The 51674-nt window shown below is 53.6% G+C and carries 46 protein-coding genes, 1 tRNA gene and 1 pseudogene; 25 read left to right on the top strand and 23 right to left on the bottom strand.

The window, feature by feature from the left end; translation table 11 throughout:
- Window positions 1-86: 86 nt before the first annotated feature.
- Together EHN07_RS15760 and iutA are read right to left on the bottom strand one after the other, a co-directional pair.
- Entirely contained in the window at window positions 87-1115 is a 1029-nt protein-coding gene (locus tag EHN07_RS15760; RefSeq protein WP_124025004.1) for a Gfo/Idh/MocA family oxidoreductase, read from the bottom strand.
- A gap of 137 nt (window positions 1116-1252) precedes the next feature.
- Window positions 1253-3442 carry a ferric aerobactin receptor IutA gene (iutA, locus tag EHN07_RS15755; RefSeq protein WP_124025009.1) on the bottom strand — a complete coding sequence of 730 codons (2190 nt, stop codon included), beginning with the start codon at window positions 3440-3442 and terminating at the stop codon, window positions 1253-1255.
- Window positions 3443-3634: 192 nt separating this feature from the next.
- Here iutA and EHN07_RS15750 point away from each other — a divergent pair, with 192 nt between their 5' ends.
- Complete coding sequence (locus EHN07_RS15750; protein WP_124025003.1) at window positions 3635-4528, top strand: siderophore-interacting protein; 894 nt, start codon at window positions 3635-3637, stop codon at window positions 4526-4528.
- A gap of 127 nt (window positions 4529-4655) precedes the next feature.
- Here the strand turns inward: EHN07_RS15750 and EHN07_RS15745 are convergent, their stop codons facing one another.
- On the bottom strand, window positions 4656-5288 hold the full coding sequence (locus tag EHN07_RS15745) for a TetR/AcrR family transcriptional regulator (protein ID WP_124025002.1): 633 nt from the start codon (window positions 5286-5288) through the stop codon (window positions 4656-4658).
- A 249-nt stretch (window positions 5289-5537) separates the two neighbouring features.
- Between EHN07_RS15745 and bhsA the strand changes: the two genes are divergently transcribed.
- Complete coding sequence (bhsA, locus tag EHN07_RS15740) at window positions 5538-5795, top strand: multiple stress resistance protein BhsA (protein WP_124025001.1); 258 nt, start codon at window positions 5538-5540, stop codon at window positions 5793-5795.
- 96 nt (window positions 5796-5891) lie between these two features.
- On the opposite strand, the gene ldtC is transcribed toward bhsA, so the two are convergent.
- The 3 genes from ldtC to EHN07_RS15725 form a co-directional block, all read right to left on the bottom strand.
- Window positions 5892-6812 (bottom strand): L,D-transpeptidase LdtC, encoded by a 921-nt coding sequence (ldtC, locus tag EHN07_RS15735; RefSeq protein ID WP_124025008.1) that lies wholly within the window; start codon window positions 6810-6812, stop codon window positions 5892-5894.
- Window positions 6813-7042: 230 nt separating this feature from the next.
- Complete coding sequence (gene mfd / locus EHN07_RS15730; RefSeq protein WP_124025000.1) at window positions 7043-10489, bottom strand: transcription-repair coupling factor; 3447 nt, start codon at window positions 10487-10489, stop codon at window positions 7043-7045.
- Window positions 10490-10629: 140 nt separating this feature from the next.
- Window positions 10630-11703 (bottom strand): acyltransferase family protein, encoded by a 1074-nt coding sequence (locus EHN07_RS15725; RefSeq protein WP_124024999.1) that lies wholly within the window; start codon window positions 11701-11703, stop codon window positions 10630-10632.
- 301 nt (window positions 11704-12004) lie between these two features.
- Here EHN07_RS15725 and lolC point away from each other — a divergent pair, with 301 nt between their 5' ends.
- The 6 genes from lolC to EHN07_RS15695 all read left to right on the top strand — a co-directional run bounded on the left by lolC (window position 12005) and on the right by EHN07_RS15695 (window position 18574).
- Window positions 12005-13204: a lipoprotein-releasing ABC transporter permease subunit LolC gene (gene lolC / locus EHN07_RS15720; protein ID WP_124024998.1), complete on the top strand. Its 1200-nt coding sequence runs from the start codon at window positions 12005-12007 to the stop codon at window positions 13202-13204.
- Window positions 13197-13901 (top strand): lipoprotein-releasing ABC transporter ATP-binding protein LolD, encoded by a 705-nt coding sequence (gene lolD, locus EHN07_RS15715; RefSeq protein WP_124024997.1) that lies wholly within the window; start codon window positions 13197-13199, stop codon window positions 13899-13901. The genes lolC and lolD overlap by 8 nt, the downstream gene beginning before the upstream one ends.
- The gene (lolE, locus tag EHN07_RS15710) at window positions 13901-15145 is read left to right on the top strand and encodes a lipoprotein-releasing ABC transporter permease subunit LolE (protein ID WP_124024996.1); all 1245 of its coding nucleotides are present in this window, start codon (window positions 13901-13903) and stop codon (window positions 15143-15145) included. Before lolD ends, lolE begins: the two co-directional genes overlap by 1 nt.
- 72 nt (window positions 15146-15217) lie before the next feature.
- The gene (gene nagK, locus EHN07_RS15705; protein ID WP_124024995.1) at window positions 15218-16129 is read left to right on the top strand and encodes an N-acetylglucosamine kinase; all 912 of its coding nucleotides are present in this window, start codon (window positions 15218-15220) and stop codon (window positions 16127-16129) included.
- Window positions 16130-16132: 3 nt separating this feature from the next.
- Entirely contained in the window at window positions 16133-16954 is an 822-nt protein-coding gene (cobB, locus tag EHN07_RS15700) for a Sir2 family NAD+-dependent deacetylase (protein ID WP_124024994.1), read from the top strand.
- Between the two features lie 303 nt (window positions 16955-17257).
- Entirely contained in the window at window positions 17258-18574 is a 1317-nt protein-coding gene (locus EHN07_RS15695; protein ID WP_124024993.1) for an amidase, read from the top strand.
- 61 nt (window positions 18575-18635) lie between these two features.
- Here the strand turns inward: EHN07_RS15695 and potD are convergent, their stop codons facing one another.
- Genes potD through potA form a run of 4 tightly spaced genes read right to left on the bottom strand, consistent with a single transcriptional unit; the run spans window position 18636 to window position 22444 of the window.
- Window positions 18636-19682, bottom strand: coding sequence for a spermidine/putrescine ABC transporter substrate-binding protein PotD (potD, locus tag EHN07_RS15690; RefSeq protein ID WP_124024992.1), 1047 nt, complete (start codon window positions 19680-19682; stop codon window positions 18636-18638).
- Window positions 19679-20470, bottom strand: coding sequence for a spermidine/putrescine ABC transporter permease PotC (potC, locus tag EHN07_RS15685; RefSeq protein ID WP_124024991.1), 792 nt, complete (start codon window positions 20468-20470; stop codon window positions 19679-19681). Before potC ends, potD begins: the two co-directional genes overlap by 4 nt.
- Window positions 20467-21324 (bottom strand): spermidine/putrescine ABC transporter permease PotB, encoded by an 858-nt coding sequence (potB, locus tag EHN07_RS15680; protein ID WP_124024990.1) that lies wholly within the window; start codon window positions 21322-21324, stop codon window positions 20467-20469. Before potB ends, potC begins: the two co-directional genes overlap by 4 nt.
- Window positions 21308-22444 carry a spermidine/putrescine ABC transporter ATP-binding protein PotA gene (gene potA, locus EHN07_RS15675; RefSeq protein WP_124024989.1) on the bottom strand — a complete coding sequence of 379 codons (1137 nt, stop codon included), beginning with the start codon at window positions 22442-22444 and terminating at the stop codon, window positions 21308-21310. Before potA ends, potB begins: the two co-directional genes overlap by 17 nt.
- Window positions 22445-22731: 287 nt before the next feature.
- Here potA and pepT point away from each other — a divergent pair, with 287 nt between their 5' ends.
- The 11 genes from pepT to EHN07_RS15620 all read left to right on the top strand — a co-directional run bounded on the left by pepT (window position 22732) and on the right by EHN07_RS15620 (window position 35475).
- Complete coding sequence (gene pepT / locus EHN07_RS15670; RefSeq protein WP_124024988.1) at window positions 22732-23958, top strand: peptidase T; 1227 nt, start codon at window positions 22732-22734, stop codon at window positions 23956-23958.
- 345 nt (window positions 23959-24303) lie between these two features.
- Window positions 24304-26313, top strand: coding sequence for a TonB-dependent receptor (locus EHN07_RS15665; RefSeq protein WP_244202419.1), 2010 nt, complete (start codon window positions 24304-24306; stop codon window positions 26311-26313).
- Entirely contained in the window at window positions 26313-27284 is a 972-nt protein-coding gene (locus EHN07_RS15660; RefSeq protein ID WP_124024986.1) for an ABC transporter substrate-binding protein, read from the top strand. The genes EHN07_RS15665 and EHN07_RS15660 overlap by 1 nt, the downstream gene beginning before the upstream one ends.
- On the top strand, window positions 27257-28006 hold the full coding sequence (locus EHN07_RS15655; RefSeq protein WP_124024985.1) for a class I SAM-dependent methyltransferase: 750 nt from the start codon (window positions 27257-27259) through the stop codon (window positions 28004-28006). The genes EHN07_RS15660 and EHN07_RS15655 overlap by 28 nt, the downstream gene beginning before the upstream one ends.
- Window positions 28007-28008: 2 nt before the next feature.
- Window positions 28009-29016, top strand: a complete 1008-nt coding sequence (locus EHN07_RS15650; RefSeq protein WP_124025007.1) for a FecCD family ABC transporter permease — start codon at window positions 28009-28011, stop codon at window positions 29014-29016.
- Between the two features lie 140 nt (window positions 29017-29156).
- On the top strand, window positions 29157-29885 hold the full coding sequence (locus EHN07_RS15645) for a MerR family transcriptional regulator (RefSeq protein WP_124024984.1): 729 nt from the start codon (window positions 29157-29159) through the stop codon (window positions 29883-29885).
- A 260-nt stretch (window positions 29886-30145) separates the two neighbouring features.
- Window positions 30146-31105, top strand: a complete 960-nt coding sequence (locus EHN07_RS15640; RefSeq protein WP_124024983.1) for a YbgA family protein — start codon at window positions 30146-30148, stop codon at window positions 31103-31105.
- Between the two features lie 314 nt (window positions 31106-31419).
- On the top strand, window positions 31420-32421 hold the full coding sequence (gene eitA / locus EHN07_RS15635; protein ID WP_124024982.1) for a siderophore ABC transporter substrate-binding protein EitA: 1002 nt from the start codon (window positions 31420-31422) through the stop codon (window positions 32419-32421).
- Window positions 32418-33455, top strand: a complete 1038-nt coding sequence (locus tag EHN07_RS15630; protein ID WP_124024981.1) for a FecCD family ABC transporter permease — start codon at window positions 32418-32420, stop codon at window positions 33453-33455. The genes eitA and EHN07_RS15630 overlap by 4 nt, the downstream gene beginning before the upstream one ends.
- A complete protein-coding gene (eitC, locus tag EHN07_RS15625; RefSeq protein WP_124024980.1) occupies window positions 33455-34216 on the top strand; it encodes a siderophore ABC transporter ATP-binding protein EitC in 762 nt (253 codons plus the stop codon). The genes EHN07_RS15630 and eitC overlap by 1 nt, the downstream gene beginning before the upstream one ends.
- 11 nt (window positions 34217-34227) lie before the next feature.
- Window positions 34228-35475: an MDR family MFS transporter gene (locus tag EHN07_RS15620; RefSeq protein ID WP_124024979.1), complete on the top strand. Its 1248-nt coding sequence runs from the start codon at window positions 34228-34230 to the stop codon at window positions 35473-35475.
- Window positions 35476-35587: 112 nt separating this feature from the next.
- Here EHN07_RS15620 and EHN07_RS15615 read toward each other — a convergent pair whose 3' ends face one another.
- The 8 genes and pseudogenes from EHN07_RS15615 to rluE all read right to left on the bottom strand — a co-directional run bounded on the left by EHN07_RS15615 (window position 35588) and on the right by rluE (window position 43399).
- Entirely contained in the window at window positions 35588-36709 is a 1122-nt protein-coding gene (locus tag EHN07_RS15615) for a ribosomal protein uL16 3-hydroxylase (RefSeq protein ID WP_124024978.1), read from the bottom strand.
- 73 nt (window positions 36710-36782) lie between these two features.
- Window positions 36783-38251: pseudogene (phoQ, locus tag EHN07_RS15610) on the bottom strand (two-component system sensor histidine kinase PhoQ).
- Window positions 38251-38922: a two-component system response regulator PhoP gene (gene phoP, locus EHN07_RS15605; protein ID WP_124024977.1), complete on the bottom strand. Its 672-nt coding sequence runs from the start codon at window positions 38920-38922 to the stop codon at window positions 38251-38253. Before phoP ends, phoQ begins: the two are co-directional and overlap by 1 nt.
- 121 nt (window positions 38923-39043) lie before the next feature.
- A complete protein-coding gene (gene purB, locus EHN07_RS15600) occupies window positions 39044-40414 on the bottom strand; it encodes an adenylosuccinate lyase (RefSeq protein WP_124024976.1) in 1371 nt (456 codons plus the stop codon).
- Between the two features lie 21 nt (window positions 40415-40435).
- Window positions 40436-41065, bottom strand: a complete 630-nt coding sequence (gene hflD / locus EHN07_RS15595) for a high frequency lysogenization protein HflD (RefSeq protein ID WP_124024975.1) — start codon at window positions 41063-41065, stop codon at window positions 40436-40438.
- A gap of 35 nt (window positions 41066-41100) precedes the next feature.
- Entirely contained in the window at window positions 41101-42207 is a 1107-nt protein-coding gene (mnmA, locus tag EHN07_RS15590; RefSeq protein ID WP_124024974.1) for a tRNA 2-thiouridine(34) synthase MnmA, read from the bottom strand.
- A gap of 67 nt (window positions 42208-42274) precedes the next feature.
- Window positions 42275-42724 carry an NUDIX hydrolase gene (locus tag EHN07_RS15585; RefSeq protein ID WP_124024973.1) on the bottom strand — a complete coding sequence of 150 codons (450 nt, stop codon included), beginning with the start codon at window positions 42722-42724 and terminating at the stop codon, window positions 42275-42277.
- A 42-nt stretch (window positions 42725-42766) separates the two neighbouring features.
- Window positions 42767-43399 (bottom strand): 23S rRNA pseudouridine(2457) synthase RluE, encoded by a 633-nt coding sequence (gene rluE / locus EHN07_RS15580; protein ID WP_124024972.1) that lies wholly within the window; start codon window positions 43397-43399, stop codon window positions 42767-42769.
- Window positions 43400-43532: 133 nt separating this feature from the next.
- Here rluE and icd point away from each other — a divergent pair, with 133 nt between their 5' ends.
- Complete coding sequence (icd, locus tag EHN07_RS15575) at window positions 43533-44783, top strand: NADP-dependent isocitrate dehydrogenase (RefSeq protein ID WP_124024971.1); 1251 nt, start codon at window positions 43533-43535, stop codon at window positions 44781-44783.
- Between the two features lie 656 nt (window positions 44784-45439).
- Here icd and EHN07_RS20540 read toward each other — a convergent pair.
- On the bottom strand, window positions 45440-45808 hold the full coding sequence (locus EHN07_RS20540; protein WP_208647001.1) for a hypothetical protein: 369 nt from the start codon (window positions 45806-45808) through the stop codon (window positions 45440-45442).
- A gap of 465 nt (window positions 45809-46273) precedes the next feature.
- On the opposite strand from EHN07_RS20540, the gene EHN07_RS15565 reads away from it, so the two are divergent.
- Window positions 46274-46349, top strand: a tRNA-Thr gene (locus tag EHN07_RS15565).
- Between the two features lie 275 nt (window positions 46350-46624).
- Here EHN07_RS15565 and EHN07_RS15560 read toward each other — a convergent pair.
- Window positions 46625-46867, bottom strand: a complete 243-nt coding sequence (locus EHN07_RS15560; protein ID WP_124024970.1) for a DinI-like family protein — start codon at window positions 46865-46867, stop codon at window positions 46625-46627.
- Between the two features lie 419 nt (window positions 46868-47286).
- Between EHN07_RS15560 and cspE the strand changes: the two genes are divergently transcribed.
- The 3 genes from cspE to EHN07_RS15540 all read left to right on the top strand — a co-directional run bounded on the left by cspE (window position 47287) and on the right by EHN07_RS15540 (window position 48418).
- On the top strand, window positions 47287-47496 hold the full coding sequence (gene cspE / locus EHN07_RS15550; protein ID WP_034456078.1) for a transcription antiterminator/RNA stability regulator CspE: 210 nt from the start codon (window positions 47287-47289) through the stop codon (window positions 47494-47496).
- Between the two features lie 283 nt (window positions 47497-47779).
- Window positions 47780-47938 (top strand): YqaE/Pmp3 family membrane protein, encoded by a 159-nt coding sequence (locus tag EHN07_RS15545; protein WP_124024968.1) that lies wholly within the window; start codon window positions 47780-47782, stop codon window positions 47936-47938.
- Window positions 47939-48112: 174 nt separating this feature from the next.
- Entirely contained in the window at window positions 48113-48418 is a 306-nt protein-coding gene (locus EHN07_RS15540; protein ID WP_124024967.1) for a hypothetical protein, read from the top strand.
- Window positions 48419-48475: 57 nt separating this feature from the next.
- Here EHN07_RS15540 and EHN07_RS15535 read toward each other — a convergent pair whose 3' ends face one another.
- Both EHN07_RS15535 and EHN07_RS15530 read right to left on the bottom strand, forming a co-directional pair.
- Entirely contained in the window at window positions 48476-48979 is a 504-nt protein-coding gene (locus EHN07_RS15535) for a 2-thiouracil desulfurase family protein (protein ID WP_124024966.1), read from the bottom strand.
- Between the two features lie 100 nt (window positions 48980-49079).
- Window positions 49080-50285 carry a CynX/NimT family MFS transporter gene (locus EHN07_RS15530; protein ID WP_124024965.1) on the bottom strand — a complete coding sequence of 402 codons (1206 nt, stop codon included), beginning with the start codon at window positions 50283-50285 and terminating at the stop codon, window positions 49080-49082.
- A 97-nt stretch (window positions 50286-50382) separates the two neighbouring features.
- Between EHN07_RS15530 and EHN07_RS15525 the strand changes: the two genes are divergently transcribed.
- Window positions 50383-51171 carry an AraC family transcriptional regulator gene (locus EHN07_RS15525; protein WP_124024964.1) on the top strand — a complete coding sequence of 263 codons (789 nt, stop codon included), beginning with the start codon at window positions 50383-50385 and terminating at the stop codon, window positions 51169-51171.
- Window positions 51172-51174: 3 nt separating this feature from the next.
- On the opposite strand, the gene EHN07_RS15520 is transcribed toward EHN07_RS15525, so the two are convergent.
- Window positions 51175-51621 (bottom strand): DUF441 domain-containing protein, encoded by a 447-nt coding sequence (locus EHN07_RS15520; protein ID WP_124025005.1) that lies wholly within the window; start codon window positions 51619-51621, stop codon window positions 51175-51177.
- Window positions 51622-51674 lie beyond the last annotated feature (53 nt).

Here is a 51674-nt window from a genome sequence, read left to right as displayed (position 1 = left end):
AATTGATTTTCCTTGTTTTTTTAGTGATGGTCCATGTTCGTTTTGCGAAAGTCATGGGGTTTGCCATCAGTCTGGGCTGGTTATTATTAATGATTGCCGCGTAACTGTTGCTGCAAGGATAACAATGCCGTCACCTCTGCTATTCGGCGCTGTGTGTAAGCCGGGATCTCTTCAGGAGCTTGCGCAAACAGGCTGTTCTCGCCAAACACCACATCCAGCAAGCAGCGGTCGTACAGTGGCCCCGCAATGAGGCCGCGTTCGGTGCCTTGCGCTGAAATCCGCTCCACCACTTCATTTGTGCCTTCACGGTCAATATTAATCACTTGCCCATCGTGAAGATGGATCCGCATCCCTTTTTGCCCACCGGCAGGGCCAGCATACTTATTAAGATGGACTGTAAAGGGAATATCGCTCAGGGTGCCAGTGAGCAGGGCTTCACCTTCCGCGGTAGTAAAATCTCCGGCAGAAATCGCCTTTCCCAGCCGGTCCCGTGCGTAATCAAGCTCGACGGTTAATTTATCGTGCCCGCCCAGCTGATGAATGGTTTCGCGCATCATAGCGAGGACGTGGGTGCCGATATCGGCAATCACACCGTCAGGATGGCGTAGCTGGCGGGTGTCTGCGTCACCGGTGACGAAGTTCAGGGCAATGGGTTCCCCGGCGGCATTAAAGCCGCTTGGCTCAAGCAAAAATGCTTCGATATGGCTTATTTGGTTGACGTTGCGAATATACCTGCACGCCTGAGTACGCACCATCCAGTGATCCAGCGCCAGCACACGAGCGGCTTTCTGGGGATCGCCGAGCAGCATTTGCAGTTTCTCAAGCTGTGGCAGCGTGGCGGCAACCGGTTTTTCCACCACAATGGCGGGCACCTTGCTTTGCAATACGGTTTCAAGCACCGGCAAGTGATGCAACGATGAAGTCGTTATCAGCACCATGTCGAGCGGCAATGCCAGCAGCACATTCAGAGAGTCGCAACGCGTAATCCCTTCTATATTCCGCAGGGGATCGCTGTCATAACCGTATAATTCGCCAGAGGAAAGAGAAAGGCGGCGCAGCGCCGGGAGATAAGCTGTTTCGATGACTGAACCTAAACCAATAATACCTGCCAACATATTTTGACCTTACTAACTATAAGCCGTACCTGCCATGAGAATCCCTATGTTTTAAATGACTACCGGGCTTTGGTCGAGCGGGTTTTTGTGCGCGGGCGTAAAAAGCTGGCTGGTTGTTAGCCAGCCAGCGGTGACGCTTAGAATAAGAACGAGTAGTTCACGCCGTAAGTGCGCCCACGGCCCTTGTATTCATACAGCGATGGGCTGCCGTAAGTTGGGCTATACAGGAGCGGTGCGCGCTGGCCCCAGACGGTGGTGTAGTCTTTATCCAGCAGGTTTTCGATGCTGAAGCTGAGCTTGCCCAGCGGCAGCGCGTAGCTTCCGATAAAGTCGAGGGTATTGTAGCCGTTGATCTTATTGTCGTGGGCGTCGGTCAAATCAAAAGTCTGCTGGCTTTGCACGCGCAGGCTCCACGGTTCTGGCGCCCAGCCCACATAAGCAGTGGCTTTCGATGGGCTGGCGTAAATTACGTCCCATTTCTGCCATTTGCCATCCACTTTGGTTTCGGATTTCAGCACGTTGAAGTTTACGCCGGTGCTCCAGTTTGAATCCGGAATAAAGTAATCCACCGCACCTTCAACGCCATAAATGCGGCGCTTGTCATCCTCAACATTAATCGTCATATCGGCGCGGTTAATCGAAATGGACTTGTCAGAAAGCGAGTAATAGGCCGCAATCTGGCTACGCAGATTATCGCCGGTGTAACGCCAGCCCAGCTCATAGGAGTCGACTTTGATTCCCTGAAGTTTTGACTGCCCGACGTTAACGCTGTTCAGCAGTTGGTAGTGCCCGTTCACCAGGCGGTAAGAGCCGTTACCGTAGTATTTACCCGGGTCCGGAAGCTCCACCCCCTGCGAGAAGTTAAACCATGCCTGTTGCCTCTCGGTGATGTGCATTAACAGGCCGGCGTTGAATAACGCATTATCGTAATCGGTGCTGCCGCCAGGAATCGCATCCGCAGACTGTGCGATACCGTTTGCGATACCCTGCTGTTGGCTAAAGCCAATAAAGTCATCAACTTTATTCTCGGTCCACTGGTAGCGCACGCCGCCGCTGACGGTAAACAGTTCGTTGATGTCATAGCTGCTTTGCAGGAACGGCGCGAGGTTAGTGATGGTGTAACCCGGATAACGGCCGGTGGTGTAAATGCTTTGGTTATTCAGGCCGCCGGAAGCATTGGCTTTTGCCAGATCAAAGAATTTCTGATTAGAGGTAAAGCTCTCGTGGTCCGCATCGACCCCGTAGGTGAGCTGCCAGCCATCAAGTGGCTGGCTGGTCAACGCCAGTTTGGCACCGTACTGATCGGTATCCTGCTGTGAGGCAGAGAAACTGGTTACCGCGCCGCGCGTCAGCGTCGGGAACGGATAGAAGGTCAGCGATTCATCGCGATAGTAAACTTGCCCAACCAGCTCCTGGCCGAGGAAATCGCTGTTGGAATATTGCAGGCTAATCAGATGGCGTTCGGTGCCGGGAATGCGATCTGAATTGAGCTGGTTGCTGACCGAAGCATTACCGTTACCGGTTACCGCCGAGAAGTTTTCTCCCAGATTCAGCCCGTAATCGTCATCGCCCTGGCTTTTATAATATTGTGTCACCAGCTGCAATTGCTGGGTTTCATCGATATTGAGCGTGCCGGTGCCCATCACATCTAAACGGTCAGAGTATTGCAGGCCGGTTTGCGTGTTATCGAGCAGCGTCTGGTCGCCATTGCCATCGAACCAGCCACCAAATTTCTGATAGGCCACGGACATGCGCCCGGAGGCATGTTCGTTACCGCCGGAAACGGCAGCGGCCACGCGTCCATCGCGATCTTTACTGCTGTTAAAGCCTGATTTGATACCGGTTTCGAATTCGACCTGCGTTTCAGGCTGGCCTTTTTTAGTGACGATGTTAATCAGGCCGCCGGTACTGCCGCCGCCGTACAGCGAAGTGGCGCCGGAGATCACTTCAATGTGTTCAATGTTAAACGGGTCGATAGAATCGAGCTGGCGGCTATCGGTACGGGATGAGTTCAGTCGAACCCCGTCCACCAGCACCACAATCGAGCGGCCACGCATGTTCATACCGTAGTTGGTACGGCTTTGGCTGCTGACATCCAGCCCCGGAATTAACTGTGCAAGCGCATCTTTGAGCTCCTTGCCGCCCTGGATCTGCTGTTCGAGTTCGCGACCTTCAATAACCCAGCTGGTCTGCGCCATATCGGCCACGGTACGGTGCATGCGGTTCGCAGAAACCAGAATATTTTCTTCTGAGGTTGGCTGAGCGAAAGCCGGAGCCATCATCGCCAGCAGCAGCGGGTTAAGCGCCCAGCGTGCGTTTTTATGCATCATCATCACTCCTTAGAGAGGAAAAATTAACATTTATGAACGTTTTGAAATAAGAATCGACAGGATTTTGCCGATAACGGTTCTCATTATCAATCTCAATTGCTAGTATCCCTTAAATTAATCTTATGAATAATCACAAGGTTTCTGTGGTTTTCTGTAGAAATATGGGCCTGATGCGGCAAAGGAGCTGAAATGGCTGGGGTGCAAGGCTATCGGTTGTTTAATGTAAAGCTGGTGAATAAATCACCGGTCTCACCTTCACTATTAAGACTGGTATTCGGTGGCCCGGATGTGGCAAAGATGAAGTGTGACTCGCCCGATCAGCGCATCAAAATGTTATTTCCCTCGGCCGATGGCTCCATTCCGGCCCTGGCGGAGCAAGGGGAGTGGTATCAACTGCTGCAAGCGCTCCCGCAGGAAAAACGGCCCGTGGTGCGTACTTATACCTTGCGCCATGTCGATCGTGAGCGTCAGCAAGTGACGGTTGAATTTGTCAGCCACGGTACGGAAGGCCCGGCCTCAGCATGGGCGCTTCACTCGCAGCCGGGCAACAAAATTCAGATTGTTGCGCCGAATGCTGACTACCCACACGATAGCGGTGGTTATGAATGGACGCCCCCTGCGGGATTGCGTCAGGGATTAATTATTGCCGATGAAACCGCGCTGCCTGCCGCGCGCGGCATCCTTGAACGACTGGCGCTGCAGCCAAAACCACCGAAAATTCAGGCCTTTTTTGAAGTGCCGGAGCAGGGCGACTGCGTGGATTTAAGCGCATTTAGCTTTGCAGAAATTCACTGGCTGGCGCGAAAAACGCTGAATGCCACGCATGGTGGATGCTTGTTGAGAGCCGTTCGGGAGAGCGTGCGGCTCCCTGAAACAGCGGGTGTGGCAGAAGCGGTGAATGAAGAGGCAGAAGGCGAGCTGCTGTGGGACAAAGCCACCACCGCCAGCAATCATTTTTACGGCTGGGTTGCGGCGGAATCCACGGTAGTGAAGCTGCTACGTCGCTATTTGATTGGTGAATGTGGCGTGAGCCATGACGCCATCAATTTTATGGCGTACTGGAGCAAGGGACGAGCGCGTTAAAAAATCAGGCTATTGATAAACCGCATGTTTTTTTCAAAACCAACAGAGAGCATCAATAAAAGAAGGGAAAACCATGCTTTTTGCTTCTTTGCCAGCAATATCAGGGCGGCAAGCGCGCCGCCCGGTATTAGATTTTCTTGAGTTCTGGCATCAACCGCATCGTGGTATTGACGATTTGCATCAGCTCTTCGTAGCTGGCATTTTCACGCGCGCTGACCGACATCCCCTGAATAATACAGCACAGGTATTTAGCCAGTTTGCGTACGCAGCTGGCGGCGGGAATTTCACCTTTTTGCTGGCAGCTGGCCAGAAAACGCGCCAGCGTCTCTTCCTGCATCGACTGCCGCGTTTTTATCACCGCTGCAATATCATCTGACGATGCCGCAAGTACTGATGAAGTACAGATAATAAAGCACCCCGTAGGGGTATCTTTTTCAGTAAATAGCTTTGCAATCAGCGACAGATAAGCTTCCAGCGCCTCTTCAAGCGTGCGCTCTTCGCAGAACAAGCACGCTTCCCGCATTTTGGCGAAACGCGCGATATAGCGATCCAGCACCGCCTTGAATAACCCCTCTTTATTGGTGAACTCTGCATACAGCGTGGGTGCTTTCGCCCCCGTTGCTTCAACCAGATGTGCCATTGAGGTGGCTTCGTAGCCGTGTTTCCAGAACAAAGCCATGGCCTTGTCAAGTGCGGCTTCCCTGTCAAACACTTTTGGTCGGCCACGGCTTTTTTTAGTGCAACTGATGTCGGTAGACATGGGAACCGTTTAACCTTTGTCTGTTTAGTGAACGATCATTATAAAAATAATACCATGCCGTAGCTAGCGGCCGATGGATTAAAAATAAATTAATTCTATCTATATGAAAAATAGTGCTTTATTTAAATTATTAACGGTCATTATAAAAATAATTTGACCGTGATGCAGATCACGTTTATGATTTACTTATCGAACGTTAAGTAAATAGATTTAACGCCCTTAAAAAATCATCTGCACAAGGTAAACAACATGAAAAACGTTACAACGCTGATCGCTGCTGCCCTTCTTAGCTCACTCTCTTTTGCCAGTTTCGCCGCCGTTGAAGTTCAGTCAACTCCGGCAGGCCAGCAAAAAGTGGGTACCATAACCGCCACCGCCGGGACGAACCTGGCTTCTCTGGAAGCACAGCTGGCTGAGAAAGCTGAAGAAATGGGTGCCAGTTCATTCCGCATCACTTCAGTCACCGGTCCGAATACTTTGCACGGAACGGCGGTCATTTATAAATAAGCACTCTACGCCCTCTGAGCGCCGCCTGATCAAACCAGTTTCATAAAAAAAGGCTCCCCTGTTAAAAACAGAGGAGCCTTTTGCTATTGAAAGAAATTAAATTTGGTTGCTCACGCTGGCATGAGCATTGACTTCAACCGGCATGCCGGAGCGGTGCTGCATCGCCTGTTCCATCACGCTGGCATCCGTTTCAGCAGCCGACTGGAACTGCTTCATCTGCTCGCTCAGCACAATCGGCAGCACTTTCGGATCGTCATTAATATCCTTTGAGAGCGGCTGATGCACTTCAACTAAACGCGTGCCGTCAGGCTCGATGGAGGTTTTAATCGCCGTATTGATAATGCGCACCGGCGTCCCGACCGGCATATCTTTGTACAGCGCTTTGATATCGTCATCGCGCAGGCGAATACAGCCGGAGCTGACGCGCATGCCAATGCCAAAGTCGGCGTTAGTGCCGTGCAGCAGGTAAACTCCGCCAAAAGCGGCAAGGCGAATCGCATGGTGGCCCATCGGGTTATCCGGCCCGGCTGGGATCACGGGCGGAAGTTTGATGCCATTCGCCAGATAGCGGGCGCGAATATTCGCGGTTGGCGTCCAGGTTGGGTTGGCGCGTTTATCGGCAACGGTGGTTACCATGGTCGGGGTTACCATATCGCCGCCAAGCTGGCCGATGCCAATCGGATACACGGTTACGCTATTTTTTCCTGCGGGATAGTAGTACAGGCGCAGCTCAGCAAGATTGACGACCAGCCCCTGGCGCGGGCCATCTGGCAGTAACATCTGCCCTGGAATAGTGAGCACGCTGCCTGCACGCGGCACGTAAGGGTCCACTCCCGGGTTGGCCTGTAGCAATGCGAGGAAGCCGACATTGTATTGTTTGGCGAGCGCCTCAAGCGAACCGCCGTCATCAGCCACCACATGGAAAAAGTTCTGGCCGATCAAACGGCTGCCTTCGGGCGGCAAAGGATAAGAGTTGGCGTGTGCGTTAAAAGTGGCGAGTGTGGCGCAAACCAGCATAATCGACGCCAGCCAGCGCACTGCGCGAGCTCTGCGAGATGATAAAACACTCAAAGAAGTTATCACGGTAAACCCCGTAAACATTAAGGTTAATGTTATAGAAAAGTTAAGCGGTGATTATCGCAGCGGGGGATGTCGGGAAATCCTGGTGGATTGAAAGGATGTGTAAATGTAAGCGGAAGGGGGAAGAGAGCGGGTAAGCGCATCCCCTCCCCGCCACAAGAGAAAAGCTAGGCCGCCGCGTTCTGCGCCAGCTGATGCATAAAGTTACGCACCCATTCCATACGGGCTTTGCGGTCCGCGAGATCCTCAATGAATTTGAGGCGCGTAGGCCCATCCAGGCGGTAGTGCTGCGGCTGCTTTTGCAGTAGGCCAATCAGCCAGACCGGGTTGACATGGTTTTTCTCGGCAAACTCAATCACGCCGCCTTTGTCGTTACCTTCAATTTTACGCACCCCGAGCTTCTGCGCCTGCTGGCGCAAAGCGGCGATATCCAGTAGGTTACGCGCGGCATCCGGCAGCAGGCCAAAGCGGTCGATCAATTCCACTTTCAGCTCATCCAGCTCATGCGCGGTTCTGGCGCTGGCAATGCGCTTATAGAATGACAGACGCGTATTGACGTCCGGGATGAAATCATCCGGCAGCAGGGCAGGCATACGCAATTCCACCTCCGTCTGGCTGCTGGTTAAATCTTCAAGTGACGGCTCACGCCCCTCTTTTAGCGCGTCGACGGCATTTTCCAACATCTCCATATACAGCGAGAATCCAATGGTTTCCATCGAGCCGCTCTGGCCTTCGCCGAGCAGTTCACCGGCACCCCGAATCTCCAGGTCATGCGTGGCCAGCGCAAAGCCTGCGCCTAAATCTTCAAGCGAGGCGATCGCTTCCAGACGCTTTTGCGCATCCGTCGTCATCGCTTTTGGATGCGGCGTCAGCAGCCAGGCGTAAGCCTGATGGTGTGAACGCCCGACGCGGCCGCGCAGCTGGTGCAGCTGCGCGAGGCCGAAATGATCCGCACGCTCAATGATAATGGTATTGGCAGTCGGAATATCGATACCGGTTTCGATAATTGTGGTACACACCAGCACGTTAAAACGCTGGTGGTGGAAGTCGTTCATCACCCGTTCCAGCTCGCGCTCGCGCATTTGCCCGTGGCCGATGGTGATACGCGCTTCCGGCACCAGTTCGGCAAGCTTGTCCGCCGCTTTCTGGATATTTTCCACATCGTTATAGAGGTAGTAAACCTGGCCGCCGCGCAGCACTTCACGCAGAATCGCTTCGCGAACAACCAGGCTGTCGTACTCGCGCACGAAGGTTTTCACCGCCAGGCGACGTGCCGGCGGCGTGGCGATAATCGACAGGTCACGCATGCCGCTCATCGCCATATTCAGGGTGCGCGGAATCGGGGTGGCGGTCAGCGTCAGGATATCCACATCGGCGCGCATCGCTTTGATACGCTCTTTATGGCGCACCCCGAAACGGTGCTCTTCATCGACGATTAACAGACCGAGATCTTTCATCTTCACGTCGTTCTGCAGAAGCTTATGGGTGCCAATCAGGATATCGACTTTCCCTTCACGCGCTTCTTCAAGGATCTGCGCCTGTTCTTTAGCGGTACGAAAACGCGACAGCATTTCGATACGCACCGGCCAATTGGCGAAACGGTCGCGGAAGTTATCGAGGTGTTGCTGAGCGAGCAGGGTGGTTGGCACCAGTACGGCAACTTGTTTGTTGTTTTCCACGGCGAGGAATGCGGCACGCATCGCAACTTCAGTTTTACCAAAGCCGACGTCGCCACACACCAGGCGATCCATCGCCAGCGGCTGGCACATATCGCTTAATACGGCGTTGATGGCCTGCGCCTGATCTGGCGTGGTTTCAAACGGGAAAGCATCGCAGAACATTTGGTACTGTTCGCGGTCATGCTTAAACGCGAAGCCCTGTTTGGCGGCGCGTTGGGCGTAAATATCCAGCAGTTCGGCGGCAACATCACGCACTTTCTCTGCCGCTTTCTGGCGCGCGCGTGACCAGGCATCACTACCGAGTTTATGCAGCGGCGCGTTCTCTTCGGCACCGCCCGCATAACGGCTAATTAAATGTAGCGAAGAAACCGGCACGTAAAGTTTGGCGTCACCGGCGTAGGTCAGCATCAGGTATTCGGCGGTAATGCCGCCCGCTTCCAGCGTGGTTAAACCCGCGTAGCGCCCAACGCCATGCTCCAGGTGCACTACCGGCTGCCCGGTATGCAGCTCGGCAAGGTTACGAATTAACGTATCCGGGTTGATGGTACGGCGGCTATCCTGGCGGCGACGGCTTACTCGTTCACCCAGCAGGTCGCTTTCGCAAATGAGTGCGCGATTACGCAGCGTGTCGATAAAACCATGCTCGCTGGAGCCCAGCATCAGATAGCGGCCTTTATCCGCCGCTTCCGCAAGCCGGTAAATGCGTTTTGGCGCCACTTTAATGCGTGATAACAGCTCGCCCAGCGCTTCACGGCGGCCTTCGCTTTCAACCGAAAACACCACCGGGCCATCAAAGGATTCAAGGAACTTACGTAAATTATCGAGCGGCGATTTCTGCTGGGCCTGTACTGACAGGTCGGGCAGGGCGCGGTAGCCCAGGTTGGTAAACGCGGCTTTATCCGCTAACGATTCCGTTTTGAGCTGGATGCGCGGCCAGTTTTTTAGCTCGCTGAACAGTTCGTCCACGCGCAGCCACAGGTTTTCTGGCGGCAGTAACGGGCGCATCGGATCCACGCCGCGGTTTTCGAAACGGGCAACCGTATCCTGCCAGAAGCGCCCGGCGCTGGCTTCGATATCGCCGGTATTGATCAGTAGAGTATTGGCGGGGAAATAGCTAAACAGCGGCGGCAACGGCTCGCTAAAGAACAGCGGCTGCCAGTATTCAATCCCCGCCGGAAGCATCCCTTTACTCACCTGCTGGTAGATGTGCTCAGGCTCGCGCTTCACATCAAACTTGTCGCGCCACTGGCTGCGGAACAGCTCGATGGCGGTTTTATCCGTAGGGAATTCGTGCGCAGGAAGCAGGTTAATGACGTCGACTTCTTCGAGCGTGCGCTGCGTATCCACATCAAACACGCGCAGGCTGTCGATCTCATCATCGAAAAAGTCGATGCGATAGGGCTGCTCGCTGCCCATTGGATATAAATCCAATAACGCGCCACGCGTCGCAAATTCACCGTGCTCCATCACCTGATCCACGCTGCGATAGCCCGCCTGTTCTAGCTGGCTGCGCAGGTTATCGCGCGACAGGCGCTGGCCTTTTTGCATCACCAGCGCGTGGCCGTGCAGATAGCTGTGCGGGCAGACGCGCTGCATCAGGGTGTTCACCGGCAGTATCAGCACGCCGCGTCGCATGGTTGGCAGCTGATACAGCGTGGATAAACGCGATGAGATAATCTCCTGATGCGGCGAGAAACTGTCATACGGCAGCGTTTCCCAGTCGGCAAGATTCACCACCAGGCTTTGCGTAAACTGGCTGACCTCATCATGCAGACGCAGGGCGTTTTGCATATCCGGAGCAATTAGCACCACCGGGCCGTCGTGGCGTTCTGTGATTTCGGCAACTTCGGTCGCACAGGCAGAACCGGTGAGTTCACCAAGCTGGCGCTGATCGGAAGCTTTAACAGGTAAGGAATAGCGATAATTTTCAGGCATAGCGGCTGTCAGAATCTCACAGGTTGCATCTTACAGGAGCACCGGATGCGTCAATAAGTTGCTTATTATTATCCGCGATCGTTTGGTATTAGCAACACAATCGCACCGCAACCTGGGATCCATCGTCAACAGAGCGTGGCTTAACGCGCCTGCGTTGCGGGCACTAATTTAGCTGGCGGCGAAAAGAACACGTCACCAAACGCAGCACGCGAGAATTTCCTGAAACCTAATCCTAATAACGTGCAAATCGCGAGGCTGGCAAACGGGTAAACCATCAGAATAGCGAGCAAGAGGTTATCGGAAATCCGTCCGGCGCTAATCTGCCCAAGGGTGAACAAACTGAGTGCTTCGATAACGATGCGGTGAGTGGTGTAGATAGCAATCGTGTTGGTGCCGACAATATTAAGGAACGCATCGTTACGGCTTTCGTGCCAGCCATCAAGCAGATAAAACAGCTTCATGATGACAAATATCGATACCACAGAAATCACTAGCGGAACCTTTACCAGATACAAGGCTACAGAGAGCAGGGCGGCGGCCATGCAAATCAGAGGATGCTGGCGCAGGTTAAATTCTTTCATTGCAGTCATTAATTGCGTGCCGAACCACGCTCCCAGCCCGTAATAACACATATTGCGCACCACGCTGTTCATGCCCCACCACGGCAGCGGCATCAAGCTAATCACCACGTTCACCGCCAGCAATAGCGCGATAACCGGAACTTTGTACCGGCGCAGGCTCTTAAATACCAGGAAATAGAGCACCAGCGCATAGAGATACCACAGGCTGGTACTGGCTTTTGCCATGCTGCTGGCAAATTGCAGCAGCGTTTCCGAATAGGCGGCGTTCGACGCGGGGTTACGTACCAGTTCCGGGGCCAGCCACTGGTTAATTAACGCAATTCCCAGCCATTGCAAAACTCCCCACAGCAGCAGCACGTAGAAGATGTTCCACAGCCGTTTATCCACGCAGTCGCGCCATTTCACCGACTCAATATAGCGGGTGATTAAAAAGCCGGAGATAAAGAAAAACACCGGCATACGAAACGGTGCCAGGTAGAGGTTCAGGTAGATCCAGCTTTTGGCGACGTACTCCGGTAGCCCGCTCTGAAACGGCAGCAGATGCGGGTAAAAGGTGATGACCGAGTGATAGATAACCACAAGGCAAATGCACAACCCCTTAATATGGTTGATCCACAATTGTTTGTTTTTCATACGCGGGCTTTATCTTCCGTTGGCCTGAATTTAGCTTCAGGGTGGAAGAAAGCGCGCCGTTTTTTTAGCTGATTTGTCTGTTTTTGTAACAATCCGGCGCAAATCGGAAATTCCGCAGGGTGAAATAATCGGCAGGCTGGCGCAGCTTTGACTGCGAAAACAAGATGTTATGAGTTTGATTTCATTAGCATTTCACCCGCGGTGAAATATCAAAAAAACGTTATGTTTCATTTACTTGATACGGTATCGCTTATATACTTCTCGCCAACTTTGCCTCCGCAACTGCAACAAGACGGAATACATGTATCAACCTGTCGCGTTATTTATAGGTCTGCGCTATATGCGTGGGCGAGCAGCAGACCGCTTCGGTCGCTTCGTCTCCTGGCTGTCGACTATCGGGATTACGCTTGGCGTAATGGCGCTGGTGACGGTGCTTTCCGTGATGAACGGCTTTGAGCGCGAGCTGCAAAACAACATTCTTGGGCTGATGCCACAAGCAATTATCACCTCGTCCGGCGGCTCGATTAATCCTGAAACGCTGCCAGCGAAAGAGCTCAAACTCCAGGGCGTGACGCGTATTGCCCCAGTCACAACTGGAGATGTGGTGCTGCAAAGCGCGCGCAGCGTGGCTGTCGGCGTCATGCTCGGCGTGCAGCCGCAGGAAAAAGATCCGCTGTCACCGTTTCTGGTCAACGTGAAGCAGAGCGAGCTGGTGGCCGGAAAATATAACGTGATTCTCGGCGAGCAGCTTGCCGGACAGTTGGGCATTAAACGTGGCGATAGCATCCGTATTATGGTGCCGTCAGCCAGCCAGTTCACGCCGATGGGGCGCTTGCCAAGCCAGCGTCTGTTTAACGTGATTGGTACTTTTGCGGCAAACAGCGAAGTCGATGGCTACCAGATGCTGGTGAACCAGCAGGATGCCTCACGCCTGATGCGCTACCCGGCGGGTAATATCACCGGCTGGCGTTTGTGGCTGGCCGAGCCGCTAAAGGTTGATGTATTAAGCCAGCAAACGCTGCCGCAGGGCACCGAGTGGAAAGACTGGCGCGAACGCAAAGGCGAGCTTTTCCAGGCGGTACGCATGGAAAAAAATATGATGGGGCTGCTGCTGAGCCTGATTGTGGCGGTGGCTGCATTTAACATCATCACCTCGCTCGGCCTGCTGGTGATGGAAAAGCAGGGCGAAGTCGCCATTCTTCAGACCCAGGGGCTAACCCGGCGCCAGATTATGGCGGTGTTTATGGTGCAGGGGGCGAGCGCAGGGGTGATTGGCGCGCTGCTTGGCGCCTTGCTTGGAGCGCTGCTGGCCAGCCAGCTAAACAATCTGATGCCGATTATTGGCGCGCTGCTGGATGGGGCGGTGCTGCCGGTGGCTATCGACCCGCTACAAGTTACTGTAATTGCGATTGTTGCTATGGCGGTCGCGCTGTTATCCACGCTTTACCCGTCGTGGCGTGCTGCCGCGACGCTTCCCGCTGAGGCTTTACGTTATGAGTGATTCTGTCCTGTTGCAGTGTGACAAGCTGTGCAAACGCTATCAGGAAGGCAAAGTGCACACCGACGTGTTGCATGATGTCAGCTTCAGCATTAACCCCGGCGAGCTGATGGCGATTGTCGGCAGCTCCGGCTCCGGCAAAAGTACCTTGCTGCATCTGCTGGGCGGGCTGGATACTCCAACCTCTGGCGATGTGATTTTTAACGGCAAAGCGATGAGCTCGATGTCCTCTTCGGCGAAAGCCGAACTGCGTAACCGCGAGCTGGGCTTTATCTATCAGTTTCACCACCTGCTGCCTGATTTTACCGCCATGGAAAACGTGGCCATGCCGCTGTTGATCGGCAAAAAGAATACCGATGAAACCCGGCAGCGGGCGCTGGAAATGCTTAAAGCGGTAGGGCTAGATCACCGCAGCAACCACCGTCCTTCTGAGCTTTCCGGCGGCGAACGCCAGCGCGTGGCGATTGCGCGTGCGCTGGTGAACAACCCGCGTCTGGTGCTGGCGGATGAACCGACCGGTAACCTTGATGCGCGTAACGCCGACAGCATTTTTGAACTGCTTGGCGAGCTGAACGTGCGCCAGGGCACGGCATTCCTCGTGGTCACCCATGACCTGAAACTGGCTAAACGCATGTCCCGCCAGCTTGAAATGCATGATGGCCGCTTGACCAGCGATCTGACTTTAATGGGAGCCGATTAATGGCTTCACCACTGTCACTGCTGATTGGTTTACGTTTTAGCCGCGGGCGTCGCCGCAGCGGCATGGTGTCACTGATTTCCATTATCTCAACCTTAGGCATCGCATTGGGCGTGGCGGTATTAATCGTCGGGCTAAGTGCGATGAATGGCTTTGAGCGCGAACTGAATAACCGCGTGCTGGCGGTGGTGCCGCACGGCGAAATCGAGCCGGTGAATCAGCCATTCCACGACTGGAACAGCGTGCTGCAACGCGTAGAGAAGGTCAAAGGTATCGTGGCGGCGGCACCCTACATCAACTTTACCGGTCTGGTGGAAAGCGGCGCTAACCTGCGCGCTATCGTGGTGAAAGGGGTCGATCCCGAGCAGGAGACGCACTTGAGCGCGCTGCCGCAATACGTGCAAAACCACGCCTGGAAGGATTTCAAAGCGGGCCAGCAGCAAATCATTATCGGTAAAGGCGTGGCCGACGCCCTGAAAGTGAAGCAGGGCGACTGGATCTCTATCATGATCCCGAACAGCGATGGCGGCACTAAGCTTTTGCAGCCGAAGCGAGTGCGCCTGCATGTCATCGGTATTCTGGCGCTCAGCGGCCAGCTTGACCACAGTCTGGCCATGGTGCCGATAGCGGATGCGCAAAGCTATCTGGATATGGGCGACAGCGTAACCGGCATCGCCATCAAGGTGAATGACGTGTTCAACGCCAATAAGCTGGTGCGCGACGCGGGCGAAGTCACTAACGCTTACGTCTATATCAAAAGCTGGATTGGCACCTATGGCTATATGTATCGCGATATTCAAATGATCCGCGCCATCATGTATCTGGCCATGGTGCTGGTGATTGGCGTGGCCTGCTTTAACATCGTCTCGACGCTGGTGATGGCGGTGAAAGACAAGAGCAGCGATATTGCCGTGCTGCGTACCCTCGGGGCGAAAGACGGGCTGATTCGCGCGATTTTCGTCTGGTACGGCCTGCTGGCTGGGCTGCTGGGCAGCGTCAGCGGCGTGATTGTGGGGGTGTTTGCCTCCCTGCAATTGACCCCTATTATCAACGTGATTGAGAAGTTAATCGGCCACCGGTTCCTCTCCGGCGATATCTACTTTATTGATTTTCTGCCATCAGAGCTTCACTGGCTGGACGTATTTTATGTACTGATCACAGCGTTGTTACTGAGTTTGCTGGCCAGTTGGTATCCGGCGCGGCGAGCCAGTAATATCGATCCGGCGCGAGTATTAAGCGGACAATAATCGATCTTCTGGATGCTTAGGGTTAGGTTCAGCGCGCTGCAACCCTAAGTATGACGGGGATGAGGGGATACAATGTATTACGGATTCGACATTGGCGGCAGCAAGATGGCTCTTGGGGTATATGACAGCGAGCGCCGTCTGCAATGGGAAAAACGTCTTCCCACCCCGCATGACAGCTATCAGAATTTTTTAGCGGCTATCGCATCCCTGGTTCAGGAAGCCGATAGCCGTTTTGGTATCCAGGGCTCGGTGGGGATTGGCATTCCCGGTATGCCCGTCACTGACGATGGCACGCTATATGCGGCAAACGTTCCTGCCGCCAGCGGCAAGCCGGTGCAGGCCGATCTCAGCGCCATGCTCGGGCGTGAAGTGCGCATGGATAACGACGCCAACTGCTTTGCGCTCTCCGAAGCCTGGGACGATGAATTCCGTGACTATCCGGTGGTGATGGGGCTGATTCTCGGCACCGGCGTGGGCGGCGGTATCATTGTGAACGGTAAATCTATCACCGGGCGCAATTATATTACCGGTGAATTTGGCCATACCCGTCTGCCGGTGGATGCGCTTAACGTGCTGGGCCGCGATATCCCCCTCACGCGCTGCGGCTGTGGTCAACACGGCTGTATTGAAAACTACCTTTCCGGGCGCGGATTTGCGTGGGTTTATCAGCACTTCTACTCTGAAGCGCTGGATGCCAAAGAAATTGTCGCCCGCTTCCGTGCAGGCGATGACAAAGCCGTGGCGCACGTTGAGCGCTTTGTTGAGCTGCTGGCCTGCTGCCTGGGCAGCCTGCTGACCGCGATCGATGCGCATCTGGTGGTGATTGGCGGTGGGTTATCTAACTTTAGCGAGATGTACCAGCAGCTGCCCGAGCGTTTACCAAAATACCTTCTGCCGGTGGCAAAAGTCCCGCGCATTGAACCTGCGCGTCACGGGGATGCCGGCGGCATGCGTGGCGCGGCATTCCTCCACCTCACGGAGTAAACTATGCTTTCGCGTCGTCAGCACCGATTAAGCCGGTTTCGCAAAACCAAGCGCCTGCTGCGCCAGCGTTTGCGTCAGCGGGCATTTTTCAGAGACATACCAGGACCCGAAGCGATGGAAAAACCCAGAGTTGTGGTGTTAACCGGAGCGGGCATCTCCGCTGAGTCAGGCATTCGTACTTTCCGCGCCACCGACGGATTGTGGGAAGAGCATCGGGTTGAAGATGTGGCGACGCCAGAAGGATTCGCCCGCGACCCGGAGCTGGTACAGGCGTTTTATAACGCCCGCCGCCTGCAGCTTCAGCAGGCGGAAATTAAGCCCAATGCAGCGCATCTCGCACTGGCGCGCCTGGAGGAAGAGCTGGGCGACCACTTCCTGTTGGTCACGCAGAATATTGATAACCTGCATGAGCGTGCCGGTAATAAAAACATTATCCATATGCACGGCGAGCTGCTGAAAGTGCGCTGTTCCCGGAGCGGGCAAATACTGGAATGGAAGGGCGATGTGACGCGTGAAGATCGTTGCCACTGTTGCCAGCTCGCTGCGCCGCTGCGCCCGCACGTGGTGTGGTTTGGCGAAATGCCGCTCGGCATGGATGACATTTATCAGGCGCTGGCGACGGCCGATTACTTTATCGCTATCGGCACCTCAGGGCATGTTTATCCGGCCGCCGGGTTTGTCCATGAAGCGCGTCTGCAGGGGGCGCATACCGTTGAGCTGAACCTTGAACCAAGCCAGGTTGGCAGCGAGTTTGAGGAGAAATTCTACGGTTTAGCCAGCGAAGTGGTGCCGGAGTACGTCGACAAGCTTTTAAAAGGGCTTTAAACAGCGGATATTTTCACCCTGCGAGCAGTCTGGCGTAGGGGAAAAATAGCAACCTCATCCGGGATTGCTGACAAAGAAGGGTAAAGCGTGGTTTTACCTTCTTTGTGGCGAGCGGACGAAATCAATAAATTGATTTTGCTTGTTTTTTATTGATGGACTCTGTTCGTTTGGCGAAAGTCTGGGGTTTGTCATCACTCTGCTCATTCGCTATTTGATCTTCCCTTCAAGTCTCAACCACAAACATTTACAACGTCTGTTTTTATGCCTACTTTATTTGCATACGTATTCACTACGGGAAACCAGATGAAAGCTATGCGCCTGAAGACGGTCGCTGACTGCCGTGACGATATCGCCAGCCGGTTGCAGGCGATTGAAAAAAATAGCCGGCTGAATGCCATTCTCGGCGTTAATCCGGATGCCCGCGCTGAGGCAGAAGACTGTTATCGGGCCCAGCGACGCGGCCTTTCTTTCGGTCCGCTGCACGGTCTTCCTCTTATCATCAAAGATAATATCGCCTGCGCCGCAATGCCCATCACGCTGGGGTGTCGGGCGCTGGCCTCGCTGCGCGCCGCATCGGATTCGCTGGCGGTTCAGCGGCTGCGAAATGCGGGAGCGATAATCCTCGCCCGCGCCAATATGTCCGAATTTGCCTTTGACGTTCGCTCGCGCAGCTCGTTGGGTGGCGATGTCCGTAATCCTTTCGCTATGGACATTACGGCCGGAGGTTCGAGCGGCGGATGCGCGGCGGCGGTTGCTGCCGGGATGGCAGAGGGGGCGCTGGGAACGGACACCGGGGGGGCGATTCGTATTCCCGCAAGCTACACCGGGCTGGTTGGTTTAAGGCCTGCGCATCGACGGGAAATGCTGGAAGGCGTGGCGCCTCTTTCTTTGAGTAAGGATACGGTAGGACCCATGGCGCACACCGTGCGCGATGCCGCGTTGCTGCACGCTATAATCCACGGGCAAAATCCCACGGTCTTACAGCAAATACCGCTGTCAGGCGTTCGTCTTGGCGTGCTTTCCGCGCTTGAAGGCGAAGACGAGATGCAGGGAACCGTGTGGCAGGCCGCGCTGGAAGTGCTGCGGCGCGCGGGTGCCGTCATCATTCCCGTTACATTGCCCGAGCTGGAGAGCGTGCGCCAGAGCACCTGTCTGAGCGTTTATGAATTCCGCATTGCTTTTGATGCCTGGCTAAAAGGTTATGCAAACGCTCCGGCGGGGCTGGCTGCCATTTTCGCCTCACAGCAGTTCCTGCCCGAATTTTCGCCGTTTATTACCCGATTACTGCAGGCAAACACCCTGAAAAATCCCGAATGGCTGGCGGGGCGCCGATTTCGCCGTCGGTTACGCCAGTGCTTAAGCGAGACGATCGCACGGCATAATATCCAGGGATTGCTGTATCCAACGGTAAGCCAGCTGCCGAAAACGCTTGAAAAGATGCCGCCAGGCTGCGCCCCGGAGCTGGCCGCCATCAGCGGATTGCCGGCGATTACGCTGCCGTGTGGCATCAGCCGCGGCGGGTTACCCGTAGGGATGGAAATTTTATCGGGTGAGAGGGATGAAACATCACTGCTGAATCTGGCGCTGGCGTGTGAAACGGCATTAAACACTGGCGGATGACGCTACGCTTTTCTGCCCTATATGGAGTCAGGTGCAGGGTAGGGCCATCCGCCGGCTGGACCTACCGGCCCGCTTTCAGCTTCTGATAGTAAGACTCATAGATCGCGCTGGCCTCGCCAACGTCGTTCTGCCATTCGCCGTTTTTCAGTACCGCTTCATCCGGGTAAAGCGTCTTGTCGCCCGAGATCTCTTTTGGCAGCAGCTTGCGCGCTTCAAGGTTTGGCGTGGGGTAGCCGATAGTTTCCGCGACCTGTTTTGCCACATCCGGGCGCAGCAGGAAGTTAATCAGCTGCAGCGCACCCTCGACATTTTTGGCATTTGCCGGCACCGAGAGGTTATCCATCCAGAAAATCCCGCCTTCTTGCGGCCAGACGATTTCCAGCGGCGTTCCGGCCTCGCGGGCGACATAGGCCGAACCATTCCACACCATCCCGAGATTCACTTCGCCTTCCATATACGGGTTAGCCGGGTTATCGGAGTTGAAGGCCGCAATGTTTGGCATCAGCTTTTGCAGTTCATGATAGGCCGCTGCGATCTCTTTAGGGTCGGTGGTGTTGCCGGAATAACCCAGCTTACGCAGCGCCACCTGGAACACTTCCCGCGCGTCATCGGTCATCAACAGGCTTTGCTTGTATTCCGGTTTCCATAAATCCGCCCAGCGGGTGACCGTTTTCGGGTCGATGGCATCACTGTTGACGCCAATTGCCGTCGCGCCCCAAATGTACGGAATCGAATAATCGTTGTTGGGGTCAAAGGGTTTATTTAACATCTCAGGGTCGAGATTTTTGAAATTAGTCAGTTTGCTTTTGTCGATCTTCTGGATCATGCCTTCTTTGCGCATTTTTGCCACAAAATAGGTCGATGGAACCACTAAGTCGTAAGCGCCGTCTTTATAGGTTTTCAGCTTGGCGTACATGGTTTCATTCGACTCGTAGGTCGAATAAATCACTTTGATACCGGTCTCTTTGGTGAATTGCTCGAGCAGCCCCGGCGGCACGTATTCGGTCCAGTTATAGAAATAAAGCGTCTTGCTATCGTCGGCATGTGCAGCGCTGATACCCAGCGCCAGAGCACCCGCAGCAAGCAGGTGGCGTGACCATTTTTTCATTTTAACGTCCCCTGAATTTTGGTTTTATCACGAAGAATAAGCTGGCTGGCAACCACCAGCAGCAGCGAGAGCACTAACAGAATGGTGGCCAGCGCGTTCACCTCGGGTGAAACGCCGACCTTCACCATTGAGTAAATCTTCAACGGTAAAATTTCATAGCTCGGCCCGGTTACGAACGAGGAAACCACCACGTCATCCATCGACAGAGTAAAGCTTAGCAGCCAGCCCGCCGCAACCGCAGGCATTGCCAGCGGCAGCAGGATTTTGCGCAGAATGGTCAGCTCGCTGGCGCCCAGATCTTTTGCCGCCTCCAGCATTCGCACATCAAAGCCTTTGAGCCGTGAATAGACGGTGACGACCACGAACGGCAGGCAGAAAGTGATGTGGGAGAACAGCAGCGACCAGAAGCCAAGCGACACGCCCAGGAGCATAAACAGCACCAGCAGCGCAATGGCCATCACGATATCGGGCGACATCATCACCACAAACAGCATGCCGCTGACAAAAGGCTTGCCGCGAAAACGGTAGCGATACAGCGCCACCGCCGTCAGCGAACCGATGGCCGTGGCGGCGGTGGCAGAAAATACCGCCATCGTCAGCGAGTGTTGCGCCGCTTGCAGCAGGCTGTCGTTATTCAGCAGCAGGCGGTACCACTTGCCGGTGAAGCCTTGCCAGTTAATACCAAAGCGCGAACTGTTAAACGAGTTAACGATCAAAATGATAATCGGGATATACAGATACGCGTAGATGGCGGTCATAAAGCCGCCGCGGAGCAGGCGACCGATCATTCTAATTCCACCTTCTTATTCAGCAGGCTGGCGGCGCGCCAGTAAATCAGCAGCATCAGCCCCATCACCAGCGTCAGCGTAATGCTGGTGGCTGCGCCAAACGGCCAGTCGCGAATGTTGAGGAACTGGCTCTTAATCACGTTACCAATCAGCAGGTTTTTCGCGCCGCCCATCAGGTCAGAAACGTAAAACAGCCCCATCGCCGGCAGCATCACTAGCAGACAGCCGGCAATAATGCCCGGCATGGTCAGCGGAATAATAATGCGGATAAAGGTCTGGAGCTTGCTGGCACCCAGGTCGCGCGCCGCTTCCAGCAAGGGCTTATCAAGCTTTTCGATACTGGAGTAAAGCGGCATCACCATAAACGGCAGCAGGATGTACACCAGGCCTACGATCACCGCATTCGGGGTGTACATCAGGCGGATCGGGGTATCAATCACGCCAAGCCACAGCAGAAATTCGTTCATATAGCCTTTGGTGCTGAGAAAAATTTTCAGCCCGTAGATACGAATTAAGGAGTTAGTCCAGAACGGAACAATCAGCAAAAACAGCAGCAGCGGGCGTACGCGTTCCGGCAGTCGTGCAAGAAACCAGGCAAACGGATAACCCAGGACCAGGCAGGCGAGGGTGGCTATCAGCGCCATATTCAGCGAATGCAGCAGCACCTGAGCATACAGCGGATCGGCAAGCCGGGCGTAGTTGTCCAGCGTGAAGACCATGCTGACAAAGTTAGCGTCGTCACGCGTCAGGAAACTGGTCCCGACGATCATCAGGTTGGGCAGAAAGACAAACAGCACCAGCCAGCCGACGATGGTGGCAATCACCAGATTCTGCAGTTTACGCGAGCTCTTCATCTGCCAGCACGACCTCCCAGCTTTCTACCCAGTTAATCGCCATTTTTTGGTCAAGGGAGTGGTCAAAATCAGGATCGTCTTCATTAAAGAATTCGCTGACCATCACCATTTTGCCATTTTCCAGCTCAACGTTAGATTCCAGCGTCATGCCTTTATAGTTACGCTCGCGCACGTAACCAATTAAGCCATCGGCAACGTGAGTATCGTTGATCTCCTCGACGCGCAAATCCTCCGGGCGCAATAGCACTTTCAAGCGTTGCCCGGCGGTCACCGGCATGGTGACATAAATATGGCATTCGCGCCCTTCGACATTCGCCAGCACGCGCTGCTCGTCGACGCGTTCAATTACCGTTGCATCAAAGATATTAATTTCGCCAATGAAACTCGCCACAAACAGGTTTTTGGGCTCTTCGTAAATTTCGCGCGGCGTGCCGTCTTGCTCAATGCGCCCATCGCGCATCACCACAATCCGGTCGGACATGGTTAACGCTTCTTCCTGGTCGTGCGTGACAAAAACGAAAGTGATGCCCAGTTTACGCTGCAGCGCTTTAAGCTCGTTCTGCATCTGCTTGCGCAGTTTATAGTCAAGCGCCGAAAGCGACTCATCAAGCAGTAACAAACGCGGCTTATTGACCACGGCGCGGGCAATCGCCACACGCTGCTGCTGGCCGCCAGAAAGCTGATGGGGTTTACGTTGGGCAAACGCCTCTAGCTGCACCATTTTTAACGCTTCAGTCACGCGTGGGGCAATCTGCGCGGCGGGCGTTTTCTGCATTCTTAAACCGAAGGCGACGTTTTCAAAAACGGTCATGTGAGGAAACAGAGCGTAGCTTTGAAAGACGGTGTTGACGTGGCGATGTTCAGCCGGAACCTGCGTGATATCCTGGCTATCGAGTACGATAGTGCCGGCATCAACGCTTTCCAGCCCGGCAATTAAGCGCAGCACGGTAGTTTTGCCGCAGCCGGAGGGGCCAAGGAGCGTCAGGAATTCACCATGATTGATGGTGAGAGATAAATCAGAAATAACGGTTTTGCCGTCAAAGCTCTTACCAACCCCCGCTAGTTCTACCAGCGGCGAGAGCGAACGAAGCTGAGTATTCAATTTTTTACGCTGTCCCATAAAAGACGCATCAAATTGCGGGCTGATGCGGGGTTTGTGATTAACCACCTTGCGGTTGCTGCACGTGAAGTAAGGGCAGGCATTCTACGGCAAAGCATTGAAATCGCCAATCCTTGATGCTTTCAGGCCGCGGGTTTTGCCTATGATTATGGTCATAAATAGCCAATCCGCTCGCCTTGCCTCTCATGGGTGACTATTTTCAACTCAGCCGGGCTTAAAGTGACCTAACGCAATATTTGCATCCGTGGCTTACTGATAATGAAGCCACAAAAATTGAGGGTAGCGCCATGGATAAATTACTTGAACGTTTCTTACATTATGTCTCTTTTGATACGCAGTCCAAATCTGGCGTAAAACAGGTTCCCAGCACCGAAGGGCAGTGGAAACTGTTGCGGCTATTAAAAGAGCAGATGGAAGAGATGGGTTTGGTGAATGTGACGCTGGGCGATCATGGCACGGTGATGGGGACGCTTCCTTCTACCGTGGATAAAAAGGTCCCGGCAATTGGTTTTATCTCCCACGTCGATACCGCACCTGATTTCACCGGTAAAAATGTTAATCCGCAGATTGTTGAAAACTATCGTGGTGGTGACATTGCGCTGGGCATTGGCGATGAAGTGCTCTCACCGGTGATGTTCCCGGTTTTGCACCAGCTGCTGGGCCAGACGCTGATTACTACCGACGGCAAAACGCTGCTGGGCGCCGATGATAAAGCCGGTATCGCTGAAATTATGACGGCGATGGCGGTGCTGAAAGAGAAGAATATCCCGCACGGCGATATCCGCGTGGCCTTCACCCCGGATGAAGAGGTCGGTAAAGGGGCGAAGCATTTTGACGTTGAAGCATTTGATGCGCGGTGGGCCTATACCGTGGATGGCGGCGGCGTGGGCGAGCTGGAATGTGAAAACTTCAACGCCGCGTCGGTGACGATTAAAATCGTCGGCAATAACGTACACCCCGGTTCGGCAAAAGGGGTGATGGTTAATGCGCTGTCGCTTGCGGCGCGTATTCATGCTGAAGTGCCCGCCAGCGAAAGCCCGGAATGCACCGAAGGCTACGAAGGTTTCTATCATCTGCACGGCATTAAAGGTTCCGTTGACCGTGCTGAAATGCATTACATCATCCGCGACTTTGAGCGCGAGCAGTTTGAAGCCCGGAAACGCAAGATGATGGAGATTGCCAAAAAAGTGGGTAAAGGGCTGCACCCGGATTGCTATATCGAACTGGTGATTGACGACAGCTACTACAACATGCGCGAAAAAGTCGCCGGGCATCCTTACATTGTGGAAGTGGCCCAGCAGGCGATGCGTGATTGTGATATCGAGCCAATCATGAAGCCGATTCGTGGCGGCACCGACGGCGCGCAACTGTCATTCAAAGGTTTGCCCTGCCCGAACCTGTTCACCGGCGGCTATAACTACCACGGCAAACACGAGTTTGTGACGCTGGAAGGAATGGAAAAAGCGGTAGCGGTGATTGTGCGCATTGCTGAGCTGACGGCAAAGCAGAGCTAACGACGGACCAGGTGCTGATGCTTACTGCCCTCAGCACCTGATTTATCGGATTAAAAATAAAAGGGTGGGGAACCTTTTTGTTGGATTTCCCATCACTACTTTCCTGCCAGACCTCCATCGCTGCCTCACTCTGCATCAAACAACTGGGATCGGCCAGCCGGTCAATAACCCTGAATAAGACTTTATCCCTTGATAAGCGTCGGCTACTTTTTTTCTTTATAATATGTGTTATGTTATAACATCTCAATAAATGATTAATGCCGATATATGAAACTGAAGCCTTCTTTAATAGCCCTTACCATAGGCGCGAGTATTTCTCCCCTGACTTACGCAGCAGACGACACCATGATAGTTACCAGCGCAGGCGTATCCGGCTATTTAGCCGAATCCGACTCTGCGCGGCTTGCATCCGGTTCGGCCTCACGTCTCGGTTTAACCGATAAACAGACGCCGCGCCATACTGAAACCATCAGTGCAGGTACCATAACGGCTAAAGGCAAACGCACCCTTACCGAAGTCGTTGAGACAGCTGCCGGCATGTCCGGCACCAGCGCTCCCACACTCTCAAATAGCGTTTCGCTACGCGGATTTTCCGGTATTTCCTGGCTGCTAAACGGTGTGGAGGTACCCGGTAGCACCATTCAGATTGCCGATCCCGTTCATTACGAAAATGTGGATATCCTGTATGGCACAGGCTCTGTTCTGAATGGCCTGAGTTCCGCTGGCGGCAGCGTCAACCTGATTTCACGCAGGGCAACCTTTGGTCGCCAGCCTTTTGAGGTTGACTATAGCTGGTCAAGTGATAACAGCCACCGTGCCCACCTCGGCGCGGGGGGAACGCTTCTCGATGGCGTTGCCGCAGGCCGCATGGATATCAGCGCGTCCAATATCGGCACTCAGGTTGAGAAAGAGCGCAGTCGTCCGCAACGCGTCAGCGCCCAGCTCCTGCTGACGCCGACCGCTACTACTCAGGTTACCTTTGATATCGACCGTAGCTTAACGGATATGCGCAATCCCTATTTTGGAACGCCAGTTATCAATGGCAAAGTCGATCGCGACCTGGGCCATGTGAATTACAACAATCTTCAGGATGCGCATATTCGCAGTCAGGCGACCTCGTTCCAGTCGACCCAGTCCTGGTATGCCACGCCAGATTTAACCTTTGATAACCAGTTCTACTATTACAAAGGCTTCCGCGAATGGCAGAACGTTGAACGCTATTACCCGTCGCAGAAAGCAGGCTACGTTACCCGCGATTCGTATGGCGATATTGCTCATGATGACAAGCTGACTGGCAACCGTACCATGGTCACCTGGGATCGCCCGATTGCAGCATTCGCCAACCGCGTGACTGCCGGTGTCGATTTTTCAAAACGTGAATTCCAGTATTATTCTAACGGCTTCCCTGGCGGCGAAGATGTTCTGCTGACCCGGCCAGCATCCAATGACTTCCGCACAGGTGCGGGGGGCAAGATGCGTTCACCTGTTCGTCACATCACGCAGAACCAGTATGCATTGCTGCTGGAAGACAACCTGAATATCACGGACTCTGTCGCCCTGTTAAGCCAGCTGCGCTATACCAGCATGGACGTACGCTGGCATTATCAGCAGGATAATAAAACCCTCGAACGTAGCTATAACTTCATGAGCGTTGGCGTAGGGCCGAGCTGGGCTATTAACGATAGCTGGACGGCGTATACCAACTATTCCATGGGTAAAGAGCCCGGCAGCGATATCTTCTTTGTCAGCCCGCAACAAACTTCACTGCCGCTTACCGACGTTCAGCAATATGAAGCCGGCGTAAAAGGGACTTTCGATCGCGGAGAAATGAAGCTCGCCGTTTACCATCTTCAGAAAAAAAATCTTTTTCAGCGCTCGGCAACCCAGGCTGGCGTATGGAATGCGGTTGGTAAACAGACTTCTCGCGGCATCGAATTCAGCGCAACGATGAAACCGCTGGATAGCGTCGCGCTGGCGGGGAATGTGGCTTATACCCATGCGCGCTTTGACGATTTCAAACAGGGTACGCAGGACCTTTCTGGCAATCAGCCGCGCTATATACCGGCGTGGACGGCTAATCTTTCTGGTCGCTATATGCCCATTGACAAACTGGGGCTGGGGGCACAGCTCCACTATGTGGGCAGCAGCTATAACGACGATGCCAACACCAACAAAATGGGGGATTACACCACTGTCGACCTGAACGCCGATTATGAAGTCATTAAGAGCGTTACCGTGGGTACCCGCGTGCGTAACCTGACAGATCGCTTCTACACCTGGCAGCGTACTTATGCAGGACAGGAAATGATTGCGCCAGGCCGTACTTATGAAGCCTACGTCAACATGCGCTTCTAATGAAACGCCTTGCTTTCCTCACCTTACTGGCAACTTCCGTCAGCTTTGCACACCCTATTACGTTGCAAAATTGCGGGAAGCTTTGGACGTTTGAGCATATTCCACAGCGGGCTATTGTCTATATGCCGACCGCGATGGAAAACCTGCTCGCACTGCGTCTGGGTGACTCCATTATCAGCGTTGTGGGTTACCAGCCGGATGAAGATAGCGCGCCATCCCCGTGGTACAAACCGCTAAAAGCACGTATCGACAGTTCACCCTGGTCGGGAGAAGCCCTGCTGGGCTCCCGGCCAGACTTTATCTATTCAGGCAGCTATTACTGGTTTAACAGCCCGGAGACCGCCAGCCGCGACAGATTCTCTGAATGGGGGATTGGAAGCTGGCTAATTGAAGGGATGTGCCATGGTCTTCAAAGCCGGACTCCTGCGCCCGTAACCTTCGAAAGCATCTACGAGGAGCTGGGTAATATTGCGCGTATATATGGCGTGGAACCGCGCGCAGAGACGCTTATCAAGGAGTTGAAACAACAGGTTGCCGCCGACAGGCGTATAAAGCTGCCACACAGAACGCTCATGTGGTGGTATTCCGGTACAGCAACGCCTTACGTGGCCGGCGGTTATGGTGCTTCTGAGCTGTTAACCAAAACCATCGGCAGTAAGAACATCTTTGATAGCAGCGCTGAACTGTGGCCTGCCATGAGCTGGGAGGTTGTCGCCGCACGGGATCCTGACTACCTGATTCTGGGCGACCTGCCAAGGGGAGGGGAGGGTGACAGCGCCCGCAGCAAAATCGATTTTCTTGAACGGCATCCACTCACCGCCGGTATGAGGGCGGTGAAAGCAAAACGTTACATCATTTTACCGGGCTACGACATGGACGCATCCGCACGTTCGGTTCTGGCCCTTCACCGACTTGTCACGCAAATGCACGCTAAGGAACAAAAATGGCCTTTCCCGCTCGCGACTTACTGAACAACTGGGATCAACAACAAAGCGCCTATATCGCTTATCGTGAAGAACGATATAACGCCACGCTGGAGGTACTGGCGATGACGTATGGTGAAGAATTTCATGTGCTGGATCTCGCTTGCGGCCCGGGCTCATTCAGCATGCGTCTTCTGAACCGCTTTCCGTGCGTAAGAGTGACGGCTATCGATCTGGATCCGCTGCTGCTTGCTCTGGCAAAAGAAGCTTTGTCTGAATACCGGGATCGCATTCAGTTCTTCAGCGGCGATATGGCAACCGCAGATTGCTTCCGGGTCATAACTGACAAACCGCAGGCCGTTGTTTCCAGCACGGCCATACACTGGCTGCTGCCAGAACAGCAGGTCGCACTTTATCGCAACATCTTTAACCTGCTGGATGAAGGTGGTGTATTTATGAACGCCGACCATCAGCGATTTGATAGTCGCAATCCACGTCAGAAGATGATTGCCCAGCTTCATGACGAAAGCACGCAGAAAGAAGCCTGGCGCGCGGGGGTACAGGACTGGGACACCTGGTTTGAATCGGTCACCTGTCACCCTGAACTGGCTGAATTGATAGAGGCGCGCGCCGCTATCTTTAACGACCGCCCGACACCGCTGCCCACCACGGTCGAATTTCAGCTTGCAGCCCTGCGCCAGGCGGGTTTTACTGAAACGGGGACGCTCTGGCAATTCCTCGATGATTATGTGGTCGCTGGCTGGAAGTAATGATGCTGCGTTCTGCTGTTTTTCGCCTTTCCATGCTGCTGCCGGCGCTGATGCTGGCGCTTTGCGTTGCCATAATGTATGGGCCGGTGACCTTTTCCATCCGGGAAGTGACAAATGCCGTCCTGGCAGGCTACTGGCATAGCGATACGGAGGGCACGCTTCACCAGCGGATCGTCTGGTCTCTGCGCATGCCGCGCACCTTGCTTGCCGCGCTGGCAGGCGCCGCGCTGGCGCTGGCCGGAACGGTTCTGCAGTCATTAACACGCAATCCCCTTGCCGATCCCTGGGTGCTGGGCATTTCATCCGGTGCGGGATTAGGTGCGGTACTGGTCATTGCGCTTGGTCTTAGCGCGGGCTGGGCCGCGGTGCCCGTCGGGGCGTTCTGCGGCGCGATGCTGGCTTTTACGCTGGTGCTGTTCATGGCGCGTCAATCGCTATCCGGCCAGTCCAGCCGATTTATCCTGACCGGAGTGGCCGTGACACAGCTTTTCTCTGCGGCGACATCATTAACGACGCTCTGGAAAACAGACGCTGATACCACGCGAGGGGTGATGTTCTGGCTGCTAGGAAGCTTTGCCCAGGCGTCCTGGCTACAGGTACTGCTTTGCGCCCTGGTGCTGTTGCCGATATTTTTGCTTTGCTGGTGGCGGGCAGTAGAGCTGGACGTGCTGATGTTCGGTAACGTGACGGCGGCGTCGCTCGGTGTCGAAGTTGGCACCATCAAACTTGCCATGTACTGCCTGCTGACCTTATTAACGGCGGTTGTGGTGGCATGCTGTGGCGCAGTAGGTTTTATTGGGCTGACCGTGCCTCATATCGCACGCCTGTTTATCGGTCACCGCCATCGTTCGCTGTTGCCTGCGTCTATCCTTTGCGGCGCTATTTTTACCGTTCTGGCCGATACGCTAGCCCGTACTCTTTTTGCACCGCGTGAATTACCCGTTGGTATTCTGACCGCGATGCTCGGGGTCCCGGTATTTTTATTTCTTATCTCCCGCAGTTCGCGATAAAACAATTTGCCGCAGTGCGGAGGCATTCCCGGGAAAGGTACGCGATTGCCGATTGATAGGGTTGCAAGCATCCTGCACGCCGTTCAACCTGGCGTTATTCGTAGTATATTGAGCGCATTCTTGGTCTTCAGGTGTCCGTTATGTCTTACTCCATCGGCGAATTTGCCCGGCTTTGCGGGATTAACGCAACCACGCTTCGCGCCTGGCAGCGTCGTTATGGCCTGCTGAAACCGCAGCGTACCGACGGCGGGCATCGCCAGTACAGTGAGGACGATATCCAGCAGGCGCTAAAAATTCTCGACTGGGTGAAAAAAGGAGTGCCCGTCAGCCAGGTTAAACCGCTGCTTGCTCGTCCTGGCGCGCGGCGGGCTAACCACTGGCTCACCCTGCAGGAAACCCTGCTGCAACGGCTGAAAGAGGGAAAAATCGAATCCCTGCGCCAGCTGATTTACGACTCTGGCCGCGAATATCCTCGCCCGGAACTGGTCACAGAGGTGCTGCGTCCGCTGCGCGGTAAAGTCTCGGCCAACGTTCCAGCCATGATGACGCTGCGTGAAATTCTCGACGGCATCATTATCTCCTACACGTCGTTTTGCCTTGAAGGGGATAAAAAAGCGCCGGGCGATAACGCCCTGATTACCGGCTGGCACCTGACTGACCCCTGCGAAATCTGGCTTGAAGCGCTCAGGCGCACCGGGCAGGGGCTGCGCATTGACGTGCTCCCCGGGCTGCCCGCGATCCTGGCTCCGGAAATCTTCCCGGAGCGTAAATGGCTGCTGGTCACTAGCGGCAAACTCACCGCCGCGCGCAAAAAGCAGATAGATCTCTGGCAGCAGCAGGGCATTTCCCTCGACGTTATTCCTCTGTAATTCCGTTTACCATACCCGATTCTGTTTTTCTGCCGCGCCACCCTCCCGGTGGCGTGCCTGCCTATGGTCGATGTGAAAAGTAACTGCACAAAACAGACTCCTCTAACAGGATGAAATTAATCATTAATAAAATATATAGCCTCTTAAACTTGTACAAATTAAAATAGTTGTATAGGTTTTAAGTATGCCATCAGGGTACGTTGTTCACCGCAAGGGTGATTTTTTCTTCATCCGTAAAACGCAGCAAAGAGGATAGCGCCATGAACACTCAACCCGTCATTGGGATCAGCGGATGTTTAACCGGCTCGGCCGTGCGGTTTGACGGCGGACATAAACGGATGGGCTTTGTGATGGATGGGCTGGCACGGTGGGTGACCTTTAAGCCCGTGTGCCCGGAGATGGCCATCGGCCTGCCGGTTCCTCGCCCGGCGTTGCGTCTGGTGCAAACCACCGAAGGGGATAGACGGATGCGTTTCAGCCATGCCCCGCACGAGGATGTTACCCAGAAAATGGCGGAGTTCGCCGCCGGGTATCTTCCACGTCTGAGCGAACTGTCAGGGTTTATCGTCTGCGCTAAATCGCCGAGCTGCGGCATGGAGCGCGTGCGGCTGTACGACGAAAAAGGCAATCGCGGGCGCAAAGAGGGGGTGGGGCTGTTCACCGGAGCGCTGCTGGAAAAGTACCCCTGGCTGCCGGTTGAAGAAGATGGCCGCCTGCACGATCCGGCGCTGCGTGAAAACTTTGTCGAGCGCGTTTTTGCCCTGCATGAGCTTAATACAATACGGGCCAACGGTCTGAGCCGCCACGCGCTGCTGGATTTCCACAGCCGCTACAAGCTACAGCTGCTGGCGCACCATCAGGCGGGCTACCGTGAAATCGGGCCGTTCGTTGCCTCGCTGCATGAATGGCAAGATCTGGACGCCTTCTTCGGGGCCTATCGCGAAAAACTGATGGCGATCCTGAAGCAGCCGGCTTCGCGCAAAAATCACACCAATGTGCTGATGCATATTCAGGGCTATTTCCGGGAGCGGTTGAATCCCCGTCAGCGCGGTGAACTGCGTGATGTGATCCTCCACTATCGCGCCGGGCTGCTGCCGATACTCGCCCCCTTAACGCTGCTGAAGCACTATCTGGCGGAATACCCGGATCGCTACCTGTTAACGCAGAACTATTTCGACCCCTATCCCGATAATTTAGCCTTGCGCCTGGCGGTTAATTAACCACCGATAACGAGTAAGTCAGCCCTGAGGTTGGGCTGACTTAAACTTGTGGTTGCACCCAGTTCACGTTCCTACATCCGCTACAGACCTTGACGCCTGCGGGAAGCACTCTTTTGAACCTTCCAGAAAGCAGCACGAGACTACGACAGATCAACCCACCTCTCTATGCAATTGCCTGCGCTTACCGCTTCTATGGGCTCACGTTGACACTAAATATATTGCGTTGTATAAAACCCCGCCTTAATAATGATTTTCATTTGCATATAAAAATATGACACCATCGTCGGCAATAACTTAATGAAGGGTAGCGTTTAATGAAAAAGGTCATCTGCGCGTTCGGTATGATGTTCGCATCAGTAGGTTCTGCTCTGGCAACAACATATCCTCTGACCATTGAAAACTGCGGATATCAAGAGACGTTTGCCAAAGCGCCCGAGCGCGTCGTGGCCCTGGGCCAGAATACCGTCGAGATCTTACTGCTGCTGGGGCTGCAAAAAAATGTTATCGCCAGTGCGTTTTGGCCAACTAAAGTGTTGCCGCAGCTGGCTGAACAGAATGCAAAAATCAACACGCTGACGGTAGAAATCCCCACTCTGGAATCCATTCTTGCGCAAAACCCTGATTTTGTTCCCGCGCAGCTGCCGCTGTTACTGGGGCCAGAAAGTAAGGTCGCGAAACGCGAAGACCTGGCAACCGTTGGCGTAAACGGCTATTTGTCACCGGGCATGTGCGCCACCAAAAAAGCCGCCGGTGATATGTACGGCAGCCGTCAAAAACTATGGGATATGACGTATCTCTATAAAGAGATTGCTGATTTCGCCACCATCTTCAACGTGCAGCCGCGTGGCGAAGCGCTGATCGCCGATTTTAAAAAACGTGAAGCTGCCCTGCGCGCAGCATTCAGCAACAACAAAAAAGATCTGTCGTTTGTGTTCTGGTTCTCCAGCTCATCCCCTTCTGCTGACGCTTACGTAGGCGGCAAAAACAGCGCCTCCGGATTTATTGCCAATGTCCTGGGAGGACATAATGCCATCACCTCCGAAACCGAGTGGCCTACGGTGGGCTGGGAAAGCATTATCGCGGCGAACCCGGATGTGATTGTGGTCTCAAGCCTGGATCGTAACCGTTGGGCTCTTGATAACGCAGAAGAAAAAATCAAATTCCTGAAAAGCGATCCGGCCGTTAGCCAGTTAGAGGCGGTGAAAAAAGGCCATATTGTGATCATGGACGGGCAGGCGATGAACCCGACTATCCGTACCCTCTACGGCGCTGAGCAGATCGGTGAGCAGCTCAGAAAAATGGGGCTGAACGAATGACCAGCGCGGTAATTCAGTCTCAGCAGAGACTGTTCCTGACCGGCTCGTGTTTGCTGTCAATCGTGCTGTTGTTCCTGACCATTGCCGTTGGCGTCAGCGTGGGGGAGCTTTCGATCCCGCTGCAAAATATTTTTTACGCTATTAGCAATAAAATTGGGCTAACTGAGGTTCCACTCAACCGCATCTATGAAAGCGTGATTTGGGACTTTCGCCTGAGCCGTGCGCTGGTGGCGGCATGCTGCGGTGCCGGCCTGGCTATCTGCGGCGCGGTATTGCAGAGCCTGTTAAAGAATGCGCTGGCAGAACCCTACGTGCTTGGGGTCTCTGCGGGGGCATCAACCGGCGCGGTGGCGGTTGTGGTCCTGGGGATCGGCACCGGTGCGGTATCCCTGTCTGCGGGCGCATTTGCCGGGGCGTTCGCAACCTTTGCCTTTGTCGCCTTTTTAACCAACGGCGCACGCGGAGGCACTGAACGCACCATTCTGGCGGGCGTTGCCGCTTCTCAACTGTTTAACGCCATCACGGCCTATACCATCAGCACCTCCGCCAGCGCGCAGCAGGCTCGCGATGTCATGTTCTGGCTGCTGGGCAGCTTTAGCGGGGTAAGATGGCCTGAATTCCAGCTGGTGCTGGTGGTGGTACTGATTGGCCTCGCGGTTTGCCTTTACTATTCCCGGGCGCTGGATGCCTTTACCTTTGGCGATGACGCAGCCGCGTCGCTGGGCATCTCCGTTCCCAGGGTACGTCTGATCCTCTTCACCACCACCGCGCTTATCACGGCCACTATCGTCAGCATGGCGGGTTCGATCGGCTTTGTCGGGCTGGTGGTTCCGCATGTGATGCGCTTCCTGTTCGGCCCGCTGCATCGCACGTTACTTATTGCCAGCGCGCTGGCCGGGGCGATCCTGATGGTGCTGGCGGATATTGCGTCGCGTTTACTGATTGCGCCGCAAAGCCTTCCCGTTGGCGTGGTGACGGCGCTGGTCGGCGTGCCTTTCTTTGCCGTGATTATCTACCGTTCAAGGAATAAGTGATGAGTATCACCGCTGAAAATATTACCTGGAAGGTGGGTAAAAAGGTCATCGTCAATGACGTTTCGCTGAACATTTCTCGTGGTGAAACGGTAGGGTTGCTCGGTCCCAACGGCTGTGGTAAATCTTCGCTTTTGCGCATTCTTGCGGGCTTACGCCGTCCGGATACCGGTAGCGTGACGCTGGAGGGGCAAAACATTGCCCGTATGGCTAAAAAGCAGTTTGCCCGTCGGGTCGCCTTTGTTGAACAACACGGCATGACCGACGCCAATATGCGCGTACGCGATGTGGTAAAACTCGGGCGTATTCCACATCATTCGCCCTTTTCTAACTGGAGCACCCACGATGACGAAGCTGTCACCGCTGCGCTGCAAACGGTAAATATGCTGGAAAAAAGTGACCAGGGCTGGCTGAGTCTGTCCGGCGGGGAACGCCAGCGGGTGCAAATTGCCCGCGCGCTGGCGCAAACGCCCACAGAAATCCTGCTTGATGAGCCCACCAACCACCTGGACATTCACCATCAAATGCAGTTAATGCATCTGATCGGCCAATTGCCGCTGACCAGCCTGGTGGCGATTCACGATCTTAACCATGCCTCGATGTTCTGCGATTCGCTGATTGTGATGCAGCAGGGAAAGATCGTCGCTACCGGAACACCTCAGGATATTTTATCCGAGGATCTCCTGTGGGACGTTTTCCGGGTGAAAACCAAAATTGAGACTTCAAGGTATCATGGCAAAAAGCATATTTATTTCCTCGTTTAGGTTTGGGTCGCATGTCTCTGTTCTCACTACGCCCGGCCACCGCGCTCTGGACGCCCGTTTTACTGGGTAGCCAGTTTGTTTTTAATATTGGCTTCTATGCGGTCGTTCCTTTCCTCGCCATATTCTTGCGCGACGACATGCTGCTCTCCGGCGGGATTATCGGACTGATTCTGGGTCTGCGCACTTTCTCCCAGCAGGGGATGTTTATCGTTGGCGGCGCGCTCTCCGACCAGTTTGGCGCGAAGGTGATTATCCTGTGCGGCTGCATCATTCGGGTCGCGGGCTATCTTCTGCTGGCGTTTGGGCAATCACTGTGGCCCATCATCCTGGGGGCATGCCTGACGGGTATCGGCGGCGCGCTGTTTTCTCCATCTATTGAAGCCTTGCTGGCTAAAGCCGGTACGCAAAGCGAGGTTCGCGGAAAGCGCAGCCGTGCGGAGTGGTTTGCGTTATTTTCGGTTTGCGGTGAACTTGGCGCGGTCATCGGCCCGGTCGCAGGCGCGCTGCTGACGGGGATCGGCTTTCGCCAGATCGCTCTGGCGGGAGCCGGCGTATTTCTTGTCTCGTTAGTAGTGCTGTATTTCTCTCTGCCTGAGGCGCATCACAGAAAACAGGCATTAAAAATTCCTCCCTGGTGGACCACATTCCGCCAGCCGCGCTTTGTCGCCTTTATTATTGCCTATAGCTCGTGGCTTTTGAGCTACAACCAGCTTTATCTCGCACTGCCGGTGGAGATCCAGCGTTCAGGCGGCAGCGAGAAAGATTTAGCGCCGCTCTTTATATTGGCTTCGGTATTGATAATTGCATTCCAGCTTCCCCTTGCGCGCGTTGCCCGACGCGCGGGGGCCGCCAGGATCTTACCGCTGGGCTTCTTGTTGCTCTCTGCCTCATTTGCAAGCGTTGCCTTGTTTGCCTCGACACCGCCAGCGGAAGGCTGGCTGCGATTAGCGCCTTCGCTGTGCTTCGTCACGCTCTTAACGTTAGGCCAAATGCTACTGGTGCCAGCGGCAAAGGATCTGATCCCGCTGTTTGCTGAGGAATCTACGCTGGGCGCACACTACGGCGCGCTAGCGACCGCGGGTGGATGCGCGGTGCTGGCGGGGAATTTGTTGTTTGGCAGTTTTCTGGACCACGCGCTGATACCTTCTACGCAGGCGATTTATCCCTGGCTGCTGCTGGCGGTGTTTCCGCTCTGCAGTGCCGTGGCCCTGGCTGTAATTTGCCGCCGGTTACAGATATCGCTGATAACCAGAGCCTGAGTGTCTGCACGGCTTCACTTGACGGCTGTTTCAACGGGATGCGGAGTATCTCGCCCGGCAGCAGGGCATTCGCCTTCTCAGCCGTAAGTGGCGCAGAAGGCGAGAGAAGGCATTAATCCTCGAAATACCAATAACCGCTGTTGACCAGCGCGGCGAGCATTGCCAGGAACGACGGATCTTCCAGCGCGTCACCGAACATCTCGGCTTTCAGCGTGATATTGCTTGCCAGTGCCTCAAGCGCCGGGCGGTGCGGGCTGTCAATTTTCTCGCCGTTAACGTAGATCTCATCGGCAATGCGCAGAACCCGCAGCCCACCTAAACGGGTAATGGCATCCCCCTGTTTCAGGGCATCGTAAATCTCATCCGGCTGATACGGCGGCTCCGGCGGCGCAACGTCCAGTTCGTGACGCGACTGGGAAACAAACTCACCGAACCAGCTTTTGAAATGCTCTGGCTGGTTGATAATCTCCAGCATCATATCGCGCAATGCGTCCAGTTCCTGTGGCAGCACATCCGCCGGGTGCTGGCGTGCCGGCACATCAGGGTCGGTATAACGCTTGCTGCCCAATTCGCGCTGCAACACGTAGTCAGCAAAGCCGCTGATCAACTCGCGACCGCTTGGCGCGCGGAACCCAACGGAATAGTTCATCGAGTTTTCCAGCGAGTAGCCTTCGTGCGGGAAACCCGGTGGGATATAGAGAATATCGCCCGGCTCCAGCTCTTCATCAATGATGGCATCGAAGGGGTCCACCTGCAGTAAATCCGGGTGCGGGCAGTGCTGTTTCAGGGCCGCTTTTTCCCCAACCCGCCAGCGACGGCGGCCAACGCCCTGAATAATAAACACGTCATACTGGTCAAAGTGTGGGCCAACGCCGCCGCCGGGAACCGAGAATGAGATCATCAGATCGTCGATGCGCCAGTCCGGTAACGCCCGGAACGGGCGCATTAAGCGCGCGCTTTGCTCATGCCAGTGGTTAACGGCCTGAACCAGTAACGACCAGTTGTTTTCCCCCAGATGATCGTAGCTCTGGAACGGGCCGTGGCTGACCTGCCATTTGCCGTTGTTATGGCTTACCAGGCGGCTGTCCACCTCGTTTTCCATGGCAAGGCCTGCCAGTTCATCCGGGGAGATAGGGTCGATAAAGTTTTTGAAGCCGCGTGTTAAAACTACCGGGCGTTTTTGCCAGTAGTTCGCGATAAAATCGGGCCAGTTGAGATCGAGTTGATAGTCCATATTATTATCCGGCAGGTGAAAGGAGCCTGCCGAGGATTATAACGGATGGGGCCCTGCGTGACGGGAGTATTTTTTAATCTTCTGCGCGCTCTGGACGCTGACGTGCAAAAATCACTTCTATATATGCGCCACCAAGCTCGCTGGTGGCGGTTTGGATCTTGCCGTCGTATTGCTCCACGATTTCACGGGCCACGGATAAGCCCACGCCCTGGCCCGGGCGCAGCGTATCGGCCCGCTGTCCGCGGTCAAACACCAGGCTGCGCTTGCTTTCCGGAATGCCGGGCCGTCGTCCTCAACGATCAAATGCAGCGTGTCATCCCGCTGCTGGCCTGAGATCTCAACAAACTCAAGGCAATATTTACAGGCGTTGTCCAGCACGTTACCCATCACTTCCATAAAGTCGTTTTTCTCGCCCATAAAGGTGATTTCCGGCGAGATATCCAGCGTAATAGCGACGCCTTTGCGTTGATAAACCTTATTAAGTGCCGAACAGAGGCTGTCGAGTAGCGGTGCCACCGGGTGAAGCTCATGGCTGATAAAGGGGCTGTCGCCGCGCATATTGGCGCGGTGCAGGTAATAACCGATTTGCTGAGAAATACGGCTGATTTGCTCCAGCATAACGGGTTCGGCGGTTTCAATATCCAGTTTATGGGTACGCAGTGAACGCAGCGTGCTCTGTAATACCGCCAGCGGGGTTTTCAGGCTGTGGGTTAAGTCGGTCAGCGTGGTGCGATATTTATCATAACGGTCGCGCTCGGTGCGCAGCAGGCGGTTCAGGTTACTTACCAGGCTGGTCAGCTCGCGGGTGGTTTCAGGGTTCAGGCTGTCGCGGTCGTGTTTTTCCAGCTCCCGAACCTCCTGCGCCAGCGCTTCTATAGGACGCAGGCTCCAGCGTGCGGCAACCCAAAGTAACGGTATCACTAACAGCAGGTTGGCGAGGAACACGCTGATAAACATACTCCATACCGTATAGGTACGTTTTAATTCCCAGGGAATAGTATCAATGACTACGATGGTTAAGGCGGGCATTTTCCCCATTGCCGGGTATTTATTCACCGCAACGGAGTGGCTGACGTCATAGCTATAATCGCCATCATAAAAATCTTTTAGCTGGTGCTGGAGCTGTTCATCGTTAGCCAGTAATGCGTTGCTGGTAGCGAAATTCTCCTCCAGATCGTGAAACCCATTGTGGGCGAGCCACTCTTTTTTTATCTGCTGCACTATATGGGGCAGATCGCGCTGCGCCCACATCAGGTTGCCCTTATCATCGTAGATCAGGGCCATGGTCGGCGTTTTCAGGTGGAAATTGGCGGGAAGCACCACATTAATTTGCCCATTTTCATAAGTTGCCAGGGTATAAAGCAGGTTGCTCTCTCCGCGCAGCAAACGAAAAGTTGTTTTATCAAAACTGATGTTGTAACCCACCAATGCCACCACGCCGTAAGCCAGCGAGAGCACCATCACCACGACGGTGGTAGCGAATAAAAAGCGTGCCCGTAACGATAAAGGTAACGGTAAAAAGTGCTGAAGGAATTTCATCATTAACGCAGGTCGAAACGATAGCCCTGACCACGCACCGTGGTGATAGCTTCATGGGGATATTCAACCAGTATTTTCTTACGCAGACGCCCCATTAATACATCAATGGTGTGGCTTTCGCGCAGTTCGGCATCTGGATAAAGCTGGAGCATGAGCGAATCTTTGCTTACCACCTTGCCATTATTGCGGATCAGCGTTTCGATAATGGTGTACTCAAAGGCGGTCAGCCTGATCGCGTTCTCATTGATCAGCAGTTCGCGGCGTGACAAATCCACCTTGAAAGGCGGCAGCGAAATCACCTGGGAGGCGAGGCCGCTGTTGCGACGCATTAAAACCTGCATACGGGCAATCACTTCTTCCAGATGGAATGGCTTAGTCACATAGTCATCGGCGCCCGCGCCCAGCACTTCGACTTTATCCTGCCAGCCTTCACGCGCGGTGAGCACCAGGATTGGGATGGTGATGCTGTGGCTGCGCCAGCGGCGAATCAGGCTCAGGCCATCTTCATCGGGCAGGCCTAAATCGACAATGGCAATATCGGGGGTATGTTCACTCAGGAAATAGTCTGCTTCTTTCGTATCTTCGGCAGCATCAACCTGATGGCCGGATTCACGCAGCTGGACCTGGAGGTGATGACGTAACAGAGCATTATCTTCCACAACCAAAACACGCATCGTATTTCCTCAGATATTGATGACATTGTTAGTTTAATGCTAATTATCAGTGAGAGGACATAAACTGTGAGTAAACAAACGGGAATGAAAAACGCCACCGCTGAGGGTGGCGTTGAGGGAATTATTTTAACTCGTCAACCAGCGTGATGGCGCGGCCGATATAGTTTGCCGGAGTCATCTGTTTCAGACGGGTTTTCTCTTCTTCCGGCAACTCAAGGCTGTCGATAAACTGCTTCATGCCTTCGGCATCCACGCGTTTACCACGGGTCAGCTCTTTTAGCTTTTCATATGGTTTTTCAATACCGTAGCGGCGCATCACCGTTTGAATAGGTTCCGCAAGAACTTCCCAGTTGAGATCCAGCTCGGCCAGCAGGCGGTCGCGGTTCACTTCCAGCTTGCTTACGCCTTTCAGGGTGGACTGGTAAGCAATCAGCGCATAGCCAATCCCCACGCCCAGGTTACGCAGCACGGTGGAGTCCGTCAGGTCGCGCTGCCAGCGGGAGACCGGCAGTTTGCTCGCCAGATGTTGCAGCATCGCGTTGGACAGACCCAGGTTGCCTTCGGAGTTTTCGAAGTCGATAGGGTTAACTTTATGCGGCATGGTGGATGAGCCAATTTCGCCGGCGATAGTTTTCTGTTTGAAGTGATTGAGCGCGATATAGCCCCAAACATCACGATCGAAGTCGATCAGGATGGTATTGAAGCGTGCGATGCAATCGAACAGCTCCGCGATGTAATCATGCGGCTCGATCTGCGTGGTGTAAGGGTTCCACTGGATGCCCAGAGAAGTCACAAACTCTTCGCTGAACGAGTGCCAGTCAACTTCCGGGTAGGCCACCATATGCGCGTTATAGTTGCCTACCGCGCCGTTGATTTTACCCAGAATCTCCACTTTTTCTAACTGGCGGAACTGGCGTTCCATACGGTATGCCACGTTTGCCATCTCTTTACCCATAGTTGATGGGGTTGCAGGCTGGCCGTGCGTACGGGAAAGCAGTGGGATATCACGGTACTGAATCGACAGATCTTTCACCGCGTCAATAACTTTACGCCAGTAAGGCAATACCACGTCCTGGCGTGCGGTTTGCAGCATCAGCGCATGAGACAAGTTGTTGATGTCTTCAGAGGTACAGGCGAAGTGAATAAATTCAGAGACCGCGTGCAGAGCAGGGATGGCCGCCACTTTCTCTTTCAGGAAGTATTCAACCGCTTTTACGTCGTGGTTGGTGGTGCGTTCAATGGTTTTGATGCGCGCGGCATCTTCTTCACTGAATTCGGCAACAATTTTATCCAGGTAACCGTTTGCGTCTGCGTCAAAAGCAGGAACTTCCTTGATCGCTGGGTGCGTGGCCAGTTTTTGCAACCAACGCACTTCGACTTGTACGCGGAATTTCAGCAGGCCAAATTCGCTGAAAATAGCGCGCAGAGCGCTGACTTTGTCGCCGTAACGTCCATCAACGGGGGAAACGGCGGTCAGTGAGGATAATTCCATAAGTTACAACTCCGAAAGAGATTAACAGTGAGCAAGAATTTGTTTGGCCTGAGCACACAGGCGACTACGAGAAAACATTAACTGCAGGCGGCCACCGCCGACCTGGTGCCACAACACGGCGGCACGAATACCGGCCAGCAGCGAGGCGCGGACTTTACTTTGCACCTGCGGGCTTTGCAGCACGGCAGGGGAGCCGGTGACCTGAATGCGAGGGCCTAACGGGCTGATAACATCCACATAAATCCCGGCCATGGCGCTAAGTAGCGTGTCGGATTCGAGATCGAAATGCTCCAGCTGGCGCTGCAACCCGGCAATGCTTGCGCCGAGTTTGTCCATTGCGCCTTTGCTGCCATGGAGCTTACGCTCCAGCACCATCAGGCTCAACGTATAGCGCGTCAGCTCAGCATTCAAGCCCTGGCGATTGCCGGCGTTCAACACGCCCAGCAAGGTTTCCAGGCCGAGTTTCAGATTGGCTTCATCGCCGCCAAACACGTCCAGCGTCGAGCCTGGATTCTGGTCGATAACGCTATTTAACGAAACATGCAGCGCATCGTTATCGCAATGCCCCTGATGAGCCAATTGCTGAACCAGACGGGCAGACTGACAGATCCCTGCCAGGGCAATGGTGATGTCATAGTAATTTTTGGCCACCGGGTATTCGTCCTTGTTTGCGGTTAAATTTTTGCTTAAACAACCAGCGGCAGGCGCTGCTCAATCACGCCGCCGCCGAGGCACACTTCACCGTGATAGAACACGGCAGACTGGCCAGGGGTGACGGCCGCAACCGGTTCATCAAAGCGAACTTCAATGCGGTCTGCATCCAGCGGTACTATCACGCATGGCAGATCGGCCTGGCGATAACGAGTTTTTACCGTGCATTTCAACGGTTCGCTCAGGGGGACACGGTCAACCCAGTGCAGCTGTTGTGCAATTAAACCAACCGACATCAGGCGCGGGTGATCGTGGCCTTGCGCGACTACCAGGATGTTGTTTTCAACATCTTTATCGACCACATACCATGGATCTTCGCTGCCTTCTTTGGTGCCGCCGATACCCAGACCTTTACGCTGACCCAGCGTGTGGTACATCAGGCCCTGGTGCTCGCCAATGGTTTCACCCTCAACGGTGATAATTTTGCCCGGCTGCGCAGGTAGATAACGCCCGAGGAATTCGCGGAATTTACGCTCGCCGATAAAACAGATGCCGGTGGAGTCTTTTTTCTTCGCGGTGATCAAATCCAGCTCTTCGGCGATGCGGCGCACCTCCGGTTTTTCCAGCTCACCCACCGGGAACAGGCTTTGCGCGATCTGCTCATGGCCCAGGGTGTAGAGGAAGTAGCTTTGATCTTTATTGTTGTCTAAGCCACGCAGCAGGCGGCTTTTGCCATCCACGTCCTCGCGACGCACGTAGTGGCCGGTGGCGATGTAATCGGCACCTAAATCTTCGGCGGCAAATTCGAGGAAGGCTTTAAATTTGATCTCTTTATTGCACAGAATATCCGGATTCGGGGTGCGCCCGGCTTTGTACTCTTCCAGAAAGTGTTCAAAGACGTTATCCCAGTATTCTGCGGCAAAGTTTACGGTATGCAGTTCAATGCCGAGCCTGTCGCAAACGGCCTGCGCATCGGCTAAATCGGCCGCTGCGGTGCAATACTCCTCGCCATCGTCCTCTTCCCAGTTCTTCATGAACAGGCCTTCCACTTGATAACCCTGTTGCTGCAACAGGTAAGCGGAAACGGAGGAATCGACACCGCCGGACATGCCGACGATCACTTTTTTGGGGCTTTCAGACATTGGAGTCACTCACGACATTGAACTTAAAGGCGACGTATTCTAGCACGCATCCTGGCCGCTATCACCCCTAACTCAATGGCCAGTTAAATGCGCCGACGATACTGAGCGGATAACGCTCAGCGTGCTGGTAGCAGCGAATGCTTTCGGCGACCAGCGGCGAACGTAAATTCCCGGCGTTAATAATTTGCTGCGCATCCAGCCATAAGCAACGATCGATATCGCTGTCGTGCGGCGTGGTGGGAAGCGGTTCTGGCAGATCGATGGCGAACAGAAAACGCAGGAACGGCGTGTTATCCGGCGCTATCCACTGATGCAGCCGGATAAAAGTTTGTGGCAGCGCGCGAATACCGGTCTCTTCATACAGCTCACGGCTGGCTGCCTCAACCAGCGTTTCGTCCGCTTCAAGATGGCCGGCAGGCTGATTCCATAAGGCTTTGCCATTAATGGTCTCTTCAACGACTAAAAACTTTCCCTGCGCCTGGACTACGCAGGCGACGGTCACGTGCGGTTTAAACATCGGCTTTCCTTATTGGCTTGAACATCGATAAGCGAGACCGTTTCACAGCGTATCTATCGGGATTTCCCGCCATTCACCAGGCGCTAAATCACTCAGCTCCAGGGGGCCCATAGCATAACGAACCAGGCGTAGCGTTGGGTAACCCACATGCGCGGTCATTCGCCGTACCTGGCGATTACGCCCTTCATATAATGTGATTTTCAGCCAGCTGGTGGGTATCGCTTTGCGCTTGCGAATCGGCGGGTTACGCGCCCAAATCCACTCCGGCTCTTCAACTAATTCCGCTCCCGCAGGCAGAGTAGGGCCGTCGTTTAACGTCACGCCGTTGCGCAGTGATTCGAGCGCTTCTTCCGTTGGTGCGCCTTCAACCTGCACGAAATAAATTTTACCGGTACCTTTACCCGGCTGCGTCAGCCTGGCCTGTAAAGCGCCATCGTTGGTCAGCACCAGTAAGCCTTCGCTGTCGCGATCCAGGCGGCCCGCCGCATAAATTCCGGGTAACGGGATGTAATCTTTCAGCGTGCTGCGGCCTGCTTCATCGGTGAACTGCGGCAGCACGTCGTACGGTTTATTGAAGATAACCAGCCGCTTTGGCGCGTTTGCCGCAGGCTTTTTCGCTGGACGGCGCGGGCTGAATCGGTTAACTACTGGATTTCTAAAAGAAGTTTTGTTCATAGTGTTTTCAGACGTCAGGGATTAACGCATTATAACGGAAATCACCAGTGATTGGCGCGGGCCTGATATTCAAGTAGTATTGACACGCACATTACAAATCATTAACAAAAAGAAGCGCTCGAAGGAGAGGTTAATGGAAAGCAAAGTAGTTGTTCCGGCGGAAGGTAAGAAGATCACCCTGCAAGATGGCAAACTGAACGTTCCTCACAACCCAATCATTCCTTTTATTGAAGGTGATGGTATCGGTGTGGACGTGACGCCAGCGATGATCAAAGTGGTTGATGCCGCCGTGCAGAAAGTCTACAAAGGCGAGCGGAAAATTTCCTGGATGGAAATCTATACCGGTGAAAAATCTACCCAACTTTACGGCCAGGATGTCTGGCTGCCTGAAGAGACTCTGGATCTGATTCGTGATTACCGTGTGGCGATTAAAGGGCCACTGACCACTCCCGTTGGCGGCGGTATTCGTTCCCTGAACGTGGCGCTGCGTCAGCAGCTCGACCTGTACGTCTGCCTGCGTCCGGTGCGTTACTACCAGGGCACGCCAAGCCCGGTTAAACACCCTGAACTGACCAACATGGTTATCTTCCGTGAAAACTCAGAAGATATTTATGCGGGTATCGAGTGGAAGGCTGACAGCGCTGAAGCGGAAAAAGTCATCAAATTCCTGCGCGATGAAATGGGCGTGACGAAAATTCGTTTCCCTGAACATTGCGGTATCGGCATCAAGCCGTGTTCCGAAGAAGGCACCAAACGCCTGGTGCGAGCAGCCATTGAATACGCTATCACCAACGACCGTGATTCCGTGACTCTGGTTCACAAAGGCAACATCATGAAGTTTACCGAAGGCGCTTTCAAAGACTGGGGCTACCAGCTGGCGCGTGAAGAGTTCGGCGGCGAGCTGATTGATGGCGGCCCGTGGGTGAAGCTGAAAAACCCTAATACCGGCAAAGAAATCGTTGTTAAAGATGTGATCGCCGATGCCTTCCTGCAGCAGATCCTGCTGCGCCCGGCGGAGTATGACGTTATTGCCTGTATGAACCTGAACGGTGACTACATCTCCGACGCCCTGGCAGCCCAGGTTGGCGGTATCGGCATCGCGCCGGGTGCGAACATCGGTGATGAGTGCGCCCTGTTCGAAGCCACCCACGGCACTGCACCTAAATATGCAGGCCAGGATAAAGTGAACCCGGGTTCTATCATCCTGTCTGCGGAAATGATGCTGCGTCATATGGAATGGTTCGAAGCGGCTGATTTAATTGTTAAAGGTATGAGCGGTGCGATTAACGCTAAAACCGTCACTTACGATTTCGAACGCCTGATGGAAGGCGCTAAGCTGCTGAAATGTTCAGAGTTTGGCGACGCAATGATCGAACATATGTAATTAGCGATACTGCTGATTTCAAAGCGGGAGCCTGGTGCTCCCGTTTTTTCTGCCTTCGCAGTAGTCCTTCCCCAAGCCAATGTTTTTTTAAATTTTTTTACCACTACTCTCTTCCAGTCTTTCCTCGATCGTCGTTGTAGCGATCGGTCTGTTCTTCCTCTGGCGAGCGCATCCATCAGCGTGCAGCCGGATGACGTTTTGGCTATTCAGAGTCAACCCGACCTTAACCTAAATGTGGATTTAACCTAAATTCCTGTGTTATAAAACCACTGTCTTTGTGTGTCATTTTGTATCAGGGAGGTTAAATGAACTGGTTGTTTTACATGGGGAGCTGGTGGAGCGTAAGAGTAACAGCAGTCAAAAACACCTTTGATCTCATTGCGTTTGGTCACTGTTCAAGGCTGAGAGTGACAAAAGACATACTCAGAGTCGTGATGCGTAGCTACTGGGGTTTACGGGTAGCGGCAGCATAAATAAAGATAAAATTTGAATTAGGGAAACGACTCGCCCGCCGGGTGAGGTTTTTGCTGGTTTTATTCTGGCTAAATATTTCAGGATATGGCTGCCTGAGAAAATAGTTACTAAAAGGCGGCTTAAAGCTGAACATATTCAGAAAACCCCGCCCCGGGGGAATAATTCAGCTGGGGTAACCCGCTTTAAACTTCTGGTTTTTCATAGCGCGGTAATTGAGTAACTTGATAGGTACTGGTCCCCTGCACAATACATCTGTCAGGCTGCGGGTTACCGGAATAAAGCAAGAAGTACTGCTGTTTTTGCGGAAAGAAAACCAGGTCGTCACCGTTCTGAAAGCGGGTGATGCGGAAAGGAATATCGCTTTTTGTTCTGCTTTGCTTTATTCCGGATGCTACCAGGAAATGGTCGTCCCATTTCATTGTCGAAAGGCTATGGGCAAACCTTGAGATCACCACATTTTCGCGCAAAGAACAGGAAAGCCGGGTTGCGGTAGCGGCAAAAGCGGGTAGTTGAACAAAGCCAAGCAGGCCAATGCAAAGAATGAGTTTCATGAAATGCCTCATTTTGAAATGGTTGTAGGGCAAGGGTAACATATCTGGTACGCGAGCTTAAATAAGCTTAAAAATAACTCGCACAGGCTTTAAGTGCGTAATGTATTGCCAGATTTTGTATAAATCGACAACTCCCGCCAGGGAGAAACGCTGCGGTATTTGGTCTGTAATCGATAAGATGGTAGCGCTGCTGGTTAACGGTTCTGAAGTGTACTGAGTAATAATTATACGGTTTACTATATTTATTTCAGTGCAGGTCAGGGCGGAATTTTCGGGAAGCGCAAAAGAGAGTGGGAAGGGGAGCGCTGAAGGTTGGCTGAGAGTGCAATTAATGAGTCGAAATTTAAGCAAAATAAAGATTGTTGCGCCGTGACTGGTTGATTTAATAGCAATAAGTTGAATTTTTAAGCGAACGATTCGCAGGGAATTGCATAGCGTAACGGCTTTGTGTAGGATGTTCTCCACGCCGACTTAGCTCAGTAGGTAGAGCAACTGACTTGTAATCAGTAGGTCACCAGTTCGATTCCGGTAGTCGGCACCATATTTGAAAAAAAACCACCTTTCAGGTGGTTTTTTTTCGTCGGTATTTCGGCAAAAAGGAAGGCGGGTTGCTGATAGCGCTTCCTTTTTAGCTGTTAGATCCAGCCTTGCTGGCTCGCAAGCCAAACCACAATTGCCACGGCTATTAATACTACGGTTGTTTTTCTCATTATTGCCCGACCTGTTTGCAAGACACCTGACCCTGAGTGATGCCGATAATAGCAGGTGTTGAAGCCTGCAATAGCCACGTTTTTATCGACTGCGCTCGTTTTTTGTTTACTCTTCGCAAACCAGCCAGAAATCCGCTTCATCGAACATCTCTTCAACCAGCCGGTTGATTTTTTCTTTTTCATTCTTTGTGCAGTCACTGTTAACTGCATTGGTTTGCATTGGTTTTACCCTGACTTCAGCGTCGGGGAAAATGACCTGAACCCGACGGGTCAATTCTGCAAGAATCTTTTCATTTGCGCCGGGCAGGCCCGCTACATTGCGTTTGTCGTAAACCAGTTCAACGAACATAAGTACGTCTCTTTTTGAGGGCTGTATTTATGTACAGTAATAAATCTCTGCATTTAAGGCAAGTGGAGCTGTTGAAATAAGGCAGGCAGGGCTGTTACTCAGCGTGGCTAACGGCCAGCAGCGGGTCAACCCTGCATTATGCCAATCGCACCACGTTTGCACCGTGTCGTCTGGATGAGAAAATTATTATTTGAAAATAATTCTTGCTTCCAAAACGCCAGTATGAGTAAATGCGTCATCGGTTTGGAAGACAGACCTTATGAAAGCAGTTTTAGTAAAGCAGTCCTCAGTTCAAGCGTTATCAAGTCATCAGATACCCTTCTTCGTGAGTCTCCTCCTAAGCGCCTAAATAAGAAACGTTCTGCAATACAGACCACGTTCGCCATATTAAATGGCTATAAAATATTGAGGAAGTATCTATGTCTAAAATGACTGGTTTAGTAAAATGGTTTAACCCAGAAAAAGGTTTCGGTTTCATCACTCCTGACAATGGTAGCAAAGATGTGTTCGTTCACTTCTCTGCCATTCAGAGCAATGATTTCAAAACTCTGGACGAAGGTCAGAAAGTTGAGTTCTCTGTTGAGAACGGCGCTAAAGGTCCATCAGCAACTAACGTTGTTGCTCTGTAAGACTGCTAACGCATACTGCGACTGACGCATGCGAAGAAGGTGAACAACCTGAGCCGTTAAGCCACAGTGAATAAACCCGCCATGTGCGGGTTTTTTGTTATCTAAAATCCGCCAAACATCCTCTTTTTATTTTTAAAATCAGAATCATATTATTTGTATGGGCACTCTGGTTCTTTACATTAATTAACCGTGCACCGGTACCAGATTTACGCTAAGTGAACTATGCTACTAGTGAGATATCTTTATTTTCAGCCTCTATGGTATTAATAACTGGAGTTTTTTTATGGGTTTTTGGCGTATTGTTTTGACGATTATTTTACCACCGCTCGGCGTTTTGTTAGGCAAAGGATTCGGTTGGGCATTTCTTTTAAATATCGTTCTGACGTTGTTGGGTTATATCCCAGGTTTAATCCATGCGTTCTGGGTGCAAACTCGCGATTAAAAACTCAGTGTTGGGCTTAACCCTGCACTGTGCGGCCAATTAATTCACCCAGCATATGGCCTTACCCGACCGTAGCATCAGCGTTATGCGTGGCATTAAAAAGCGGCCTGTTTACATTTTCATCTAAGAATGTTCTGATATAGCCTATTCTTTAATAAACAACAGAGTCGCTTTATGCTGCAACTAACACCCGGAATGCTGGCAATAATTATTGGTTCCCGTACTGCCGCCGGGCGTGTGAATGTGGGTAAATCAGTTGAGCTTTTTGGGCTGTGTGAGCCGGGTGAAAGCTTTTTGAACCCGGTAACCGGTGTGGTGACACAACTCCCACATGATGCGAATTATCCGCTGTGGCTGGTAACGGGCAATGTCGTGGCATTTGATGGCCGCGAAGGTTATACCTTTGTTCGCGGCGAGTATCTTATACCACTGGATAAGACATTATTGCCTGAGGTTGATGAAGCGCAGGTGGTTTATTAAAGAGTATGAGGGCAGAGCAGGTGAGCTATTCGCAGCCCTTGCCTTCATTCACGACTATCAGCTATTAGCCTTATCTAGCTCGTCGACTCTGGCAATCAGTGTGACGAGTTCAGTTTCCGCATAAACTTCGATACCGTGCTGTCGCAACAATGCGGCTGCAACGCCCATCCTGGGCTGCGTTACCCCCTGAAAAGAGCCATCATAAATTTTCTGACTGCCACAGGTAGGGCTGCCATCCGTCATTAAAGCCAGCTGGCACCCGGAATCTTGTGCGGTTTTTAACGCAAGCCATGCGGCTAATAAATAGTGCTGACTGACGTCCGTCCCATCACTTTCCAGAATGGTTGCCATGCCATTTAGCGCTTCCTGACCGCCGCCACCGACCAACTCTGCCGGGAGTCGTGGCGTTGCAAGACCTGCGGCTAACTCCGGGCAATGAACGACCAAGCGTTGCTCTTGCTGCCAGCGTTCTAACACCTCTGCAATCAGCGGTTTATCTTGACCGTTATAGCGAACTTTAAAGCCCATCAGGCAGGCACTGACCAGTATTTTTGTTTTCATCTCATTACGCAAAAGTGGGGGAGAAAGTACGTGACAACAGTGTATTGCGCTGGTGCCACCCTGCTAATTTTGGGCGCCGCTCATTGCGGCGCAGGGTTAATCACGAACCGCGGCAGGAAGGTGCCGGACCGATCTCGGTATTGCGTCCGGCGAAGCTGCCGAATATCGCCATCACGCATGCCAGCGCTGCGCATCCCAGCAGTGGCAGGCTCCATTGACCAGAAATATCGTGAACTTTACCCATCACCGGCGGGCCGAAAGCGGCCAGTAAATATCCCACGGACTGTGCCATTCCTGACAGCGCTGCTGCCTGGTGGGCGCTATTGGCCCGCAAACCGATAAACGTCAGCCCGAGAATCATCGTGGCCCCGGTTCCAAAACCAAATATCACCACCCAGAGGCTGGCAAGTTCCGGCATCAATAGCAGACCGATGGCGCTCAGCGCGCAGAGTAATGCCATAACCACCGCAATGCCACGCTGATCTTTCAGGCGACTTAGCACCAAACCAATCAGCAGACCAGGTGCGGCGGTGGCCAGCTGCATCAGCCCATGCAATGAGCCAGCCTGTGCTTCACTAAAGCCGTGGCTGATAAGTATCGAAGGTAGCCAGCCAATCACCACATAATAAATTAGTGAGTTAAGCCCTAAAAACAGGGTGACCTGCCAGGCCAGCGCCGAAGTCCAGATGCCACGACTATGCAACGCTTTATTGCTGCTAAGCGTGGCGGTGGTGTGATTCGATAACTGCGGCAACCAGATCAGCAAGGCCAACAGCGGGAAGATCATCAGCGCCATCAGCGCGCCGGCCCAGCCATAGCCATGCAGCGCTACGGGGACGACCATCATCGACCCGCTAGCCGCGGCAACGCCCATCGTCAGGGAATATGCCCCGGTGAGGCGTGCCACCTGTCCTGGAAAATCACGCTTGATCAGGCCCGGCAATAGCACATTTCCCATCGCAATCGCGCAGCCAATAACGGCGGTGCCGAGATACAGCAAGGCGATATTCCCCGCGGAGCGCAGCGCAATCCCCGCGCAGATAATCAGCATGGCGGCAAACAGACTGCGCTCAATACCGAAGCGACGGGCGATACCTGCCGCCAGAGGAGAAACCAGCGCAAATGCCAGCAGGGGAAGGGTGGTTAGAATGCCGGTTTGCGCCGTCGTTAATCCAAAGGCGTCGCGGATCATATCCAGCAGCGGTGCCGCGCCGGTAAACGTCACGCGCAGCGTGGTGGCAATCATTAAAATGCCAATCAGCAGCAGGCCATGCTTTTTCAGGCCAGCGGTGGAAATTGAAGTCATAAAAATATTCCTTGCTACGATGCGCTCAGGATACAGGTTTTGGTAATGTAACAAATCAGCGTAAAATGCCAGCCTATCCCTAAAATCGGACAAAGTTATGGATCGCGGTTTAACCCTTGAAGGATTCGACCCCGACAGCAGTCGCCAGCCCGCGCAGGCATTTCGCATACTGGTGTCGGAAAGCGAGAATGAAATAGCTTTCCATCAGCACCGGAAAGGGCAGCTGATCCTGGCGCTGCACGGCGGGATTACCTGTGAGGTCGAACGGGCATTGTGGATGGTGCCAACTCAGCATGCGGTGTGGGTTCCCGGCGCAATGCCTCACAGCAACCGCGCCACGGCTAACGCGCGGCTCTGTTTTCTGTTTATTGAGCCGGGCGCGGTGGCTATGCCAGCGCAATGCTGCACGCTGAGAATTTCACCGCTGGTACGCGAGCTTATTCTGCATCTGGCGCAACAGAATGAAGGCGATTTATCGCAGCCTGCCACCCAAAGGCTGATTCAGGTTTTATTTGATGAATTACCGCGTCAGGCAGTAGAGCCGCTGCATTTACCGATATCGGGGCATCCTAAGATTCGCTTTATCGCCGCACGGCTGGCGCAGGATCCGCAGCAGCGCCAGACCCTGCAACAGTGGGCCTCGCAGCTGGCGATGAGCGAACGTAATCTTGCTCGTCTGGTGGTGAAAGAGACCGGGCTGGGTTTTCGGCGCTGGCGGCAACAGCTGCAGTTAATTATCGCGCTACGGTTATTGATCGGCGGTTCGTCGGTACAGCAGGTGGCAAGCGAGCTGGGTTATGACTCGACCAACGCCTTTATCACCATGTTTAAGAAAGCGCTCGGCAACACCCCAGGGCGCTATCTGGCATCGCTCGAACCGCGTTAGCCGCTACTGTTTCCCGATCACGAGTGAAACAAGCCCGGCGGCGATAAGCGGCCCAACAGGCACGCCGCGAAATAACGCCACGCCCAATACGGTGCCGACTAAAAGACCGGCAACTAAACCCGGCTGGCTGTTCATTAGCGTAACGCCGCGTCCGCCAAGCCAGGAAACAAAAATGCCCACCACCATTGCAACCAGCGATTTCCAGTTGGTAAACGAGTGCAGAAGCGTGCTGGCAGGCAGGGTGCCGCTGGCAATCGGCGCCATGACGCCAATAGTCAGAATAATAATTCCCACCGTCAGCCCCTGTTTTTCAATCCACGGGAAGAGATGGCTCAGCGGCGTCACGCGGACAATAATCAGCACCAGAATGGATACCGCAACGGTGGTGTTATGGCTGACAAATCCCAGTCCGGCGAGCGCGAGAAGAATCAATAGCGTTGAGTCGAAGATCATGTTGGTTCCTTGCGAAAGATAAAGAGAAAACTGAGATTGCTGACAAAGAA

The organism is Buttiauxella warmboldiae (genome assembly GCF_003818135.1).
GTDB classification, from domain to species: Bacteria; Pseudomonadota; Gammaproteobacteria; order Enterobacterales; family Enterobacteriaceae; genus Buttiauxella; species Buttiauxella warmboldiae.
This window is presented reverse-complemented; position numbering and strand designations above follow the sequence as displayed.

Coding starts and splice junctions, on each gene's coding strand:
- EHN07_RS15760 (WP_124025004.1), bottom strand. CDS start 1,115: ATGTTGGCAGGTATTATTGGTTTAGGTTCAGTCATCGAAACAGCTTAT.
- iutA (WP_124025009.1), bottom strand. CDS start 3,442: ATGCATAAAAACGCACGCTGGGCGCTTAACCCGCTGCTGCTGGCGATG.
- EHN07_RS15750 (WP_124025003.1), top strand. CDS start 3,635: ATGGCTGGGGTGCAAGGCTATCGGTTGTTTAATGTAAAGCTGGTGAAT.
- EHN07_RS15745 (WP_124025002.1), bottom strand. CDS start 5,288: ATGTCTACCGACATCAGTTGCACTAAAAAAAGCCGTGGCCGACCAAAA.
- bhsA (WP_124025001.1), top strand. CDS start 5,538: ATGAAAAACGTTACAACGCTGATCGCTGCTGCCCTTCTTAGCTCACTC.
- ldtC (WP_124025008.1), bottom strand. CDS start 6,812: ATGCTGGTTTGCGCCACACTCGCCACTTTTAACGCACACGCCAACTCT.
- mfd (WP_124025000.1), bottom strand. CDS start 10,489: ATGCCTGAAAATTATCGCTATTCCTTACCTGTTAAAGCTTCCGATCAG.
- EHN07_RS15725 (WP_124024999.1), bottom strand. CDS start 11,703: ATGAAAAACAAACAATTGTGGATCAACCATATTAAGGGGTTGTGCATT.
- lolC (WP_124024998.1), top strand. CDS start 12,005: ATGTATCAACCTGTCGCGTTATTTATAGGTCTGCGCTATATGCGTGGG.
- lolD (WP_124024997.1), top strand. CDS start 13,197: ATGAGTGATTCTGTCCTGTTGCAGTGTGACAAGCTGTGCAAACGCTAT.
- lolE (WP_124024996.1), top strand. CDS start 13,901: ATGGCTTCACCACTGTCACTGCTGATTGGTTTACGTTTTAGCCGCGGG.
- nagK (WP_124024995.1), top strand. CDS start 15,218: ATGTATTACGGATTCGACATTGGCGGCAGCAAGATGGCTCTTGGGGTA.
- cobB (WP_124024994.1), top strand. CDS start 16,133: ATGCTTTCGCGTCGTCAGCACCGATTAAGCCGGTTTCGCAAAACCAAG.
- EHN07_RS15695 (WP_124024993.1), top strand. CDS start 17,258: ATGAAAGCTATGCGCCTGAAGACGGTCGCTGACTGCCGTGACGATATC.
- potD (WP_124024992.1), bottom strand. CDS start 19,682: ATGAAAAAATGGTCACGCCACCTGCTTGCTGCGGGTGCTCTGGCGCTG.
- potC (WP_124024991.1), bottom strand. CDS start 20,470: ATGATCGGTCGCCTGCTCCGCGGCGGCTTTATGACCGCCATCTACGCG.
- potB (WP_124024990.1), bottom strand. CDS start 21,324: ATGAAGAGCTCGCGTAAACTGCAGAATCTGGTGATTGCCACCATCGTC.
- potA (WP_124024989.1), bottom strand. CDS start 22,444: ATGGGACAGCGTAAAAAATTGAATACTCAGCTTCGTTCGCTCTCGCCG.
- pepT (WP_124024988.1), top strand. CDS start 22,732: ATGGATAAATTACTTGAACGTTTCTTACATTATGTCTCTTTTGATACG.
- EHN07_RS15665 (WP_244202419.1), top strand. CDS start 24,304: ATGATAGTTACCAGCGCAGGCGTATCCGGCTATTTAGCCGAATCCGAC.
- EHN07_RS15660 (WP_124024986.1), top strand. CDS start 26,313: ATGAAACGCCTTGCTTTCCTCACCTTACTGGCAACTTCCGTCAGCTTT.
- EHN07_RS15655 (WP_124024985.1), top strand. CDS start 27,257: ATGGCCTTTCCCGCTCGCGACTTACTGAACAACTGGGATCAACAACAA.
- EHN07_RS15650 (WP_124025007.1), top strand. CDS start 28,009: ATGCTGCGTTCTGCTGTTTTTCGCCTTTCCATGCTGCTGCCGGCGCTG.
- EHN07_RS15645 (WP_124024984.1), top strand. CDS start 29,157: ATGTCTTACTCCATCGGCGAATTTGCCCGGCTTTGCGGGATTAACGCA.
- EHN07_RS15640 (WP_124024983.1), top strand. CDS start 30,146: ATGAACACTCAACCCGTCATTGGGATCAGCGGATGTTTAACCGGCTCG.
- eitA (WP_124024982.1), top strand. CDS start 31,420: ATGAAAAAGGTCATCTGCGCGTTCGGTATGATGTTCGCATCAGTAGGT.
- EHN07_RS15630 (WP_124024981.1), top strand. CDS start 32,418: ATGACCAGCGCGGTAATTCAGTCTCAGCAGAGACTGTTCCTGACCGGC.
- eitC (WP_124024980.1), top strand. CDS start 33,455: ATGAGTATCACCGCTGAAAATATTACCTGGAAGGTGGGTAAAAAGGTC.
- EHN07_RS15620 (WP_124024979.1), top strand. CDS start 34,228: ATGTCTCTGTTCTCACTACGCCCGGCCACCGCGCTCTGGACGCCCGTT.
- EHN07_RS15615 (WP_124024978.1), bottom strand. CDS start 36,709: ATGGACTATCAACTCGATCTCAACTGGCCCGATTTTATCGCGAACTAC.
- phoP (WP_124024977.1), bottom strand. CDS start 38,922: ATGCGTGTTTTGGTTGTGGAAGATAATGCTCTGTTACGTCATCACCTC.
- purB (WP_124024976.1), bottom strand. CDS start 40,414: ATGGAATTATCCTCACTGACCGCCGTTTCCCCCGTTGATGGACGTTAC.
- mnmA (WP_124024974.1), bottom strand. CDS start 42,207: ATGTCTGAAAGCCCCAAAAAAGTGATCGTCGGCATGTCCGGCGGTGTC.
- EHN07_RS15585 (WP_124024973.1), bottom strand. CDS start 42,724: ATGTTTAAACCGCACGTGACCGTCGCCTGCGTAGTCCAGGCGCAGGGA.
- rluE (WP_124024972.1), bottom strand. CDS start 43,399: ATGAACAAAACTTCTTTTAGAAATCCAGTAGTTAACCGATTCAGCCCG.
- icd (WP_124024971.1), top strand. CDS start 43,533: ATGGAAAGCAAAGTAGTTGTTCCGGCGGAAGGTAAGAAGATCACCCTG.
- EHN07_RS20540 (WP_208647001.1), bottom strand. CDS start 45,808: ATGAAACTCATTCTTTGCATTGGCCTGCTTGGCTTTGTTCAACTACCC.
- EHN07_RS15560 (WP_124024970.1), bottom strand. CDS start 46,867: ATGTTCGTTGAACTGGTTTACGACAAACGCAATGTAGCGGGCCTGCCC.
- cspE (WP_034456078.1), top strand. CDS start 47,287: ATGTCTAAAATGACTGGTTTAGTAAAATGGTTTAACCCAGAAAAAGGT.
- EHN07_RS15545 (WP_124024968.1), top strand. CDS start 47,780: ATGGGTTTTTGGCGTATTGTTTTGACGATTATTTTACCACCGCTCGGC.
- EHN07_RS15540 (WP_124024967.1), top strand. CDS start 48,113: ATGCTGCAACTAACACCCGGAATGCTGGCAATAATTATTGGTTCCCGT.
- EHN07_RS15535 (WP_124024966.1), bottom strand. CDS start 48,979: ATGAAAACAAAAATACTGGTCAGTGCCTGCCTGATGGGCTTTAAAGTT.
- EHN07_RS15530 (WP_124024965.1), bottom strand. CDS start 50,285: ATGACTTCAATTTCCACCGCTGGCCTGAAAAAGCATGGCCTGCTGCTG.
- EHN07_RS15525 (WP_124024964.1), top strand. CDS start 50,383: ATGGATCGCGGTTTAACCCTTGAAGGATTCGACCCCGACAGCAGTCGC.